This is a genomic window from Streptomyces sp. NPDC093261, assembly GCF_044753645.1.
In the GTDB taxonomy this organism is placed as follows: domain Bacteria; phylum Actinomycetota; class Actinomycetes; order Streptomycetales; family Streptomycetaceae; genus Streptomyces.
Genome location: NZ_JBIVNO010000009.1, coordinates 115,344 through 173,014 on the forward strand (window position 1 = coordinate 115,344; position 57,671 = coordinate 173,014).

The following is a 57,671-nucleotide window of genomic DNA, read 5'->3' on the forward strand; positions in this document are numbered from 1 at the left end:
CCAGACCGGCCCGGTGCGGCTGCTTCTCGGAGGCGAGCAGCGCGGCGCCCCGCTCGGCGGCGAGGGCGGCCAGCAGCGCGGCCTTGCCGCCGGGCCCGGCACATCCGTCCAGCCACCGCTCGTCGGGCCCGTCCAGGGGCGCGTTCGCGAGGGCGAGGGCGACGAGCTGGCTGCCCTCGTCCTGGACGCCCGCGCGGCCCTCCCGCACGGCCTCCACGGCTCCGGGATCGCCGCCCTCGGTGAGCCGGACGGCGTACGGCGACCAGCGGCCCGGCACCGCGGCCTCCTCGCCGAGCAGCTCCTCGGTGGTGGCGCGGCCGGGCCGGGCCACGAGCGTGACCTCGGGCCGCTCGTTGTCGGCCTCCAGCAGGTCCTCGATCCCGGCGCGCCCGCCGCCGAGGGAATCCCACAGGGCGGAGACGACCCAGCGCGGGTGCGAGTGCACGACGGCGAGGTGGTCCTCGGGGTCCTGGTCGTAGGGCGGCGCGACCCGTTCCAGCCAGCCGTCGAGGTCGTTCTGGGCGACCTTGCGCAGAACGGCGTTCACGAACTTGGCCCGTCCGTCGCCGAGCACGACACGGGCGAGCTCGACGGTGGCGGACACGGCGGCATGGCTGGGGATCCGCGTCCCCAGCAACTGGTGCGCCCCGAGGCTCAGCACATCGAGCACGGGCGGGTCGACCTCGCGCAGCGGGCGGTCGACACAGGCCGCGATGATGGCGTCGTACGTCCCCTGCCGACGCAGGGTTCCGTACACCAGCTCGGTGGCGAGCGCCGCGTCCCGCCCGTCCAGGTCGCCCTTCTCGCGCGCCTTGCGCAGCAGCGGCGGCAGGACGAGGTTGGCGTAGGCGTCCCGCTCGTCGACGGCCCGCAGCGCGTCGAAGGCGAGGATGCGGACGGGGTCCTTCTTGGGCCGGCGGTAGGGCTTGCCGGGCCTGTGGGTCCGACGGGGCTGGTCGCTCACGAAAAAGGTGCTCCGGGTATGGGACGACGTGCGCTTCCCAGCGTACGTCCGGGGGTTGTGGGCAGGCGGGGAGGTCAGCCGCCGAGGGTCTCCGAGGCGCCGATGCGCACACCGCGCGCCCAGTCCGCGGCCTGCATCGGCTTCTTGCCCTGGGCCTGCACCCACACCAGCTCGACGGCGTAGGAGCCGGTGCCGACGTGGACGTGGTTCTTGCCGGCCGCCAGCTGTCCCGGGGCCAGATCCGTGCGCTCGGGCACGGGCGTGACCTGGATCAGCTTGAGCCGCTCGCCGCGGAACGTGGTCCACGCGCCGGGCGCGGGCGTGCAGCCCCGCACCACGCGGTCGACACGGAGCGCGGGCGCGGCCCAGTCCACCTGCGCGTCCTCGACGGTGATCTTGGGCGCGAGGGTGACGCCCTCGGCGGGCTGCGGTACGGCCTTGAGGGTGCCGTCCTCGATGCCGTCCATGGTGGCGGCGAGCAGTCCGGAACCGGCGAAGGCGAGACGGGTGAGCAGATCGCCGCTGGTGTCGGTGGGGCGGATCCGCTCGGTGACGGTGCCGTAGACGGGCCCGGAGTCCAGTCCTTCCTCGATGAGGAAGGTGGAGGCACCGGTGATCTCGTCACCCGCCATGAGGGAGTGCTGCACGGGGGCCGCGCCGCGCCAGGCGGGCAGCAGCGAGAAGTGCAGATTGACCCAGCCGTGGGTGGGGATGTCGAGGGCCACCCGGGGCAGCAGCGCCCCGTAGGCGACGACGGGACAGCAGTCGGGCGCGATCTCCCGCAGGCGCGCGAGGAAGTCCTCCTCGCGGGGCCTGTTCGGCTTGAGGACCTCGATCCCCGCCTCCTCCGCCCGTTCGGCGACGGGGCTGGCGACGAGCCTGCGCCCACGGCCCGCCGGTGCGTCGGGCCGCGTGACGACGGCCGCCACCTCGTGCCGCTCGGACGCGAGCAGGGCGTCCAGCGCGGGAACGGCGACCTCGGGGGTACCTGCGAAGACAAGCCTCATGGGTGGGTGACGGCCTCTCGGGCGGGAGTCGGGACGGGGGCCCGGGCGACTGCGGCGGGCCGAGGCGCACGGATAGCGCACCAGTCTATGGGGGGCAGTGCCGCCGGAAGCGGGAAGGGCGCCCTGATCCAGGGCGAATGCCTCTCACAGCGCACACCACCGCGGGGGGCGTACATCCATCTCCTTACGCCCCCGCACCGTGACCAGAGCCCCACATGCGCGTTGGTCAAGAAAGAGTTGACCACAACGGGCCGCGATCGCGGCCCGATTCCTTTCAACGCCGGTTCGAGAGGCTTGTTCATGGCCGACCACGCAACTCACGACGCCCAGGCCCGGGCCAGCCTGCACTTGTTGGTGCGGGACATCGAGCGGGTCCGCCGACAGGTGGACGCTTTGCGCACCCTCACCGCCCAGTTGGGCAATGTCTACCGCCCGCGCCGCTCCGGCCCGTCCACGGGCTTCGTCGTCTACGGGCGCGCGCCCGCACCGACCGTCCGCCTCGCCCAGGAGCTGCGGGACAGTGTCGAGACCCTGGTCACGGCGGCCGTGGACTTCGACCGCTCGCTCGGGTTCTCGTGGGACGCCGTGGGCTCCGCACTCGGCGTCACCAAGCAGGCGGTGCACCGCCGTTACGGCGCCCGCCGGACCGCCGCCCAGGCGACGACCGAGGCCGAACGCGCGCCGGAGCCGACCGGCAGCCGCACGCTCAACGTGGGCACGGGCATCCCCACGGTGCCCGCGGCCCGCTCGATGCCGACGCAGCCTACGGCGGGCAGTCCCACACTCCGCGACGAGGTGCGGCCGACGGCCTTCCCGGGCCCCCGCAACGGCTGAACGGCCTTCCGCCTGCTTCCCGGCCACACCAGGAGGGCCTGCCTCCCGGCCCCACCGGGAGGCAGCCGCGCGGCCGCGTACGGGCGAGCGGAGGCCCGTACGCCGGACCCGGCCCCACAATCCGTGGACCGAGGCCGGCTCCCCACCGCCACTCCGGCACGCCCCGAACCACCGCCCTTGGGCGACGCGCCCGAGCCGCGAAGTGCCCCGAACCGCGAAGCCGCCGTCCAGCCGGCGGGCCCGGCGCCCCGTATCCCGGGCCCGCCGGCCCGGCCCGCACGCTCCGTGCCCCGGGCCACCGGCCCGCCGCCCGTCAGCCGATGTCCGGCGGGTCGATGCGGATCCGCACCGTCTCGCCTCCGCCGCTCCCCCCGCGAGCCATCCGGGCCGCCAGCGCGGTCTTCAGTGCCGAGGCCAGCGCCGCTCCGCTTCCGGGCGGCACCCGGATGAGCGCCCGCTCCCACCGCTCCCCGGGCGGCGGCCCCCCGGTCCGCCGCGGGCGCCCGGCCTCGGCAACCGGGACGGGCACGGGGCCGAGCACCTCGGCGTCCGGCGGGAGACCGGCCCCCGCGAGGAAGCCGGTGACCACCCCGGCCGGTCCCGACACCGCCGCCATCCGCGACACCGGCGGAAACCCCAGCTCGGCCCGCTCGGCCAGCTCCCGCACCGCGTGCCCGACGGGGTCCCACCGCACGAGCGCCTGCACGGGCCGCAGCGTCGGCTCGGCGACGACCACCACGGTCCCGCCCGCCGACTGCGGCCGGACGAGCGCGCCCGCACCGATCCACCGCCGCAGCGCCTCCTCGCCCGCCCGCAGATCCGGCCGCCCGAGCATGGCCCATCCGTCCAGCAGCAGCGCGGCCGCGTAGCCGCCCTCGGCGACCGGCTCGGCGCCCGGAGTGCTGACGACCAGAGCGGGGACGTCCGGGACCGTGTCCAGCACCTGCTCACGCCCGGACGTCCGTACCGGAACGGCCGGAAACGCGCGCCCCAGCTCCTCGGCGGTCCGCCGGGCGCCCACCACCTGCGCACGCAGCCGGAAGCCGCCGCACTCGGGACAGTGCCAGGCGCTCTCCTCCCGCCCGCACCAGCCGCACCGCAGCTCCCCGGCGTCCTGGGCGGCAAGCGGCCCGGCGCAGCGCCGGCAGCGGGCGGGCGCGCGGCAGTGGGCACAGGCCAGCCGGGGGACATATCCCCGCCGGGGCACCTGCACCAGCACGGGGCCGTGCCGCAGCCCCTCACGTACGACCTCCCACGCCAGCGTCGGCAGCCGGGCCGCCCGCGCCGCCTCGTCCCGCGCGAGATCCCCGTCCCCCACGGTCCGCACGAGCGGCGCGGCGGCTCGCACCCGTTCACGGTCGGCGGCCAGCGGAGTCGCCCAGCCGCTCTCGACCAGCTGCGCGGCCTCGACGGTGCAGCTCCACCCCCCGAGCAGAAAAGCACACTTGTCACGCGAGGCCCGCAGCTCCAGGACCTCGCGCACATGCGGGAACGGGGCGTGGTCATCGCTGTGGCCGGCGTCCCCGTCGTCCCAGACGACGACGAGGCCGAGATCGCGGACCGGTGCGAACATGGCGGCCCGTGTCCCGACGACGGCCCGCACGGCCCCACGCCGTATCGCGAGCCACTCCCGGTACCGCCGCTCCGGCCCGGCGTCGGCGGTCAGGAGCGCGTGCTGCCCCTCCCCCATCAGCGCCCTCAGCGCGGCATCGACCCGAGCGGCGGGCCGCCCCGCCGGCACCACGACCAACGCGCCCCGGCCCGAGGCGAGCGTGGCCTGCACGGCCCGGCCGATCTCCTCCGCCCACTGTGGTCCGGGCAGAGCGGTCCACACGGCCCGCGGCGCACCGCCGGAGGCCAGGGACCGCACGAACTCCGGCCCCCGCCCATACCGCCGCCAGGAGCCGGGATCCGGCGCGGCGGGAGGCGAGGGCGGCGGACCCGTCTCGGTGGCCTCGGCCCGGGCATGCCGCGGCGGCACGGCGAGCTGGAGCACATCGGCGAGACTGCCCGCGTACCGGTCCGCGACGGCGCGGGCGAGATCCAGCAGCTCGGGCGAGAGAACGGGCTCGGGCGACACGACCTGGGCCAGCGCCGCGAGGGGCCCGGCGTAGTCGGACTCGGCCACCCGCTCGACGAGGAACCCGTCGATGAGCCCTCCGCCCTCGCGCCGCCCCTCGCGCACCGTCCGCCCACCGGCCCCGAACCGCACCCGGACCCGGACGCCGGGCCGCGCCACGGCGTCCAGCTCCTCCGGCACGGCATAGTCGAAGTACCGGTCCAGATGCAGCACGCCCTTGTCGACCAGGACGCGCGCGACGGGCAGCTCCTTGGCGAGCGCGGCCCCTCGCCAGGTCCGCGGCTTGGCCCGGGGCGTCCTGGCCTGGCGCACGGCCTCACGGATCAGGGCAAGCTGCTCGGGCGGCCCGGCATCCTCCCCGCCCGCTCCGTGCTGCTGCCCGTTCCCGCTGCTCACGCTTGCATTCTTACCAAACCGCACTGACACCGCCGCGCGGGCCGCGGGCCGCCCCCGGCCCCCGGGCCCGCCGGTGACGCGCCGAGGCCCGGCTCCCTCGAAGGGCGCCGGGCCTCCTGCACGAGTGGGGAAGGGCTACAGCCCTGCCGCCGCGCGGAGCGCCTCCACGCGGTCGGTGCGCTCCCAGGTGAAGTCGGGCAGCTCGCGGCCGAAGTGGCCGTAGGCGGCGGTCTGCGCATAGATCGGGCGGAGCAGGTCCAGGTCACGGATGATCGCGGCCGGGCGGAGGTCGAAGACCTCGGCGATCGCGTGCTCGATCTTCTCGGCGTCGACCTTGGCCGTGCCGAAGGTCTCCACGAACAGACCGACCGGCTCGGCCTTGCCGATCGCGTACGCGACCTGCACCTCGCAGCGGGAGGCCAGGCCCGCCGCCACGACGTTCTTGGCGACCCAGCGCATCGCGTACGCCGCCGAGCGGTCCACCTTGGACGGGTCCTTGCCGGAGAACGCGCCGCCGCCGTGCCGCGCCATGCCGCCGTAGGTGTCGATGATGATCTTCCGGCCGGTCAGGCCCGCGTCACCCATCGGACCGCCGATCTCGAACCGGCCGGTGGGGTTGACCAGCAGGCGGTAGCCGTCCGTCTCCAGCTTGATGCCCTCGTCCAGCAGGGCCTTCAGCTCCGGCTCGACCACGAACTCGCGGATGTCGGGGGCGAGCAGCGAGTCGAGGTCGATGTCGCTCGCGTGCTGCGAGGAGATGACGACCGTGTCCAGGCGGACCGCCTTGTCACCGTCGTACTCGATGGTGACCTGGGTCTTGCCGTCCGGACGCAGGTAGGGGATGGTGCCGTTCTTGCGGACGTCGGACAGCCGCTTGGACAGGCGGTGCGCCAGGAAGATGGGCAGCGGCATCAGCGTCGGGGTCTCGTCGCTCGCGTAGCCGAACATCAGGCCCTGGTCGCCCGCGCCCTGGCGGTCCAGCTCGTCGTCGTCGCCCTCGACACGGGTCTCGTACGCCGCGTCCACACCCTGCGCGATGTCCGGGGACTGTGCGCCGATCGACACCGAGACACCGCAGGAGGCGCCGTCGAAGCCCTTCTTCGACGAGTCGTAGCCGATCTCGAGGATCTTGTTGCGCACCAGCGTCGCGATGTCCGCGTACGTCTTGGTCGTGACCTCGCCGGCCACGTGCACCAGACCGGTCGTGATCAGCGTCTCCACGGCGACCCGGGACGTCGGGTCCTCACGCAGAAGCGCGTCGAGAATGGTGTCACTGATCTGGTCAGCGATCTTGTCGGGGTGACCCTCGGTCACGGACTCCGAGGTGAACAGGCGACGGGACACAACGCTCCCTGGGGTTGCAGCGGCTGCTGGCTGATCATGGGCGGACGGGACGGGGGCTGCGCCCGGCGTCGTCCGAGAACAGTTTATCGGTCGCGCTCGACCACCGGCCCACCTGTCTCGCCTCTCGGGAGCCCTGTGACCTGCGGCACGGGCATTCTGCCCAATGCCACACGCTCTTTTCCAGGGTCGCCACGCGCGAATGTGCCGAGGCCCGAGCGGGTCTCCAGCGGAAGGAGCGATTCAGGACAGGCGCGGCACCACGAGGTCCCACACCGTCTCGGCGAGTGCCTCCTTGGGGCCGTACGGCACCGGGGTCTCAGTGCCGTCGGCCCCCAGCACCACTGCCTCGTTCTCCTCGGCGCCGAAGGTCTTGCGCTCCCCCACCTCGTTGACCACGAGCAGGTCGCAGCCTTTGCGCTCCAGCTTGGCGCGGCCGTTGACCAGCACGTTGTCCGTCTCGGCGGCGAAGCCGACGATCACCTGGCCGGGATGGGCCCGGTCGGCCGAGATCTCGGCGAGGATGTCCGGATTCCTCACCAGGACGATGGGCTCGGGATCCTGGCCGTCCTTCTTCTTGATCTTCCCGGAGGCGTAGACCGCCGGCCGGAAGTCCGCGACCGCGGCCGCCATGACCACCGCGTCCGCGTCCGCGGCCGCCTTCAGCACCGCCTCGCGCAACTGCACGGCCGTGCCCACCCGCACGACGTCCACTCCGGCCGGGTCGGGAAGGCCCGTGTTCGCGGCGACCAGGGTGACGCGGGCGCCGCGGGCGGCGGCCGTGCGCGCCAGGGCGTAGCCCTGCTTGCCGGAGGAGCGGTTGCCCAGGAAGCGGACGGGGTCGAGGGGCTCGCGGGTGCCGCCGGCGGTGACGACGACATGCCGGTTCCTGAGGTCCGGCTCGGTCACGCCCCCGGCCAGCACCCGGCGGCAGACCTCGAAGATCTCGGCCGGGTCGGGCAGGCGCCCCTTGCCGGTGTCGACGCCGGTGAGCCGGCCGACCGCCGGTTCGATGACGACCGCGCCGCGGCGGCGCAGCGTCGCCACGTTCTCCTGGGTCGCGGGGTGCTCCCACATCTCCGTGTGCATCGCGGGGGCGAAGACGACCGGGCAGCGGGCGGTGAGGAGGGTGTTGGTCAGCAGGTCGTCGGCGAGGCCGTGGGCCGCCTTGGCGAGGGTGTCGGCCGTCGCGGGGGCCACGACGACCAGATCGGCGTGCTGGCCGATGCGGACGTGGGGCACCTCGTGGACGTCGTCCCAGACCTCGGTGGAGACGGGGTTGCCGGAGAGCGCCGACCAGGTCGCCGCGCCGACGAAGTGCAGCGCGGAGGCGGTCGGCACGACGCGTACGTCATGCCCGGACTCGGTCAGTCTGCGCAGCAGCTCGCAGGCCTTGTAGGCGGCGATGCCACCGCTGACTCCCAGAACGACCTTCGGCTTGTCCACCGTCTCTCCCCGGACTCGGATCCGTACATCCCCATGCTGCATCACCGCGGAGGCCGTCCCCCGCGCTCCCCCGAGCAGACCACAGGCCCGGCAGGAGTGCTGCCGGGCCTGTGGAAAAACCTGTCGCGGTATGGCGATATGACATACCGCACGTCCGGTTACTGCGCCGGGCCCTCGACGGCCTCGGAGGTCAGCAGACCGGCGTTGATCTCGCGCAGCGCGATCGAGAGCGGCTTCTCGTGGACGTGGGTGTCGACGAGGGGACCGACGTACTCGAGGAGGCCCTCACCGAGCTGCGAGTAGTACGCGTTGATCTGGCGGGCCCGCTTGGCCGCGTAGATCACGAGGCTGTACTTCGAGTCGGTGGCCTCGAGGAGCTCGTCGATCGGCGGGTTGATGATGCCCTCGGGCGCGGTGATGGAAGAGGACACGCTCTGCCTTCCGAAAGATGGGGAAAGATCAGACCTGATCACACAACCCTGATCACACAACGTTTATCAAGGTTAGCAGCTCGCGCGCCACATCCTCGACCGAGGTGTTGACCAGGGTCTCGTCGAACTCGGGCTCCGCCGCCAGTTCGATCGTGGCCGCCTTCAGACGGCGCTCGATCACCTCGGGCGGCTCGGTCCCGCGTCCGGTGAGCCTGCGCACCAGCTCCTCCCAGGAGGGCGGAGCCAGGAACACGAGCTGCGCCTCGGGCATGGACTCCCGGACCTGCCGGGCGCCCTGGAGGTCGATCTCCAGCAGCACCGGCACACCGGACTCCAGGTGCTCCAGTACGGCGGCCCGCGGCGTGCCGTAGCGGTTGCCGGCGAACTCGGCCCACTCCAGCAGCTCGCCGTTGGCGATCAGCTTGTCCATCTCGTCGTCGGTGACGAAGAAGTAGTGGACCCCGTGCCGCTCACCCGGGCGAGGCTTGCGGGTCGTCGCCGACACCGAGAGCCAGACCTCGGGATGTTCCTTGCGCATATGGGCGACGACCGTGCTCTTGCCGACCCCCGAGGGGCCGGAGAGCACGGTCAGCCGCGGACGTTCACTCATGCAGCGATTATTCCAGCAATCCCGGAGTGCACCGGACTCAGCTGGCGGTGCCGCCGAACTCGCGCTCCAGGGAGGCGATCTGGTTGGAACCGAGGCCACGCACTCGGCGGCTCTCGGAGATCCCGAGTCGCTCCATGATCTGCTTGGCGCGGACCTTGCCCACGCCCGGGAGGGACTCGAGGAGGGCGGAGACCTTCATCTTGCCGATGACGTCGTTTTCCTGGCCCTGCTTGATGACCTCGTGCAGGGAGGCGCCGGAATGCTTGAGTCGATTCTTGACCTCGGCCCGCTCCCGGCGAGCCGCGGCGGCCTTTTCGAGCGCGGCTGCGCGCTGTTCAGGGGTAAGGGGCGGAAGAGCCACGCCTACGTCACCTCGGATGTCGAACTGTCGGATACGGACCGGTGAGGAACCTAGTCGCCCCACACCTGGGGAGCCACGAGCAACACGCTTGCCCGTTCTCTCGTCGGAGACTAGCGGGCAAGTCCGCCAGAGTCAGCGAGAACAGCGGAAAAGTCCTGGTCAGCCTCTCTCGAGTCGGACTTTTCGGACATACTGCCCCGGATTTGAGGATGTATTCAGACTCAGGCGGCTCCGCGGACCCACCCCGGAGGACCCCGGCGGAGGCCCGGGAACGTCTAGCCGGCCGCCACCGCGACCCGGATCTCCTCCGCGAAGCGTTCCGCGGCGTCACGGAGCGCGACCGCGTCGGGACCGTGCCGCAACACGCCCCGGCTCACATTCGGCACGACGTTGCGCACGGCCTTGCCGAAGACCCGGGGAAGGTCGGCGGGGGTGGCTCCCTGGGCTCCGATGCCCGGCGCGAGGAGGGGGCCGCCCATGTCGAGGTCGTACGACGACAGATCGCCGAGCGTGGCGCCCACGACGGCGCCGAAGGAGCCCAGGGGCTCCGCTCCCGCGTTCTCGGCCGCGAGGTGGGCGAGCATCGTCGCGCCCACGTTCCGGCCGTCGGAGCGCACCGCGTGCTGCACCTCGCCGCCCTCGGGGTTCGAGGTCAGCGCGAGCACGAAGAGCCCGGCGCCGCTCTCGCGCGCGAGGTCCACGGCAGGCTTGAGCGAGCCGTAGCCCAGATACGGCGAGACGGTCAGCGCGTCGGAGAACAGCGGGGCGTCCTTGCGGAGGAAGGACTCGGCGTACGCGGCCATGGTCGAGCCGATGTCGCCGCGCTTGGCGTCCATGACGACCAGCGCCCCGGCCGCCCGCGCCTCCTCGACCGCCTTCTCCAGGACGGCGATCCCACGCGAGCCGAAGCGCTCGAAGAACGCGCTCTGCGGCTTGAGGACGGCGACGCGGTCGGCCATCGCCTCCACGACCGTCCGGCTGAACCGCTCCAGTCCCGCCACATCGTCGTCGAGGCCCCACTCGGCCAGCAGCGAGGCGTGCGGGTCGATGCCGACGCACAGCGGGCCCCGCTCGTCCATGGCGCGGCGCAGACGCGTGCCGAAGGGTTCTCCGGAAAGCCGCAGCGGCTCGGAGGGCCTCGTTGAGGGGTGGTGGTAGGGCGACGGGTGGGCTGTCATGCGGATTTCCTCACATCGGCGCCGACGGCGTCGGCGAGGGTGGCGTACGGGCTCGTGCGCAGGCGCGCCGCGAGCCCCTTGTGGAGGGCGCGGCCCCAGAAGGGCCCCTCGTAGATGAACGCGCTGTAGCCCTGCACCAGCGTGGCACCGGCCAGAATGCGCTGCCAGGCGTCCTCTGCGCTCTCGATGCCGCCGACGCCCACCAGGGTGATGCGGTCGCCCACGCGCGCGTACAGGCGGCGCAGCACCTCCAGGGAGCGTGATTTGAGCGGTGCGCCGGACAGCCCGCCGGTCTCCTTCACGAGCGAGGGGTCGGAGGTCAGTCCGAGCCCCTCGCGCGCGATGGTGGTGTTGGTGGCGATGATCCCGTCCAGGCCCAGTTCCACGGCGAGGTCGGCCACGGCGTCCACGTCCTCGTCGGCGAGGTCCGGGGCGATCTTCACCAGCAGCGGGACGCGCCGGGTGGTGACCGTACGGTCGGCGGCCTCGCGGACGGCGCTCAGCAGCGGCCGCAGCGCCTCGGTCGCCTGGAGGTTGCGCAGCCCCGGGGTGTTCGGCGAGGAGACGTTGACGACCAGGTAGTCGGCGTACGGGGCGAGCCGCTCGGCCGACTTCACATAGTCCGCGACGGCCTCCGTCTCCGGTACGGCCTTGGTCTTGCCGATGTTGACGCCCACGACGGTCCGGAAGACGGGCGTACGCGAGGCCAGACGGGCGGCGACGGCCAGGGAGCCCTCGTTGTTGAAGCCCATGCGGTTGATCAGCGCCCGGTCGTCGACGAGCCGGAACAGCCGCTTCCTGGGGTTGCCGGGCTGCGGTTCCCCGGTGACCGTGCCGATCTCGACGTGGTCGAAGCCCATCATCGCCATGCCGTCGACGGCGAGGGCGTTCTTGTCGAAGCCGGCGGCGAGCCCGATCGGGCCGTGCATGCGCAGCCCGAACGCCTCCGTGCGCAGCTCCTTGTACCGGGGCGCGAGAAGGGCGGCGGCGAAGGTGCGCAGCACGGGGATGCGCACCGCGCGGCGGATCCAGCGGAAGGCCAGGTGGTGGGCCTGCTCCGGGTCCATCCGGGAGAAAACCAGACGGAAGAAAAGCTTGTACATGTCCCTGTGTCCTCACGAAGAGGGGGACACCGTTTCCGATGTCCCCCTCAAGGGCTGTCAGTCGCGGGCCGCGGTCAGGTGTTCCGCGTGTTCCTGGAGCGAGCGGACGCTCACCTCGCCGCGGTTGAGGGCGTCGATGCCCTGGACGGCGGCCGCGAGCGCCTGGACCGTCGTCAGGCAGGGCACGGAGCGGGCCACCGCGGCCGTGCGGATCTCGTAGCCGTCGAGGCGGCCCCCGGTGCCGTAGGGAGTGTTGACGATGAGGTCGACCTCGCCGTCGTGGATGAGCTGGACGATGGTCTTCTCGCCGAGCGGTCCGGTGCCCTCGGACTGCTTGCGCACCACGGTGACGTTGATGCCGTTGCGCTTGAGCACCTCGGCCGTACCGGAGGTGGCGAGCAGCTCGAAGCCGTGGGCGACCAGCTCCCGCGCCGGGAAGATCATCGACCGCTTGTCCCGGTTGGCGACCGAGATGAAGGCGCGGCCCTTGGTCGGCAGCGGGCCGTAGGCACCCGCCTGCGACTTCGCGTACGCCGTGCCGAAGACGGAGTCGATGCCCATGACCTCACCGGTGGAGCGCATCTCCGGGCCGAGGACCGTGTCCACGCCCCGCCCGTGGATGTCGCGGAACCGCGACCACGGCAGCACGGCCTCCTTGACCGAGATCGGCGCGTCCAGCGGCAGCTCGCCGCCGTCGCCGTTCCTCGGCAGCAGGCCCTCCTCGCGCAGCTGCGCGACGGTGGCGCCGAGCGAGATCCGGGCGGCGGCCTTGGCCAGAGGCACCGCGGTCGCCTTCGAGGTGAAGGGAACCGTGCGGGAGGCCCGCGGGTTGGCCTCGAGGACGTAGAGGATGTCACCCGCCATCGCGAACTGGATGTTGATCAGTCCGCGCACCCCGACACCCCGGGCGATGGCCTCCGTGGAGGCGCGCAGCCGCTTGATGTCGAAGCCGCCCAGCGTGATCGGGGGCAGTGCGCACGCCGAGTCGCCGGAGTGGATGCCGGCCTCCTCGATGTGCTCCATCACACCACCGAGGTACAGCTCCTCACCGTCGTACAGGGCGTCGACGTCGATCTCGATCGCGTCGTCGAGGAAGCGGTCGACGAGCACCGGCCGGGAGGGGCTGATCTCGGTCGACTCCGCGATGTACGTCGCGAGCCGGGTCTCGTCGTAGACGATCTCCATACCGCGTCCGCCGAGGACGTACGAGGGCCGGACGAGCACCGGGTAGCCGATCTCGTCCGCGATCGCCTTGGCCTCGTCGAACGTGGTGGCCGTGCCGTGCTTGGGCGCCGGCAGCCCGGCCTCCGCGAGCACGCGTCCGAACGCGCCGCGGTCCTCGGCGGCGTGGATGGCCTCGGGCGAGGTCCCCACGATCGGCACGCCGTTGTCCTTCAGCGCCTGCGCCAGGCCCAGCGGGGTCTGGCCGCCGAGCTGCACCACGACGCCCGCGACCGGGCCGGCCTGCTGCTCGGCGTGGACGATCTCCAGCACGTCCTCGAGCGTCAGCGGCTCGAAGTACAGGCGGTCGGAGGTGTCGTAGTCCGTGGAGACGGTCTCGGGGTTGCAGTTGACCATCACGGTCTCGTACCCGGCGTCGCTGAGCGCGAAGGACGCGTGGACGCAGGAGTAGTCGAACTCGATGCCCTGGCCGATGCGGTTGGGGCCGGAGCCCAGGATGATGACCGCGGGCTTCTCGCGCGGCGCGACCTCGCTCTCCTCGTCGTAGGAGGAGTAGAAGTACGGCGTCTTCGCGGCGAACTCGGCGGCGCAGGTGTCCACCGTCTTGTAGACCGGGCGCACGCCCAGGGCGTGCCGGACCTCGCGCACGACGTCCTCGCGCAGGCCCCGGATCTCGGCGATCTGCTGGTCGGAGAAACCGTGTCGCTTGGCCTCGGCGAGCAGCTCGGCGTCCAGGCGCTCGGCGGCGGCCAGCTCGTCCGCGATCTCCTTGATGAGGAAGAGCTGGTCGACGAACCAGGGGTCGATCCTGGTGGACTCGAAGACCTCCTCCTGGGTGGCGCCCGCGCGGATGGCCTCCATGACGGTGTTGATGCGGCCGTCCGTGGGGCGGGCGGCCTCGCGCAGCAGCGTCGCCTTGTCGCCGGTCTCGCCCACGAAGGTGAACTGGCTGCCCTTCTTCTCCAGGGAGCGCAGCGCCTTCTGGAACGCCTCGGTGAAGTTGCGGCCGATCGCCATCGCCTCGCCGACCGACTTCATGGTCGTGGTCAGCGTGCTGTCGGCGGACGGGAACTTCTCGAAGGCGAAACGGGGCGCCTTGACGACCACGTAGTCGAGGGTCGGCTCGAAGGAGGCCGGGGTCTCCTGGGTGATGTCGTTCGGGATCTCGTCGAGGGTGTAGCCCACGGCGAGCTTGGCGGCGATCTTGGCGATGGGGAAACCGGTGGCCTTGGAGGCGAGGGCGGACGAGCGCGAGACGCGCGGGTTCATCTCGATGACGATCACACGACCGTCCTCGGGGTTGACCGCGAACTGGATGTTGCAGCCGCCGGTGTCCACGCCGACCTCGCGGATCACGGCGATGCCGATGTCGCGCAGGATCTGGTACTCGCGGTCGGTCAGGGTCATCGCCGGGGCGACGGTGATCGAGTCACCGGTGTGCACGCCCATCGGGTCGAAGTTCTCGATGGAGCAGACGACCACGACGTTGTCGTGCTTGTCGCGCATCAGCTCCAGCTCGTACTCCTTCCAGCCGAGGATGGACTCCTCCAGGAGCACCTCGGTGGTCGGCGAGAGGGTCAGGCCCTGGCCGGCGATGCGGCGCAGCTCGTCCTCGTCGTGCGCGAAGCCGGATCCGGCGCCGCCCATGGTGAAGGAGGGGCGGACGACGACCGGGTAGCCGCCGAGCCGCTCGACGCCGGCGAGCACCTCGTCCATGGTGTGGCAGATCACCGACCGGGCGGACTCACCGTGCCCGGTCTTCCGCCGGACCGCCTCCACGACCTCCTTGAACCGCTCACGGTCCTCGCCCTTGTGGATGGCCTCGACATTGGCGCCGATCAGCTCGACGCCGTACTTGTCCAGGACGCCGTTCTCGTGCAGCGAGATGGCGGTGTTGAGGGCCGTCTGACCGCCCAGGGTGGGCAGCAGGGCGTCGGGGCGCTCCCTGGCGATGATCTTCTCGACGAAGTCCGGGGTGATCGGCTCGACGTAGGTGGCGTCGGCGATCTCCGGGTCGGTCATGATCGTCGCCGGGTTCGAGTTCACCAGAATGACCCGCAGGCCCTCGGACTTCAGGACCCGGCAGGCCTGGGTGCCGGAGTAGTCGAACTCGGCGGCCTGGCCGATGACGATCGGGCCGGAGCCGATGACCAGGACGGACTGGATATCGGTGCGCTTAGGCACGCTGGCCCTCCATCAGGGATACGAAGCGGTCGAACAGGTAGGCGGCGTCGTGCGGTCCTGCGGCGGCTTCGGGGTGGTACTGGACGCTGAAGGCCGGCTGGTCGAGCAGGTGGAGGCCCTCCACCACGTCGTCGTTGAGGCAGACGTGGGAGACCTCGGCGCGGCCGTAGGGGGTGTCGGACACCTTGTCGAGCGGGGCGTCGACCGCGAAGCCGTGATTGTGCGCGGTGACCTCGACCTTGCCGGTCGTACGGTCCTGCACCGGCTGGTTGATGCCGCGGTGGCCGTACTTCAGCTTGTAGGTGCCGAAGCCGAGCGCACGGCCGAGGATCTGGTTGCCGAAGCAGATGCCGAACAGGGGCGTCCTGCGCTCCAGGACGCTCTGCATGACGGAGACGGCGTGGTCGGCGGTGGCGGGGTCGCCGGGGCCGTTGGAGAAGAACACGCCGTCCGGCTGCACGGCGTACACGTCCTCGGCGGTCGCCGTCGCGGGCAGCACATGCACCTCGATGCCGCGCTCGGCCATGCGGTGCGGGGTCATGCCCTTGATGCCGAGGTCGATCGCGGCGACGGTGAACCGCTTCTCGCCGATCGCGGGGACGACGTAGGCCTCCTTGGTGGCGACCTCGGCGGAGAGGTCCGCGCCCACCATCTCGGGGGCCTGGCGGACCTCGGCGAGCATGGTGCCCTCGTCGGGCAGCGCGTGGCCGGAGAAGATGCCGACCCGCATGGCGCCGCGCTCGCGCAGATGGCGGGTGAGCGCGCGGGTGTCGATGCCGGAGATGCCGACGACGCCCTGGTGGCGCAGCTCCTCGTCCAGCGGGCGCTTGGAGCGCCAGTTGGAGGGCACGCGCGCGGGGTCGCGTACGACATAGCCCGCGACCCAGATCCGCTGCGACTCGGGGTCCTCGTCGTTGACCCCGGTGTTGCCGACGTGGGGGGCGGTCATCACGACGACCTGGCGGTGGTACGACGGGTCGGTGAGGGTCTCCTGGTAGCCGGTCATGCCGGTGGAGAACACGGCCTCGCCGAAGGTCACCCCCACGGCCCCGTAGGCACGGCCGCGGAAGATCCGGCCGTCCTCCAGGACGAGTACGGCGGGAGCCTTGGAGGCCCCCCTGGTGGAGGTCGTCATCGTGCGCCTTCCGTCTTGTCGATCATGTGGTTCAGGGTGTCGACCCAGTCGTTGTGCTCGGCCGCGTGGTCGGAGCGGAAACCGGAGTCGAGCAGTTTGCCGCCGTGCTCCCAGGTCACGACGAGGAGTCCGCCCTCGCTGAGGACCTTGCCCGCGATGCCCTTGTCGAGCCGGGCCTCGCGCAGCTGCCCGGCGGGTACGAAGAAGTCGGTCGCGCCGGGGCGTACGACGTCGAGTCCGGCGTCCGTCAGCGTGAGCTCGACCCGGCTGCGGGTACCCAGGCCATGGGCCACGATGCGGTCCAGCCACTGTCCGGCGGTCGTGGTGCCGTGGTAGCGGCCGGTCATGCTCAGTTTCGCCGGGCCGGGCTCCTCGGGCATTCCGGACTGCGGCGGCTTGCCGCCTCCGTCGAGGGTGGTGGGCGACGGGCGGGCGGGCAGCTCCGGCAGGTCGCCCTGGAGCGTGCCGCGCCACTTCCAGCCCTCGCGCATCAGCCAGTAGACGAGGGCGACGAACAGGGCGAGCCCCACGAGCCAGCCGATCCGAGCGGCCCAGTCGGTCACTTCCGCCGATTTCTTCTCGGCGGCCAGCAGGATTTCAGGAGTCACGCGAGCTTCCCGTCCACGAGGGTGGCCTTGCCCCGGAGCCACGTGTGGGTGATGCGGCCCGGCAGCTCACGGCCCTCGTACGGAGTGTTGCGGCTGCGCGAGGCGAAGCCCGCGGGGTCCACCAGGCCACGGTATGCGGTGTCGACGAGGGTGAGGTTGGCGGGCTCGCCTGCCGAGACGGGGCGGCCGTGGCCCGTGGCCCCGCCGATCCTCGCGGGCTTGAGGGACATGCGGTCGGCGACCCCCGCCCAGTCGAGCAGCCCGGTGTCGACCATCGTCTGCTGCACCACGGACAGCGCCGTCTCCAGGCCCACCATCCCCATCGCGGCGGCGGCCCACTCGCAGTCCTTGTCCTCATGTGGGTGGGGGGCGTGGTCGGTGGCGACGATGTCGATCGTGCCGTCGGCGAGGGCCTCGCGCAGCGCCATGACGTCGCGCTCGGTGCGCAGCGGCGGGTTCACCTTGTAGACCGGGTTGTAGCTGCGCACCAGCTCGTCCGTGAGGAGCAGGTGGTGGGGGGTGACCTCGGCGGTGACCTGGATGCCGCGGGACTTGGCCCAGCGCACGATCTCGACGGATCCGGCGGTGGACAGATGGCAGATGTGCACCCGCGAGCCGACGTGCTCGGCGAGCAGCACGTCCCGGGCGATGATCGACTCCTCGGCGACCGCGGGCCAGCCGCCGAGCCCCAGCTCCGCGGAGACGACGCCCTCGTTCATCTGGGCGCCCTCGGTCAGCCGCGGCTCCTGCGCGTGCTGGGCGACCACACCGCCGAAGGCCTTCACATACTCCAGCGCCCGGCGCATGATCACCGCGTCGTCGACGCACTTGCCGTCGTCGGAGAAGACGGTGACACCGGCCGCCGACTCGTGCATGGCGCCCAGCTCGGCGAGCTTCTTTCCCTCCAGGCCGACGGTGACGGCACCGACGGGGTGGACATCGCAGTAGCCGTGCTCCCGGCCGAGGCGCCACACCTGCTCGACGACGCCGGCGGTGTCGGCGACCGGGAAGGTGTTGGCCATGGCGAACACGGCCGTGTAACCGCCGCTCGCGGCGGCCCGGGTTCCGGTGAGGACGGTCTCGGAGTCCTCGCGGCCGGGCTCACGGAGGTGCGTGTGCAGATCGACGAGGCCCGGAAGCAGCACCTTGCCGTCGGCCTCGACGATCTGTGCGCCCTCGGCGGACAGCCCCGCGCCCACCGCCTCGATGACCTCGCCGTCGATCAGGACGTCCTGCGGCTCACCGCCGAGCACCTTCGCACCACGGATCAGGATCTTGCTCATCTGTCTTACTTCTCCTCGGTACCGGTGTGGGGGTGGGCGGGCACGTTCCGGGAATCGAATACCGCCCCGCCGAGCAGCAGGTACAGCACGGCCATCCGGATCGAGACACCGTTCGCCACCTGCTCGATGGCGGTGCAGCGCCCGGAGTCGGCCACCTCCGCGGTGATCTCCATGCCGCGGACCATCGGGCCGGGGTGCATCACGATGGCGTGCTCGGGCATCCTCGCCATCCGGTCGGCGTCCAGGCCGTAGCGCCGCGCGTACTCGCGCTCGGTCGGGAAGAAGGCGGCGTTCATACGCTCGCGCTGGACGCGCAGCATCATCACCGCGTCCGACTTGGGCAGCGCGCTGTCGAGGTCGTAGGAGATCTCGCAGGGCCAGGATCCGACGCCGATGGGCAGCAGGGTGGGCGGGGCGACCAGGGTGACCTCGGCGCCCAGGATGTGCAGCAGGTCGACGTTGGAGCGGCCGACCCGGCTGTGCAGCACGTCGCCGACGATGGTGATGCGCTTCCCGGCCAGGTCGTGGCCGAGCCCCGCGTCCCGGCCGACCAGTCGGCGGCGCATGGTGAAGGCGTCGAGCAGGGCCTGGGTGGGGTGCTGGTGGGTGCCGTCGCCGGCATTGATCACGGCGGCGTCGATCCAGCCGGAGTTGGCCAGGCGGTAGGGGGCTCCGGAGGCGCCGTGCCGGATGACGACGGCATCGACGCCCATCGCCTCCAGGGTCTGGGCGGTGTCCTTGAGGGACTCGCCCTTGGACACGCTGGATCCCTTGGCGGAGAAGTTGATCACGTCCGCGGACAGCCGCTTCTCGGCGGCCTCGAAGGAGATCCGGGTGCGGGTGGAGTCCTCGAAGAAGAGGTTGACGACGGTGCGGCCGCGCAGGGTCGGCAGCTTCTTGATGGGCCGGTCCGCCACGCGGGCCATCTCCTCGGCGGTGTCGAGGATCAGGACGGCGTCGTCACGGGTGAGGTCGGCGGCCGAGATGAGATGGCGCTGCATCTGTCAGGCTCCGTAAGGCAGTTCATCAATCGGGAGGATTCGGGCAGGCGCGCGCGTGCGGAGGCGCACTCGCGGCGCGTACGGCAGGGAGGTACGCCGCAGTGCTACTGCTGTGCGCCCGCCACGGTCTGCTTCACCCCGAGCAGCACGGTGTCACGACCGTCCTCCTCGGTGAGCTGGACCTTGACCGTCTCCCGCAGCGACGTGGGGAGGTTCTTGCCGACGTAGTCGGCGCGGATCGGAAGTTCGCGGTGGCCGCGGTCGACGAGGACCGCGAGCTGGACCGCGCGCGGACGCCCGATGTCGTTCAGGGCGTCGAGGGCGGCACGGATGGTGCGGCCGGAGAAGAGCACGTCGTCGACGAGGACGACGAGACGTCCGTCGAGCCCGTCTCCGGGGATCTCCGTGCGGGCCAGGGCACGCGGGGGCTGCAACCGCAGATCGTCGCGGTACATGGTGATGTCGAGGGAGCCCACCGGGATCGTGCGGCCGGTGATCTGCTCGAGCTTGACGGCGAGCCGACGGGCGAGGAAGACGCCCCGGGTCGGGATGCCGAGGAGCACCACGTCTTCGGCGCCCTTGGCGCGCTCGACGATCTCGTGGGCGATACGGGTCAGTACCCGCGCGATGTCAGGACCTTCGAGGACGGGTCGCGCATCGGAATGCTGTGTGTCCATACGAAACGGACCTCCTTCTCCGCCTCACGGGACGGACCTTAAAGGACGTCGGAATTGCGCCATACAGACTAGCAGGCCGCCGGGAGGGTTCGATCACCCCCCTGGCGCCCCCGTGTCACCCGTTAGGCGTCACCGCACGTCGTCTCCCACGGACGGGTCGGTGCGGACCGTTCGGCTTGACGGGGCAGAGTCACGCTGCGTAACCTCACAGTGAGTCACCAGCCTTCGTCCGGGGAGCTATATGTCCAGCGAATACGCCAAACAGCTCGGGGCCAAGCTCCGGGCCATCCGCACCCAGCAGGGCCTTTCCCTCCACGGTGTGGAAGAGAAGTCCCAGGGACGCTGGAAGGCGGTCGTGGTCGGGTCGTACGAGCGCGGGGACCGCGCCGTCACCGTGCAGCGCCTCGCCGAGCTGGCGGATTTCTACGGGGTTCCGGTCCAGGAACTGCTGCCCGGCACCACCCCTGGCGGTGCCGCCGAGCCGCCGCCGAAGCTCGTCCTGGACCTGGAGCGCCTGGCCAGCGTGCCGGCCGAGAAGGCGGGCCCGCTCCAGCGTTATGCGGCGACGATCCAGTCCCAGCGCGGTGACTACAACGGCAAGGTGCTGTCGATCCGCCAGGACGACCTGCGCACCCTCGCGGTGATCTACGACCAGTCCCCCTCGGTGCTGACCGAGCAGCTGATCAGCTGGGGCGTCCTGGACGCGGACGCGCGCCGGGCCGTGGCGTCCCACGAGGAGAGCTGACTTCTCCCGAGCCTCAGCAGAAACGTGCCGCCGGGGTGGCCGGACCAGTGCGGTCGGGCCACCCCGGCGGCGTTCTCGCGGGCCCCGCGGCGACCGCCGGACCCGGATACGCCGGAGGGCCCACAGCATGCGTGCTGTGGGCCCTCCGGCGTAGGTGCGGCGTCGTCGCGCCCGGGGGTGCCGCCACGCCTGAAGAGGCGCAGAAGACCACGCGGCCCGGACGCCTCGCGGTCCGCGGACACCTCCGCCCCGGATCAGGCCGGCGCCCCGTGGACGTCCCCGCGCCGCGTTGGGCCGCGGACCGCGTCCGCGGAGCTACTCCCGGCGCAATGACGGCTTGAGGTCCTTGAGCCGGCCGAGCAGCCCGTTGACGAACGCGGGCGACTCGTCCGTGGAGAACTCCTTGGCGAGCTGCACCATCTCGTCGAGCACCACGGCGTCCGGCGTCTCGTCGACCCAGATCAGTTCGTAGGCACCGAGGCGCAGGAGGTTGCGGTCGACGACCGGCATCCGGTCGAGGGTCCAGCCGACCGCGTACTGCGCGATCAGCTCGTCGATGCGCTTCGCGTGCTCCGCGTAGCCCTCGACGAGCTGCATCGTGTACTCGCTCACCGGCGGCTGCCGGGTGTCGGTCCGCGAGTGCCGGATCCAGTCCGCGAGGACCGTGAGGACATCGGCCTCGCGCTGGTCCCCCTCGAAGAGGATCTGGAAGGCGCGCTTACGTGCCGTGTTGCGGGCAGCCACGGTTAAGCGTTCACCCGGCCGAGGTAGTCGCTGGTACGGGTGTCGACCTTGATCTTCTCACCGGTGGTGATGAAGAGCGGGACCTGGATCTGGTGGCCGGTCTCGAGCGTGGCGGGCTTGGTGCCGCCCGTGGAGCGGTCGCCCTGGACGCCCGGCTCGGTCTCGGCGATGGTCAGCTCGACTGCGGCGGGCAGCTCGACGAACAGCACCTCGCCCTCGTGCTGCGCGACGACCGCCGTGAAGCCCTCGATGAGGAAGTTCGCGGCGTCGCCGACGGCCTTCGGGTCGATGTGCAGCTGGTCGTAGGTCTCCATGTCCATGAAGACGAAGTACTCGCCGTCCTTGTACGAGAACTGCATGTCGCGCTTGTCGACGGTGGCCGTCTCGACCTTGACACCGGCGTTGAAGGTCTTGTCGACCACCTTGCCGGAGAGCACGTTCTTGAGCTTGGTGCGCACGAAGGCCGGGCCCTTGCCGGGCTTGACGTGCTGGAACTCGACGACGGACCAGAGCTGGCCGCCTTCGAGCTTGAGCACCATGCCGTTCTTGAGGTCGTTCGTGGAAGCCACGGTTGCGGAATCTCCTGGACTGACGTACGACCCCGGCGCGCGCGCTACAGCGCGAGCAGCTCCTTGGTCGTGATGGTGAGTAGCTCGGGTCCGCCGTCCGCCTCGGGGCGCACGACGAGCGTGTCATCGATCCGGACCCCGCCCCGGCCCGGGAGGTGAACCCCGGGTTCGACGGTGACCGGCACGCAAGCGTCCAGTTTACCCATGGCTGCCGGGGCCAACTGCGGGTCCTCGTCGATTTCGAGTCCCACACCGTGCCCGGTCCCCGGTGCGAGGCCGCTGCCGTACCCCGCGGAGTCCAGTACCTGACGTGCGGCGCGATCCACATCCCGGCAGGCGACGCCGGGTGCCAGGGCCTGCCGTCCGGCGCGCTGGGCGGCGAAGACGAGATCGTACAACTCGATCTGCCAGTCCGCGGGCGAGGTGCCGATCACGAAGGTACGGCCGATCTCGCAGCGGTAGCCGCGGTAGGTGGCCCCGAGGCAGACGGAGAGAAAGTCGCCCTCCTCCACCCGCCGGTCGGTGGGGCGGTGACCTGGGCGTCCGGAGTTCGGGCCGGTGCCGACGGAGGTGGTGAAGGCGGGCCCGTCGGCACCGTGGTCGATCAGACGGCGCTCCAGTTCCAGGGCGAGGTGACGCTCGGTGCGGCCGACGAGGATCGACTCCAGCAACTCGCTCAGCGCCTGGTCGACGATCTCCGCCCCGATGCGCAGCAGGGAGATCTCGTCCTCGTCCTTGACCAGACGCAGCTGCTCGACCGCGCCGCCGAGGTCCAGCAGCCGCAGCCGGGGGGCGACCGACGCCAGGGCCCGGTGCCGGGCCACCGTGAGATGGTGCTCCTCGACCGCCAGGGACTCGGCGCCCTGGGCGGCGGCCAGGTCGGCCCCGGTCAGGGCGGGGTCGCCGCCGGACGGCGGCAGCACCTGCACCCGCACGGACTCGTCCGGCCGTCCGTCGATCAGCTCGTCGTCCGGCGATCCGGCGCACAGCAGCACGTCCTCCCCCGTACCGACCAGCAGGACGGCGCCCTGGGGCGAGGCGCCCGCGAGATAGCGGACGTTGGCGGGGCGGGTGACCAGCGCCGCCGCACTGCCACCCGCGCTGCAGCGATCCCTCAGCCGCTCCCGGCGGGCCGCGTACACCTCTGACATGACCCGAGCCTACGAGCGGTGGCCGAATGTCGCCGGTCCAAAGGGGCCGGACGGGCGGCCGGGCCGGCCGCGGAGGCGGCCCGGAGTCCCACGGGGGACGGGCCGGCGCGGGGCCGGCTCAGGTTCCGGCCGGCCCGTCGAGGGGAGCGGGGGCGGTCGCCGCCGCTCACCACCACCGCTCCGTGCCACCTCACGGCCGCGACGAGACCGTCATTTCACCCATACGGCCGCCTACCCCTTCACCACTGCGGCGGGCTGGCGATCGAACGGGCCAGGACCTCGTCCAGCACCCGGGCCGTTCCCGCCACGTCGAGCTGGGAGTTGTCGATGATCGGCAGTCCTGAGCCGTACCAGCCGGCCATACGGCCGTGGATGCGGGCGACCTCCTCGTCGGTGAGGCGGCGGTTGCCCGTGCGCTCCGCGTTGCGCTCCAGGACAATCTCGAGTCCGGGCAGCAGGACGACCGGGAGCAGGCCGGGTCCCACATGCCGTTTCCAGCCACCGAGGCCGACGACCGGACGGTCCGGGAAGACGGCGTCGTCGAGGATGCACGAGATGCCGTTGGCCAGGAAGTTGCGGGCCGCGAAGCCGCAGGTGCGGCGGGCGAGACGATACTGCGCCTCCGAGTGGTCGTTCCACCCCGACTGCGGGTCGGCGAATCCGGAGCGCACCCACTCGCGTACGTCGTCGAGGCTGATGTGGGCCGTGGGGACGCGGCGGTGGTCGGCCCAGTACTTCGCGACACTCGTCTTGCCCGCGCCCGCCGGGCCGATGAGCAGCACGGCCAGCGTGGCGCTGGCGGGATCCGGCGTGCTCACGGCCGGGGGCGCGCCGGGCACGCCGTCCGGGGCGCCGGGCGGTTGCCGGAACTGACCCGTGGTGTCCGGCGCGGGCGGGACGGGGGCGTGGTGCGGGGGGACGTGGGTGTGCGGGGGCCCGGGCGGCACCGGGGGGGCCGCGAAGCCCGCAGGGGGCGCGACGTGCGGTGCCGGACCCGGGTGGGCGCCCGGCTGTCCCGGGTGGTGTGCGGCCGGTGACCAGGCGGTCGCCGGTCCCTGCCCCGGCCGATGGGGCGGCGGCAGCGGAGATCCCACTGCGTGCTGCATCCGGTGCCACTCCGTCTCGTCGTCTCGGGCCCGGTCGCCACCGGCGCGCTCCTCCGGCTCATTCGCGGCAGGCTACTGACTCCGGGAGCGGGGCGCGGGCCCCCCTCCTCACCGAACGGTACCTTCCCCGGCCGTCGTTGTGTGAACGCCCGGCGACGGCCCGAAGTGCCCGTCGCCGCAGGCGAATCGGGGCAACCGGCGCCCTGCGGAACGAGTCGCCCGCGCTCGGCCCCGGCAGCACGAACGCCCAGACCCGGGAGCGTGGGCACCCGGGACCCGGCAGCACGAACACTCAATCCCGGCAGCTCGGGCACCCAGGCCCGGCAGCACGAACACTCAAGCCCGGCAGCACGGGCACCCAGGCCCGAGAGGTGGTGTCACTGGCCCACTTCGCCGTACGCGGCGAGCAGGACCGCCGGGTCCGGGCCCTCCAGCACGGTCGGCTTGGCCAGGCCGTCCAGCACGATGAAACGGAGCAGGTCGCCGCGGGACTTCTTGTCGACCTTCATGGTCTCGAGCAGCCTCGGCCACTGGTCGTAGCGGTAGTGCAGCGGCAGCCCGACGGCCTCCAGGATCGTACGGTGGCGATCGGCCGTGGCGTCGTCCAAGCGGCCTGCCAGCCGCCCGAGTTCGGCCGCGAAGTGCATGCCGACCGCGACGGCGGCACCATGGCGCCACTGGTAGCGCTCGTTCTTCTCGATCGCGTGGCCGAGCGTGTGCCCGTAGTTGAGGATCTCCCGCAGGCCGGACTCCTTCAGGTCGGCGGAGACCACCTCGGCCTTGACCCTGATGGAGCGCTCGATCAGCTCGGCGGTGTGCGGGCCGGCCGGGGTACGGGCGGCGGCCGGGTCCTGCTCGATCAGGTCCAGGATCACCGGGTCGGCGATAAAACCGGCCTTGATGACCTCGGCGAGCCCGGAGACGTAGTCGTGGACCGGCAGGGAGTCCAGAGCGGCGAGGTCGCACAGCACACCCGCCGGCGGGTGGAAGGCGCCGACCAGATTCTTGCCCTCGGCGGTGTTGATCCCGGTCTTGCCGCCGACCGCCGCGTCCACCATGGCCAGCACGGTGGTGGGGATCGCGACCCAGCGCACCCCGCGCAGCCAGGTCGCGGCCACGAACCCCGCCAGGTCGGTGGTCGAGCCACCGCCCACGCCGACGATGACGTCGGTCCGGGTGAAGCCGGACTGGCCCAGCGCCTTCCAGCAGTAGGCGGCGACCTCGGCGGTCTTGGCCTCCTCCGCGTTCGGGACCTGGATGGCGATCGCCTCGAAGCCCTGCTCGGCGAGGTCGGCGCGCAGCGCCTCGCCCGTCTCGGCCAGCGCCTCCGGGTGGATCACCGCGACCCGTTTGACCCGGTCACCGATCAAACCTCCCAGCTCGCCCAGGAGTTGACGGCCCACCAGGACCTCGTAGGGGTCGGTGCCCGCGGTGCCGCCGACCTGGATCCGCGTCACTGCCTCGCTCATGCTTCCTTCAACTCCACTGCGTCCAGGACGGCTTGGGTCACCTCTTCGGGGCCCCGGGCGTCGGTCGGCACGACGGCGGTGGCGACCTCCTCGTACAGGTGCCGGCGTGCCTCCATCAGCTCACGCCACTGGCGGCGCGGGTTGACCGCGAGCAGCGGGCGGGCCACGTTGAGGCCGGTGCGCTTGACCGCCTCCTCGACGTCCATCGAGAGGTAGACCACGCGCTGTCCGGCGAGCAGCGCGCGGGTGTCCTCGTCGAGGATCGCGCCGCCGCCCAGGGCCAGCACCCCGTCGTGCTCGGCGATCGCCCGCCGCACGGCCCGCTTCTCGATCGCGCGGAAGGCGGGCTCGCCCTCGTCCACGAAGATGTCCGCGATGCTACGGCCCTGCTCGGCCACGATGTCCTCGTCCGTGTCGCGGTAGCCCACGCCGAGGTGCTCGGCCAGCAGCCGCCCGACGGTGGACTTCCCCACCCCCATCGGGCCGACGAGGATCACCGCGGGCGCCGCGCTCACCGGATCTCCAGGCTGTCGAGGTACGACCGCACATTGCGGCGCGTCTCCGGCACGCTGTCCCCGCCGAACTTCTCCGCCACCGCGTCCGCGAGCACCAGCGCGACCATCGCCTCGGCCACGATGCCGGCCGCCGGCACCGCGCACACGTCGGAGCGCTGATGGTGTGCCTTCGCCGGCTCACCCGTGGAGACGTCCAAGGTCCTCAGCGCCCGGGGAACGGTCGCGATGGGCTTCATCGCGGCGCGTACCCGCAGCAGCTCACCCGTGGACAGACCGCCCTCGGTGCCGCCGGAGCGGCCCGTCGCCCGCCTGATGCCCTCGGGCGTCGTGAGGATCTCGTCATGGGCCTTGGAGCCCGGCACCCGCGCCAGCTCGACACCGTCACCGACCTCCACGCCCTTGATCGCCTGGATACCCATGAGCGCGGCCGCCAGCCGGGCGTCCAGCCGCCGGTCCCAGTGCACATGCGAGCCGAGGCCCACCGGCACCCCGTAGGCGAGCACCTCGACCACACCCCCAAGGGTGTCGCCGTCCTTGTGCGCCTGGTCGATCTCCGCGACCATCGCCTTCGACGCGTCCGCGTCCAGGCAGCGCACCGGATCGGCGTCCAGCCTCTCCACATCGGCCGGGGTCGGATACACGCCGTACGGAGCCTTCGCCGACGCCAGCTCGACCACGTGCGAGACGATCTCGATGCCCGTGGTCTCCTTCAGGTACGACCGGGCCACCGCACCCAGCGCCACCCGCGCCGCCGTCTCGCGGGCCGAGGCACGCTCCAGGATCGGCCGCGCCTCGTCGAAGCCGTACTTCTGCATGCCCGCCAGGTCCGCGTGCCCGGGCCGCGGCCGGGTCAGCGGCGCGCTGCGCGCCAGACCCGCCAGCACCTCCGGGTCGACCGGATCGGCCGCCATCACCTGCTCCCACTTCGGCCACTCGGTGTTCCCGACCATGATCGCCACCGGGGAGCCCAGAGTCAGGCCGTGCCGGACACCGCCCAGGAAGGTGACCTCATCACGCTCGAACTTCATCCGCGCACCGCGGCCATAGCCGAGCCGCCGCCGCGCCAGGTGATCCGCCACCATCTCCGTGGTGATCGGCACGCCGGCGGGAAGACCCTCCAGCGTCGCGACAAGTGCGGGACCATGGGACTCCCCCGCGGTCAGCCAGCGCAACCTGCTCAACGGTGCTCCTCAGTGCTCGCGCCTGGTACTGCCCTGTGTACGCGCGTCCTCGCACACGGCGACGGCGCGACCGGGTGCGCGGCCCCGGTCCGCCACCACCGATCCTCCCACGTCCGGCGGCGTGAACCGGTCCCGGGTCCATCAGGCGGACGCCGGCACAGGGGGTCGACGCCTTCGGGTGCGGTCGGGAGCGGAGGGGGAACGGGCCGTCCCTAGCGGGCCGCCAGGGCGTGCTCCCCCGCCTTGCGCATGGCGTCCACCGGGGCCGGGGAGCGGCCCGTCATCTGCTCGACCTGGAGCACCGCCTGGTGCACCAGCAGATCGAGGCCGCTGACGACGGCGCCGCCGTACGCGGACCAGCGCGCCGCGAGGGCGGTGGGCCAGGGGTCGTACAGCACATCGAACAGGGTGGCGGGACGCTCCGGGACGGCGGAGGCGAGGGCGTCCGTCGTGCCGGCCGGGGTGGTGGCGACGACCAGCGGCGCGCGCAGCGCCCGGGCGGCGTCGGACCAGTCGGCCGTCCGGACGTCGACGCCGACCCGCTCGCCCCATCGCCGCATCTCGGCGGCCCGTGCCTCGCTGCGGACATAGGCGACGATCTCGCCGGTGCAGACACGGGCGAGGGCGGCCAGCGCGGAGGACGCGGTCGCGCCGGCGCCGAGGATCGCGGCGGAGTCGACCTGCTCGACGCCCCGCTCGCGCAGTGCGGCGACCATCCCGGGGATGTCGGTGTTGTCACCGACGCGCCGCCCGTCCTCGGTGAACACCACCGTGTTCACCGCCTCGACACAGGCCGCCGTGTCGCTGATCGCGTCGAGCAGGGGGATGACGGCCCGCTTCAGCGGCATGGTCAGCGAGAGTCCGGCCCATTCGGGTCCGAGGTCCGCGAAGAACCCCGGCAGCGCCGCCTCGTCGATCTCGAACCGGTCGTAGGACCAATTCCTCAGTCCCAGCTCGTCGTATGCGGCGCGGTGCAGCACCGGGGAGAGGGAGTGGGCGACCGGGGAACCGAGGACGGCGGCCCGGCGCTTGCTGGCGGTGCCCGTCATTGTCCCTTCTTCTGCTCTTCGAGGTACTTCTCGCGGTTGCGGTTCTGCTCTGCGTTGGTCTCGGCGAACAGCGTCTCGTTGTCACTGATCGAGACGAAGTAGTACCAGTTGCCCTTGGCCGGGTTGAGCGCGGCCTTGATCGCCACCTCGCCGGGGTTGTCGATCGGACCGGGGGGCAGGCCCTTGACCCGGTAGGTGTTGTACGGGTTGTCGATCTTCCGGAGGTCGTCGACGGAACCGGTCCCGAGCTTGGACTCGCCGCGCAGGTAGTTCACCGTCGAGTCGAAGTCGAGCAGACCGTTGGTCTCGGTGTTGTTGGGCCTGAGCCGGTTGTAGACGACCGTGGCGACCTTCTCGAAGTCGTGCTTGGACCTGCCCTCGGCCTGGACGAGGCTCGCGACCGTCAGGACCTGGAGCGGGTTGTCCAGGTTGAGGCTCTTCGCCTTGGCCTGGAGGCCGTACTCGGCGTACTTCTCCTTGGCCAGGTCGACCATCTGCTTGAGGACGTCCTCGGGCTTCATGCCCTTGGCGACCGGATAGCTGGAGGGGTAGAGGAACCCTTCCAGAGGGTCCTTGATGCTGCTGTTGCTGTCGGCCCAGTCGGGAAGGCCGAAGGTCTTCCATTTCTTCGCGGCGAGGGCCTGGGTGGTGCCCGCCTTCAACTGGAGTCGGCCGTCGATCGCCGCGTACACCTTCGCGTTGCGCCAGCCCTCGGCGATGATCAGGTTGTTCTTGCTCGCGGGGCTGAGCATCAACTGCACGGCCGCCGCCGCGGACATGTGCTTTTTCAGCGTGTACGTGCCCGCCTGGATGGTCTTCCCGTTCGGGTTCTGCTCCTGCGCCGCGACGAACGCGTCGACGCTCTTGACGACACCGGCCTGCTTGAGCACCTGGCCGATGGCGAAACCGCCGGACCCTTTGGGGATGGTGACCGTGACCTGCTCGCCGCTGCCCTCGCCGACATAGTCGGGCGCCGCGCCGAAACGATTTTGGTAGAACTGATACCCGAAGTAACCGACTCCGCCGATCCCGCCGCCGAAGACCAGGACGACGACCAGGCAGGCGCATCCGTTGCGGCGCTTCTTGCCCTTGCCACCGCGTCCCCGGCGGTCGCCGCGGCCACGGCCGTCCTCGCCGTCGTCGTCGGCGTCGTCCTCGTCGTCACCCGCGAAGAAGGCGTGTTCGCCCTGGTCCGGGCCCGGGTCCCAGTCGGTCTTCGGCTCCGGCTCGGCCTGCCTGCGGTGCGGCGGCTCGGGCGGCGGATAGGCGTCCGGCGTCTGGTAGAGGTCGGGTTGCTCACCGCCGTACGCACCGGCCTGGGCGTACGGGTCCTGGGGATCGCCGGCATAGGGGACATTGCCCTGCCCGCCGCCACCCCAGCCGTTGTTGTCGCCGTAGCCCTGCTGCGGCCCGCCCGGATAGGCCCCCGCGTTCTGCTGCGGCCCCTGCTGGTACTGCTGTCCGTCGGGCCCGTGCTGCTGGTACTGCTGCTGGTATTGCTGTCCGTTTTGCTGCTGGTACTGCTGCCCGTTCTGCTGCTGGTACTGGTCCGGGTGCTGCTGCCCGCCATGGCCGGGATACTGCTGGTAGTCCTGCTGCCCCTGGCCGTATGCCGAGGCCCCCGAGACGCCGTCCCAGTCGCCGTAGTGCTGCTGTGCCTGCTCCGGGTGCTGCTGCGGCCGGCCGCCGTAAGGGGACTGGCCCGCGTGGGCCTGCTGTCCTCCCCATCCGCCGTCCCCGTACAACGGGTCCTCCGGATGCCACGGTGCGGAGCCTGGGCCCCGGCCATACTCAGTCATCGATCCCCTAGAGCCGCGAGGCGGCGGTCGCCGACTCCGGTGTCCCGGCTTCCGTTCCGCCTCTTTGCTGTGCGGTGGCTGTTCGAACACCAACGCATCGCGCGGAACGTTACCGTATCGCGATCAGATGACCACTTCGACGCCCTCGCCGGGTGCTTTACCTGACACCCGTTCGGATTCGAGGGCCTGCTGGAGGATGATGACGGCTGCCACCTGGTCGATCACGGACCGGCCCTTCTTGGACTTCACGCCGGAGGCGCGCAGTCCCTGACCGGCCGTCACCGTGGTCATCCGCTCGTCCACGAGCCTGACCGGCACGGGTGCGATCGAACGGGCCAGCTCCTGTGCGAAACCGCGGACCTTGACGGCGGCCGGGCCCTCACCCCCCTTCAGGGAGCGAGGGAGGCCTACGACGACCTCGATCGGCTCGTACTCCTCGACGAGCTGCGTCAGCCGGCGCTGGGCCGCCGGAACGTCCCGTCCCGGGACCGTCTCCACCGGGGTGGCGAGGATCCCGTCGGGGTCGCACGAGGCGACCCCGATCCGGGCGTCACCGACGTCGATCGCGAGTCGGCGTCCTCTTCTCATGGGGGTGGCCGTCCTACTTGGCGGTCTCGGCGACCAGGCGCTCGACGGCCTCGACGGCCTCACCGATGGCGGCGGGGTTCTGACCGCCGCCCTGGGCGACGTCCGGCTTGCCGCCACCGCCGCCACCAAGGGTCTTGGCGGCCGTACGGACCAGTTCGCCCGCCTTCAGCCCGCGCTCACGGGCGGCCTCGTTGGTGGCGATGACCGTGAGCGGCTTGCCGTTGTTCACGGTGAACAGGGCGACCACGGCGGCGCGTCCGCCCTGGATGCGGCCCCGCACGTCGAGGACCAGCTTGCGCAGGTCGTCCGGGGTGGTGCCGTCCGGGACCTGCCCGGTGACGACGGCGATCCCGCGGATGTCCTTGGCGGACTCGGCGAGCCCGCCGGCGGCCTGGAGCACCTTCTCGGCGCGGAACTTCTCGATCTCCTTCTCGGCGTCCTTCAGCTTGCCGAGCATTCCGGCGACCTTCTCCGGCAGCTCCTCCGGACGGCCCTTGAGCAGTTCGGTGAGCTGGTTGACAACCGTGTGCTCCCGGGCGAGGAAGTGGTAGGCGTCGACGCCGACCAGAGCCTCGATACGGCGGACACCGGAGCCGATCGAGGACTCGCCGAGCAGCTTCACCAGGCCGAGCTGGGCGGTGTTGTGCACATGCGTGCCGCCGCACAGCTCCTTGGAGAAGTCGCCGATGGTCACGACGCGGACCCGCTCGCCGTACTTCTCGCCGAACTCGGCGATGGCGCCCTGCTTCTTGGCCTCGTCGATGCGCATGATCTCGGCGTGCACGTCGAGATCCCGGGCGAGCACCTCGTTGATCTTCTGCTCGACGTCGGTCATCACGGCCGTCGGCACGGCCGACGGGGAGCCGAAGTCGAAGCGGAAACGGCCGGGCTGGTTCTCGGAACCGGCCTGGGCGGCCGTCGGGCCGAGGGCGTCCCGCAGGGCCTGGTGGGTGAGGTGCGTGGCCGAGTGGGCGCGGGCGATGGCCTTGCGGCGGCGGCCGTCGATCGAGGCGTGGGCCTTGGCGCCGACGGTGACCTCGCCGACCTGGACGACTCCCTTGTGGACGTAGACGCCCGGGACCGGCTTCTGGGTGTCGCGGACCTCGATGACGGCACCGGAGTCCACCTTGATACGGCCGGTGTCGCCGATCTGGCCGCCGCCCTCGGCGTAGAAGGGGGTGCGGTCGAGCACGATCTCGACCTCGTCGCCCTCGGCGGCGGCCGGGGAGGAGACACCGTCGACGAGGATGCCGACGACCGTGGACTCGCCCTCGGTGTCGGTGTAGCCGATGAAGTCGGTCTCTCCGGCGGAGTCGGCGATCTCGCGGTACGCGCCGAGGTCGGCGTGGCCGGTCTTCTTGGCCTGGGCGTCGGCCTTGGCGCGCTCCCGCTGCTCCTTCATCAGGCGGCGGAAGCCCTCCTCGTCCACCGACAGGCCATGCTCGGCGGCCATCTCGAGGGTGAGGTCGATCGGGAAGCCCCAGGTGTCGTGGAGCAGGAAGGCCTTGTCGCCGGGCAGGACCGTGCCGCCGGCGGCCTTGGTCTCGGTCACGGCGGTGTCGAGGATGTTGGTGCCGGCCTTCAGCGTCTTGAGGAAGGCGGCCTCCTCGGCGAGGGCGACCTTCTCGATCCGTTCGCGGTCGGTGACCAGCTCGGGGTACTGCTGGCCCATCATCTCGATCACCGTGTCGATCAGGTCCTTGACGACCGGACCGGTGGCACCGAGCAGACGCATGTTGCGGATGGCGCGGCGCATGATGCGGCGCAGGACATAGCCACGGCCCTCGTTGCCGGGGGTGACGCCGTCGCCGATGAGCATGGTGGCGGTGCGCATGTGGTCGGTGACCACACGCAGGGAGACGTCCGAGGGGTGGGAGTCGCCGTAGGCAACCCCGGTCAGCTCGGTGGCCTTCTTGATGACGGCCATGGAGGTGTCGATCTCGTACATGTTCTGCACGCCCTGCAGAATCATGGCGAGACGCTCGAGGCCCAGGCCGGTGTCGATGTTCTTGCTCGGCAGGTCGCCGAGGATCTCGAAGTTGTCCTTGCCGGTGCCCTCGCCGCGCTCGTACTGCATGAAGACGAGGTTCCAGATCTCCACGTACCGCTCGTCGTTGACGGCGGGACCGCCCTCGACGCCGAACTCCGGACCGCGGTCGTAGTTGATCTCGGAACAGGGGCCGCAGGGGCCCGGGACGCCCATGGACCAGAAGTTGTCCTTCATGCCCAGGCGCTGGATGCGCTCGGCGGGGACGCCGACCACGTCGCGCCAGATCTGCTCGGCCTCGTCGTCGTCCTGGTAGACGGTGATCCACAGACGCTCGGGGTCGAGGCCGTAACCGCCCTTGTCCTGGGGCGCAGTGAGCAGCTCCCAGGCGAGCTTGATGGCGCCTTCCTTGAAGTAGTCGCCGAAGGAGAAGTTGCCGCACATCTGGAAGAACGTGCCGTGGCGCGTGGTCTTGCCGACCTCTTCGATGTCGGGCGTGCGCACGCACTTCTGCACGCTGGTGGCGCGCGGGAACGGCGGCTTGACCTCACCCAGGAAGTAGGGCTTGAAGGGCACCATGCCGGCCGGGACGAGCAGCAGAGTCGGGTCGTCCGCGATGAGCGACGCCGAAGGGACGACGGTGTGACCGCGCTCCTCGAAGAAGCTCAACCAGCGGCGGCGGATCTCAGCCGACTCCATCAGTGGTCCTCATTCCGGTTGTGCGAGTACGTCGTGGTGTCGATGTACTTCGGGTTGTTGCGGTTCTGGATGGCGGCGTGCCGCCGGGGTGGGAGTGCCCCCTCCTCTGCGGAGTCCCCACGCTCGAGCGGGCCCGAGAGTCTGGGGCCGGGGATCGCACGGTCGTCGGCGGAGGCGTTCAGGCCGAGCGCGTCGCCGAGTTCCTCCTCCCGCTGGGCCATGCCGGCACGGACGTCGAGCGCGAAGTCCAGCGCGCGGTCCTTCAGCCGGTGACCGGCCTCGAGTGCCTTGTTCGCCGCCTGCGCGGCCAGGCTCTCGGGGGTCAGCTGCCTCAGCTTGCGGTTGACCTTGGTGGTGGCCCACACACCGGCGGCAACGCCTGTGGTGAACCAGAACGTACGGCGGAACATCGCTCGGTCAGAGCCCCTCTTCCCGGTTGTTTCCCCGGTTGTTCCGCTTCCCCCGTCGGGGAGACGGGACGGTGCGGCCCACGATCACGGTACGCCGGGGGGCCTTGGCAGGCACGTTCTCACGGCGGCCGGCGATCGCCCGGCGTACGCCGTAGCCGAACGCCGCGACCTTCACCAGGGGGCCGCCGAAGGTGGAGGCGACGGTCGTCGACAGCGCCGAGGCGTTCGACGTGACCTCCTGGACGTCCGACGCGATCGCGTCGACCCGGTCGAGCTGGGTCTGCGCGGAGCGCACCGCCGTGGAGGCGTCGGACAGCAGGGGGACCGCCTGGTCGGTCACGTCCGCCACCAGCTTGGTGGTCGCCTTGAGCGTCTGGGCCAGCCTCGCCAGCGCGACGGCGAGGAAGGAGACCAGGATCGCCCAGAAGACAGCCACCAGAATCCCGGCCACCTCTCCACCGGACACCGTGTGCACCCGCTCCCTGGAACGTGTCTGAACATCGAAAAGTCGTCTCCCGAGCCTATCGCGCCGGGGCGGCCGGTCCGTACCGGATTAGGGGCCGAGGGCACCGGAGTTGCGCAAGGAATGCACACAGCCGGTACACGGGCTCCGTACGCACCGTGCACGCACGCGTGCGCACTGCGTCAACTCCCGGGCTCCGCCGCCGATTCCGGCCGGGACATGCGAACGGCCCGCCGTCCCGGCCGCCCACAGGGGCGGGGGACGACGGGCCGATGCGCTGGGGTGCTACGTCCGCCGAAAAGGGATCAACGGGCGTAGTACTCGACGACGAGCTGCTCGTCGCAGATCACCGGGATCTCCTTGCGGTTCGGCTCACGGTCCAGGCGGAACGCCAGGGCCTTGAGGTTCACCTGGAGGTAGCGCGGGGTCTCGCCGTCGGGGGCGAAGCCACCCTCGCGGGCGACCTGGAAGAGCGACTTCTCACGGCTGCGCTCGCGGACCATCACGACGTCGTCGGGACGGACGCGGAACGAGGGCTTGTCGACCTTCTGGCCGTTGACCTCGATGTGGCCGTGGACGACCATCTGGCGGGCCTGGTAGATCGTGCGGGCGATGCCCGAACGCAGGACCAGCGCGTCGAGACGACGCTCCAGCTCGATGATCAGGGCCTCACCGGTCTTGCCCTGCACCTTGGAGGCACGCTCGTAGGCACGGACCAGCTGACGCTCGGAGACGTCGTACTGAGCGCGCAGACGCTGCTTCTCCAGCAGACGGACCTTGTAGTCCGAGTTCTGCTTGCGGCCACGGCCGTGCTCGCCCGGCGGGTAGGGGCGGGCCTCGAAGTACTTGACGGCCTTCGGGGTCAGCGCGATGCCGAGGGCACGCGACTTCTTGACCTTGGGGCGGGACTGGTTCGCCATGAACCAAACACCTCGTGTTTCTGTATGGAATCGGCTTCACCAGGGTTAGGGGAGGTCGCATCCGCAGCCGGGGAATCCCTGCGGGTCCGTGTGGGACCTGCCGGGCAGCCGCTCCCCTGGTCTGGGCACATACGTGCAGCACGCGAGTGGCCCACCGACCTGTCTCCGGGGGTGCCGGGAGGTGGTGGGCTGCCCGCGACACCGTTCGACGGTGCGCGACGCTCCTGGATCCCCGTGCCGTACGGCGATGGGGTTCCGGCTGGATGTCCCGCTCTGGTGGTGCCGGCCCCCCATTTCTGAGGCACCGGACACGGGACGCAGCGCTTCGGGTAAGTCTACAGGGTGCGTGGGCATCCCTCGACCCCCGTCCGGCGGCCCGCGCGGGCGTCAGGAGCGTCGCCGGCCGAGGTGCTTGCGGGTCCACTCCACCGCGTCCGCGTACCTCGTCTCCGCGCCGTGCCGGGTCGGGGTGTAGTACTCGCGGTCCTTGAGCGCGTCCGGGGCGTACTGCTGCGCGGCGATGCCCTCCGGCAGGTCGTGCGGGTACACATACCCCTGGGCGTGGCCGAGCTTGGCCGCGCCCTTGTAGTGCCCGTCGCGCAGATGCGGGGGCACGGGTCCGGCAAGGCCCGCCCGGACGTCCGCCATGGCCGCGCCGATCGCCGTGGTCGCCGCGTTGGACTTGGGGGCGAGCGCGAGGGCGATGGTGGCATGGCTGAGGGTGAGGGCGGCCTCCGGGAAGCCGATCATCGCGACGGCCTGGGCGGCGGCCACGGCGATCGGCAGCGCGTGGGGATCGGCGAGGCCGATGTCCTCGCTGGCGGAGATCATCAGGCGGCGGGCGATGAAGCGGGGGTCCTCACCGGCTTCGATCATCCGGGCCAGATAGTGCAGGGCCGCGTCCACGTCGGAGCCGCGGATCGACTTGATGAGGGCGCTCGCCACGTCGTAGTGCTGGTCGCCGTCCCGGTCGTACTTCACCGCTGCGCGGTCGACCGTCTCCTCCAGCGTCGTGAGGCCGATCTCCGTCTCGCCCTTGTCGAGGGCGGCCCCGGCGGCGGCCTCCAGGGCGGTCAGGGCGCGGCGGGCGTCGCCGCCGGCGATCCTCAGCAGATGGGACTCGGTGTTCCCGGGCAGCGCGACGGCGCCGGCGAGGCCCCTCTCGTCGGTCAGGGCCCGGCGCAGCAGACCGCGCACGTCGTCGTCCGTGAGCGGTTCCAGGGTGAGCAGCAGGGAGCGGGACAGCAGCGGGGAGATCACCGAGAAGTACGGGTTCTCCGTGGTCGCCGCGATCAGCGTCACCCAGCGGTTCTCGACGGCCGGGAGCAGGGAGTCCTGCTGCGCCTTGCTGAAGCGGTGGATCTCGTCCAGGAAGAGGACGGTCTCCTTGCCGAAGCCGCCGCTGGCCCGGCGGGCGCCGTCGATGACCGCGCGGACCTCCTTCACGCCCGCGGTGATCGCCGACAGCTCGACGAAGCGCTTGTCGGTCGCCTTCGAGACGACGTACGCCAGTGTCGTCTTGCCGGTGCCGGGCGGGCCCCAGAGGATCACCGAGGAGGGCCCTGCCGGCCCGCCGTTGCCCTCGCCGACCAGTCTGCGCAGCGGCGATCCCGGCTTGAGCAGGTGCTGCTGGCCCACCACCTCGTCGAGGGTGCGCGGGCGCATGCGGACCGCCAGGGGGCTTGCGGCCGGGTCCTTCTCCTGGCGTTCTTCTGCTGCGGCGGTGAACAGGTCGGGCTCCACGCTGAAACCCTATGCCACGCCACTGACAATGCCGCCGGGCCCGGCGCGGGGCCGGCGGCCCCGGTCAGGCCCTCCGGACCAAGCCCCCTCAGGCCCTGCGGTTCAGGCCCAGAGCTGGCTGCCCCACCGGGTCAGGATGAGCATCGCGATGATGCCGACGTGCGTGACGGGGAGCACCCAGGTGAACTCGCCGAGGAACCTCTTCACGGGGCGGGGCGCGGGCAGGAAGTCGTTGCGTACGTTGAACGAGGTCACGTACCAGAACATGGTGATCGTGGCGACCCAGGCCAGCGAGCACCACAGGCACAGCGCGTTGATCCGGTACAGCGACTGGAACTGGAGCCAGGTGCAGAAGGCCACGCCGAAGAGCGTGCCGAAGTTGAAGGTCAGCCAGTACCAGCGGGGGAAGCGGACCCGGGTGAGCAGGCTCATGCCGACGCAGATGACGATGCCGTAGCAGACGAGGCCGAGCATCGGGTTGGGGAAGCCGAACACGCCGGCCTGCTTGCTCTCCATGACGCTGCCGCAGGAGATGATCGGGTTGATGCTGCAGCTCGGGGTGAACGTCTTACCGCTCACCTTGCCCTCGAGGATCTTGAACTTGTCGAGGGTGATGACCCACGCGGCGAGCAGACCGGCCGCGCCCGTGATCACGAGCAGCAGGGCGAACGCACGACTGCCACCGACCGTCCGCGGCGCGTCCGTGCGTTCCGGCTCGATGTGTCCGGTGGAGACGTCCGTCACTGTCGTCTTGGTCATCACGCCGATTCCGATGCTCGGGGTTGGATCTGCGGGCTCAGGTCATTGTGCCGCACACGTGCCGGGGCCCACCGTCCGATGGACATAAGAAAGTACGCACGGCCGTCGCGGAACGTTCGGTTCAGGCCGCGGCTCTCGGCCATGACCACATCCGCGAACAGATTTCCGGTGGACGTACGAGGGCCGCGCGAGCAGTGCGGGGACGTCACCGCGGTCGACGGGATCGGGCTCGCGATCCGGCGGGGCGAGGTGTTCGGCCTGCTCGGACCCGATGGCGCGGGCAAGACCACCGCCGTGGAGATCCTCCGGGGCAACCGTGACCGGGACGGCGGAAGGTGTCCGTGCCCGGGGCGGAACCGGCGCGCGCACACGCGCGTGGCGCTCGAAAGGGGGGATCGTCTGGGAGGACGAATCGGCGCCCGCGGAGTTGACGTTCCACGAGGCCGTGCGGCACCGCGGCCGAGCGGGCAGGAGTACGCGCGATGACCACGGCGGCCGTACGGGCCGGGCCCGAGGCCTCCGCCACGCGCCTGGCGCGGAGCGCGGCGGCGGCGATCGGCCGAGGGTGCCCAGAGCGCGGCACGGCGGCACGGGAAAGGGCCCCGGCCGTATGGCCAGGGGACCTTGCCCGTCGGTGTCGTCCCCGGTCAGCCCAGCCGGGACTCCAGCTCCGCCACGATCTCGTTCACGCCGACCGCCGTCTGCTCCCCGGACTCCATGTCCTTGAGCTGGACGACGCCCTCGGCCAGATCGCGTTCGCCGGCCACGATCGTGTAGCGCGCACCGCTGCGGTTGGCGTTCTTCATCGCGCCCTTCAGTCCCTTGCCGCCGTACGCGAAGTCCGCCGCGATACCGAGCTTGCGCAGCTCCGTGACCTTGCCGAAGAGGATCCGGCGGGCCTCCTCGCCGAGCGGGACCGCGAACACGCTGGTGGACGCGGGCAGTTGGAGTTCGATGCCCTCGGCCTCCAGCGCGAGCACCGTGCGGTCGACGCCCAGCGCCCAGCCCACGGACGGCAGCGCGGGACCGCCGATCATCTCCGAGAGGCCGTCGTAGCGTCCGCCGCCGCCCACCGCGGACTGGGAGCCCAGGCCGTCGTGGACGAACTCGAAGGTGGTCCGCGTGTAGTAGTCCAGGCCGCGCACCAGCTTCGGGTCGTCCTCGAAGGACACGCCCGCCGCGGTGATCAGCTCACGGACCTCCTCGTGGTACGCCTTGCACGCGTCGCACAGGTAGTCACGCAGCAGCGGGGCACCGGTCAGCTGCTTCTGGACCGACTCGCGCTTGTCGTCGAGCACCCGCAGCGGGTTGATGTCGACGCGGCGGCGCGTGTCCTCGTCCAGGTCCAGGCCGCGCAGGAAGTCCTGGAGCGCGGCGCGGTAGACCGGGCGGCACTCCTTGTCGCCCAGGCTGTTGAGCAGGATGCGGAAGTCACGCAGGCCCAGCGAGCGGTAGGCCTGGTCGGCCAGGATGATCAGTTCGGCGTCCAGAGCCGGGTCCTCGGCGCCGATCGCCTCCGCGCCCACCTGCGAGAAGTGGCGGTAGCGGCCCTTCTGCGGGCGCTCGTAGCGGTAGTACGAGCCCGAGTACCAGAGCTTGACCGGGAGGTTGCCCGCCTTGTGCAGGTTGGCCTCCAGGGCGGCGCGCAGCACGGAGGCCGTGCCCTCGGGGCGCAGGGCGAGCCTGTCGCCGCCCTTGGTCTCGAAGGCGTACATCTCCTTCGTCACGATGTCGGTGGACTCGCCGACGCCGCGCGCGAACAGCTCCACGCTCTCGAAGCCGGGGGTCTCGATGTAGCCGTAGCCGGAGTTGCGCAGCGGAGCGGCGATCGCCTCGCGCACCGCGAGGTACTTGGCGGAGTCCGGCGGGATCAGGTCGTACGTGCCCTTGGGGGCCTTGAAGGTGCTCACGGAGGTCTCGTCACATTCCTCGTCGGGGAGCGTCCACATCCGCTCCCGGGCCGGCGGCCACCTGCCGCAGATACGGGTTGGTGGCGCGCTCCCGGCCGATGGTCGTCTGGGGGCCGTGGCCGGACAGCACCACGGTCGAGTCGTCGAGCGGCAGGCACACGCGGGCCAGCGAGTCGAGCATCTCGGCCATGTCACCGCCGGGCAGGTCGGTGCGTCCGATGGAGCCGGCGAACAGCAGATCGCCCGAGAAGAGGATCGGCGGGATGTCCGCCGCCTCGGGCAGGCCGAAGGTCACCGACCCCTTGGTATGGCCGGGCGCGTGCGCGACGGACAGCTCCAGACCGGCCAGCTCCAGCTTCGCCCCGTCGGTCAGCTCCTTGACGTCGTCCGGCTCGCCCACGGTCAGCTCGCCCATCAGCGGCATCCCGATGGACCGGCCGAGCGCCTTCTCCGGGTCGCTCATCATGTACCGGTCCTCGGGGTGGATCCAGGCCGGCACGTCGTGCGCGCCGCACACCGGGACGACCGAGGCCACATGGTCGATGTGGCCATGGGTGAGGACGACCGCGACGGGCTTGAGCCGATGCTTCCGGAGCGCCTCCTCGACTCCCCCGGCGGCCTGGTGGCCCGGGTCGATGATGACGCACTCCTCACCCGCGGCGGGGGCGACCAGGTAACAGTTGGTCCCCCAGGCCCCGGCGGGGAACCCGGCAATCAGCACGATCGTCCTTAGGTGTGTCGTACGGAGAGTGACTGTTTCGCGGTCAGAGCCTACCGGCGCTGCCGTTTCCTCAGCGAACCCATATACGGTACGGGGCTACAAGCAGGGGTCGGCTCACGACTACGCACGCGTACCGGTCGGCACACGACACGCATGAGGAGAGAACCCGGTGGTCAGCCAGGAGCAGCGGCGGCGTCAGCTCGCCCGGGAGAAGTTCTTGCGGCAGCAGCAGCGACGCACCCAGGCGCGCCGCAAGGCCCGTATGCGCAACTCCGTGACCGCGTCGGTACTGGGCGTGATCGCGATCGGCGGCGTCACGCTCTACACGACCGGAGTACTGAAGAGCGGCGGCGACCACAAGAAGAACACCGCCTCCGACATCACGCCCAGCGCCACGCCGTCCAGCAAGGCCCCGGACCCGTGCGCGAAGCCGGCGGCCGGCTCGGTGAAGAAGCTGAGCTGGAAGAAGGAGCCGCCGATGACGATCGACACGTCGGCGAAGTACACGATGAAGCTCGCCACGACGTGCGGCGACATCGACATCGACATGAAGACGGCGGCGGCCCCGCACACGGTGAACTCGTTCAACTTCCTGGCGGGCAAGGGCTTCTTCGATCACACGAAGTGCCACCGCCTGGTCACGAGCGGGATCTACGTGCTCCAGTGCGGCGACCCGACGGGCACCGGGAGGGGCGGGCCCGGCTACACGATCCCGGACGAGAACCTGAAGGACAAGACCCTCAAGGGCAACGTGTACCCAGCGGGCACCGTGGCGATGGCCAACCAGTACAACGCGCAGACCCAGCAGGGCCGCAACAGCGGCAGCAGCCAGTTCTTCCTGGTCTACCAGGACAGTCCGCTGCCGCCGGACTACACGCCGTTCGGCACTGTCTCCGGCGCGGGCATGAAGGTACTGAAGGAGATCGCCGCCGCCGGCGCCCAACCAGCCGACCCGGCCACGGACAACACCGCGCCGAACGCGACCGTGGTGATCAACAAGGCGACGGTGACGAAGTCCTGACCCTGCCCTGATACCCGAGACGGCCAACTGCGGAATTTCGGTCGCGCTGGATGCGGACAGGCAACCCGCTGGTCGCCTATGTTGGCCGTGACGAAACTGTGGACGATGCCCGGGGGTGTGCAAGGCCCCCGCAGGCATCATGTGGAGGAGGCGCTGTGAGCAGCGACCCGTGGGGCCGCGTCGACGAGACGGGGACCGTGTACGTGCGTACGGCCGACGGCGAGCAGGTCGTCGGATCCTGGGCGGCCGGCTCCCCCGAGGAGGCGCTTGCCTACTTCGAGCGCAAGTACGAGGGCCTGGTGGTCGAGATCGGCCTCCTCGAGAAGCGAGTGCAGACCACCGACCTGTCGGCGAAGGACGCCCAGACCGCGATCGGCCATCTGCGGGAGCAGGTGGACGCGCATCACGCGGTCGGCGACCTGGACTCGCTGCGGACCCGTCTGGACAAGCTCGTGGAGACCGTCGAGTCGCGGCGGGAGGAGCGCAAGGCACAGCGGGCCCGGCAGTCCGACGAGGCGCGCCACGCGAAGGAGGCGCTGGTCGTCGAGGCCGAGGAGCTGGCGCAGTCCGACCAGTGGCGGGCCGCCGGTGAGCGGCTGCGGGCGCTGGTGGACACGTGGAAGGGGCTGCCGCGGCTCGACCGCAAGTCGGACGACGAGCTGTGGCACCGCTTCTCGCACGCCCGGTCGGCGTTCTCCAAGCGCCGCAAGGCGCACTTCGCGCAGCTGGACGCGCAGCGCGAGGAGGCCCGCAAGACCAAGGAGAAGCTGGTCGCCGAGGCCGAGGCGCTGTCCGGCTCGACGGACTGGGGTCCGACGGCGGCGCGCTACCGCGAGCTGATGGCCGACTGGAAGGCGGCGGGCCGCGCCCAGCGCGAGCACGAGGACGACCTGTGGAACCGCTTCCGCGGCGCCCAGGACGTGTTCTTCGCCGCCCGTAGCTCGGTGTTCGCGGAGCGCGACGCCGAGCAGGCCGAGAACCTCAAGCTCAAGGAGGAGCTGGCCGAGGAGGCGGAGAAGCTGCTGCCGATCACGGACCTGAAGGGCTCCCGTGCCGCCTTCCGCTCGATCAACGAGCGCTGGGAGGCCATCGGCCATGTGCCGCGCGACGCCCGGGCACGGGTCGAGGGCCGGATGCACTCGGTCGAGCGGGCCATCCAGGAGGCCGAGGAGGCCGAGTGGCGGCGTACGAACCCTGAGGCGCGGGCGCGTGCCGAGGGTCTGACCGGCCAGCTCCAGGCCGCCGTGGACAAGCTGAGGGGCCAGATCGAGCAGGCGCGCGGCCAGGGCAACAACGCCAAGGCCGACAAGCTCGAGCGCGAGCTGGAGGGCCGCCAGGCGCTCCTGGACCAGGCCCTGAAGGGGCTCCAGGAGTTCGGCGGCTAGCAGCTCACTGGAAGTGTCGTGGGGTTCTGGCCCCGATCCGTCCGGATCGGGGCCAGTTTGCATGCATGCGGGGGGGGAACAGGCCGCAGGGACGGTCAGGCCGGACGTGTGGGAGACCTGCCACGGGTTGATCGCGGCCGGGAGTGTGTGCGTGTTCGGTCTCTGTGGCCGAGCGGCGGGAGGCACCGTTGCCACCGTCGATGCCCGCCGAGACGTGTCCCTCATCCAAGGCTGTCCGGGTCTCCTGCCTCCGAGTCCGGTCGCGACCGTCATGCCGCAGAGACTGGTCGGCCGTGGAGACGGTCCGAGAGCTGCGATGTGACCTGCCATGCAAAGCGGTTGAGGCGGCCGGCCTGCCCGCGGGCGCACGATGCCCGCATTCGACCGGTCCGCATTACAGGTGCAAGAAGCCCGCCCGACGGCGAACTCACCAGCACGCAGCGGCAGCTCAAAATGCTCATTCAAGATCGTGAGGCTCGTCACACGGGCCCCGTCCATCACGCTTATTGAATCCGTACATTCCGATAAATTTCCGCCGCAATGCGGGGCGATTTGAGCAGTAATTGAGGTATAGGGACGTTGCTCGACAAGCAACTCGGCCTTTAATGTCAGTGCAGCGGCTTTGACCAGGCCGCGCCGAACGGCATCGACCAGCCAGTTCGGCTTCATAAAGGAATCGGGGAACATGTATATCCGCAGGGGTATAACTGCTGCCGCACTGGCCGCCGTTACCGCTACCGCTGGAGTCGCCCTTACGGCTCCGGCTGCGTACGCCGCAAACACGACGTCCAGCCAGGTCTACAAGTTCTATCCCGGGGGTGGCTACAAGTCCACCCGCACCGGAGAAATCGACTTTGTTGTCACCACCGTCCGCGATGGCAAGGGTAACCTTGTCAGCGCATCGGGAACCCTGTCCGGCCACAACAATGTGCAGGGTCAGGCTCTCGGGATCAACATGGCCTTCACCCAGCCCTACCCGAGCGGAAGTTCGGCCGGCTACGTCGTGACGGGGAAGGTTGTACTACAGGCCTGCCTGGCCAAGAAGCTCCCCGTCTGCGGCCCGAGCGGTACGATCACCTTTACTGATACGGTGGTCAAGTATGGACCGCAGACTCCCGCCACAGCCAAGTCCAGCAACCCGAACCTGTGGCCTATATTCGGCACTCCGTAAAGAGAACTGACCGGAGGAGAGTCAACATGAAGCCTCTCTGGGCAAATTTCTCAGGCCTCATCCTGGGTATCCTGCTGGCTCTGGCCGGCGTGGGGTATCTGTCCATGGAGCCCGGGAAATCCGGATGGATTATCGCCTTGGGGGTCCTACTCACTGGGTCCGGTCTTTTCTTGGCTGCCAAGTTCACGGTACGTCTTCGACGAACGCGCTAATGGGCGCCACGAAAAAGCCGTCACGTAATTAAGCAGCTGCACATGCACATCGCTCGGCCGGGGTTTCCCAGCCGAGCGATGTGCATGTGAACCACCTTGCGGTCCTTGCCGGGACGTGGCTACGACCGGCTGCGCCCCGACGTCACGCGGTACACGTCGTACACGCCCTCGACGCCCCGTACGGCCTTCAGCACATGGCCCAGGTGTTTCGGGTCGCCCATCTCGAAGGTGAAGCGGGAGGTGGCGACCCGGTCGCGGGACGTCTGTACCGCGGCCGAGAGGATGTTGACGTGCTGGTCGGACAGGACCCGGGTCACATCGGAGAGCAGCCGCGAGCGGTCCAGCGCCTCCACCTGTATCGCGACCAGGAAGACGGACGACTGGGTCGGGGCCCACTCCACGTCGAGGATGCGTTCGGGCTCACGCGAGAGCGAGTCGACGTTCACACAGTCGGTGCGGTGAACCGATACGCCGCTGCCGCGGGTGACGAAGCCGATGATGGGGTCGCCGGGGACGGGCGTACAGCAGCGGGCCAGCTTGACCCAGACGTCCTCGACGCCCTTGACCACCACGCCGGGGTCCTGGCTGCGGCGCCGCTTGCGGCCACGGCCGCGGGTCGGCGGAACGGCCTCGTCGATCTCCTCGGTGGCGGCCTCCTCGCCGCCGAGCGCCTGCACCAGCTTCTGGACGACGTTCTGCGCCGCGACATGACCCTCACCGATCGCCGCGTACAGCGACGAGATGTCGGGGTAGCGCATCTCGTGGGCGAGGGTGACGAGTGAGTCGCCGGTCAGGATGCGCTGGATCGGCAGGTTCTGCTTGCGCATGGCCCGCGCGATGGCGTCCTTGCCCTGCTCGATCGCCTCGTCGCGCCGCTCCTTGGAGAACCAGGCCCGGATCTTGTTGCGGGCGCGCGGCGACTTCACGAAGCCGAGCCAGTCGCGGGACGGGCCCGCGCCGGGCGCCTTGGAGGTGAAGACCTCCACCAAGTCGCCGTTGTCCAGGGTGGATTCGAGCGGCACCAGTCGGCCGTTGACCCGCGCGCCTATTGTCCGGTGGCCGACCTCCGTGTGGACCGCGTACGCGAAGTCCACCGGGGTGGCCCCGGCCGGCAGCGCTATGACATCGCCCTTCGGAGTGAAGACGAAGACCTCGTTGCGCGACAGGTCGAAGCGCAGGGACTCCAGGAACTCGCTCGGGTCCTCGGTCTCCTTCTGCCAGTCGAGCAACTGCCGCAGCCACGCCATGTCGTTGACGGCGTCGTGGTCCTTGGCGTTCCTGGTGCCCGAACGGGGCGCGTCCGTACGGATCTTGGAGGCGCCCGCCACGGCCTCCTGCTTGTACTTCCAGTGCGCGGCGATGCCGTACTCGGCGCGGCGGTGCATGTCGAACGTGCGGATCTGCAGTTCGACGGGCTTGCCGTTGGGGCCGATCACCGTCGTGTGCAGCGACTGGTACATGTTGAACTTGGGCATCGCGATGTAGTCCTTGAACCGCCCCGGAACCGGGTTCCAGCGGGCGTGGACCGTGCCCAGTGCCGCGTAGCAGTCGCGGACCGTGTCGACGAGGACGCGGATGCCGACCAGGTCGTAGATCTCCGCGAAGTCGCGGCCACGGACGATCATCTTCTGGTAGACGCTGTAGTAGTGCTTGGGCCGGCCGGTGACCGTCGCCTTGATACGGGCGGCGCGCAGGTCGCCCTGGACCTCGTCGGTCACTATCGCCAGATACTCGTCGCGCTTGGGCGCGCGCTCGGCGACCAGCCGGACGATCTCGTCGTACATCTTGGGGTAGAGGATCGCGAAGGCGAGGTCCTCCAGCTCCCACTTGATGGTGTTCATCCCCAGGCGGTGGGCGAGCGGCGCGTAGATCTCCAGGGTCTCGCGCGCCTTCTTCTCCTGCTTCTCGCGCTTGAGATAGCGCATGGTGCGCATGTTGTGCAGGCGGTCGGCGAGCTTGATGACCAGAACGCGGGGATCCTTGGCCATGGCCACGACCATCTTGCGCACGGTCTCGGCCTGCGCTGCCTCGCCGAACTTGACCTTGTCCAGCTTGGTGACGCCGTCCACGAGGAGGGCGACGGTGTCGCCGAAGTCGCGGCGCAGCTGGTCCAGGCCGTACTCGGTGTCCTCGACGGTGTCGTGCAGCAGGCCCGCCATCAGGGTGGCCGGGTCCATGCCCAGCTCGGCGAGGATCGTGGTCACCGCGAGCGGGTGGGTGATGTAGGGGTCGCCGCTCTTGCGCTTCTGGCCGCGGTGCCAGCGCTCGGCCACCTGGTAGGCGCGCTCGATCTGGCGGAGCGTCGAGTTCTCGATCTTCGGGTCGTTGCTGCGCACTATCCGCAGCAGCGGCTCCAGGACCGGGTTGTACGGGTTGGCGCGCTGCACGCCCAGGCGGGCCAGGCGGGCGCGGACTCGGTTGGAGGAGCCCGAGCGGGCGAGCGGGGCCGGAGCGGGACGGACCGCGGGAGTGCGCTCGGCGGGGGCCGGCTTGGGGCGCGGCCGCTCCGCGGCCGGCTCGACGGCTGCCGACTGGGCATGCTCCACCGGCCCGTGCGGGTCGTCCTTCGCACTGCGCGCGGGCTGGTCCGCGGCCTTCGACGACGGGTCGGGCTTGGCGGCGGTCAGGTGCTGGGCCTCGTCTGGCAAGAGGGCTCCTCGTGCGGGATCCGGGTCCCCGGTCAGGCCCGGATGTCCATGGTATCGAGCCGACGTCCTCCCCGCCGACGAGCCCGGAGAGCGATCAGGGGCCCGAGTCCGGCTCGGGCCCCTGATCTCACCTCACCTGCTCATCGGGCTTCGAGCAGTGCGGGGCGTCACCCTCACTTCCAGTTGAAGGCCGCCGTGCCCTTCACCTGGATCTCCTTCTCGGCAAGCACGTTCCCCCAAGGCACAGTGAACGAGCCGGACTTGCCGCAGCCGAGGTCGAACCACTTCTTGCTGCCATTGACGAAGCCCTTGGCCTTGACACAGACCTTGGTGCCCCTGAAGACGGCCCAGGAGTAGCCCATCCGCAGGCCCGGACGGCCGAAGTGACCGCACCCGTCGTTGAGGGTCTGCCACTTCCACGGAACGGCTACCGCCCTGTTCCAGTCGCTGCAGCCGGCCGCCACGCGTGTGGTGGTCGGGGCCTGTGCGTGGGCCGGGCTCGCGCTGGCGGTCGCCGTCCCCGCACTGAGGGCGGCGACAGAGAGAAGCGAGATGACCCCCGTCGTCGTCTTGCGTGACATGCTCATCGAATCCTCCTCTGTGATGCCTTGGTCAGTGGCATCGGGAAGATCCAACCAGCGGGACCCCATCCTCGAACATACATTTGAGGAACATCTGAGCAAGCGGTCGCTCACCCAAGGTCACCGGCGGCAGTGAGGAGAAGGGCGCCCGGGATGTTCCGGGACGCCCTCTGCCATGCCCGGCTGTCTCACCGTCGGGAGGTCTCTCAGATGGTGAGGAGAGCCTCCAGCGGTGCCCCCGCGAGGGCTGGTTCCAGGCGGGTGCGGCCGCCGAGGAAGCCGAGCTCCATGAGAACCGCAAGGCCGGAGACGACAGCGCCGGCCCGCTGAACCAGCTGGATCGCCGCCTCGGCGGTGCCGCCGGTCGCGAGGACGTCGTCCACGATCATGACGCGGTCGCCGGAGGCCAGGTCCTCGGCGTGCACCTCGATCTCGGCCGAGCCGTACTCCAGGTCGTAGGCCTGGCGCAGGGTGGCTCCGGGGAGCTTGCCCGCCTTGCGGACGGGGATGAAGCCGACGCCCGCCCGAACGGCGACCGGGGCGCCGAGGATGAACCCGCGGGCCTCCAGACCGACGATCTTCGTCGCGCCGTGCCGCACGACGAGCTCCGCCAGTGCGTCGGTGAGCGCGGTGAAGGCTCCGGGGTCCGCGAGGAGCGGGGTGATGTCCTTGAACATCACGCCCGGCTCCGGGTGGTCGGGCACATCGCGGATGCGGCTGAGCAGCAGATCCTTTATGTCGGCTGTGTCGGTCATCGACGCTTTCCTGAGGGTCGGCCGCGGCCACGGCCACGGGACGCGGGCTGGTGCCGCTGGCCGACGACCGCGGGCGTGGCGTCCTGCGGCTCGTCGGCGGTGGGCGTCCCGGCGATCTCCTCCTCGGCGGCGGCCTGGGCCCGCTTGGCCAGGACGCGCTTCCTGAGGGCCTTCATCTGCGGCTCGCGCTCCTTGAGGTCGGCGACGAGCGGCGTGGCGATGAAGATCGACGAGTAGGCACCGGCCGCGAGACCGACGAACAGCGACAGCGAGATGTCGTTCAGCGTGCCCGCGCCGAGGAAGCCGCCGCCGATGAACAGCAGGCCGGCCACCGGCAGCAGTGCCACCACCGTGGTGTTGATGGAGCGGACCAGGGTGCTGTTGATCGAGCGGTTCGCGACGTCGCTGTAGGTCCAGCGGGTCTGCTTGGTGAGGTCCTTCGTCTGCTCCTTGAGGCTGTCGAAGACGACGACCGTGTCGTAGAGCGAGTAACCGAGGATCGTCAGCAGACCGATCACCGTACCGGGCGTCACCTCGAAGCCGACGAGGGCGTAGATACCGGTCGTGATGGTGATGTCGTGGATCAGCGCGACCAGGGCCGCCAGCGCCATCCGCCACTCGAAGGCGATGGCCAGGTAGATCACCACGAGCACCATGAAGATCGCCAGGCCCTGCCAGGCCTTGCTGGCGATCTGCTCACCCCAGCTGGGGCCGACCAGGTCGGCGTTGATCTGCTCGGAGCCGACCTTCAGGTCCTTGGCCAGCGTGTCCTTGATCTGGTCGGACTTGTTGGTGTCGATTCCGGCGATCTGGATGCGCAGACCGCCCGTGCCGAGCTTCTGCACGACGGCGTCATGGCCGGCGGCGTCCCGGGCATAGGTCTCGGCCTGGGCCACCGAGACGCTCGTCTTCGGCGTGGTGAGGATCGCACCGCCCTGGAACTCGATGCCCATGTTCAGGCCGCGCACCGTCAGGCCCAGGATGGCCGTGATGGTGATCAGGATCGAGATGCCGTACCAGATCTTGCGGTTGGCGACGAAGTCGTAACCGACCTCGCCTCGGTGGAGCCGGGCGCCGAGGTTGCCGAGCTTCGACATCTCTCACGCCTCCTTCGGGTCGACGGGGGCGGAGGGACGACGGGTGCGCCGCAGGGGCGGCTTGGCGCCGAGACGCTTGGGGTCGAGGCCGGACCAGCTGTGTCCGCTCGCGAAGAACGTGCGGCGGGCGAGGATCGTCATCAGCGGCTTGGTGAACAAGAAGACGACGACCACGTCGAGCACCGTGGTCAGGCCCAGCGTGAACGCGAAGCCCTGGACCTTGCCGACGGTGACGATGAACAGCACCGCAGCGGCGAGGAACGACACGAAGTCGGAGACCAGGATGGTGCGCCGGGCACGCGGCCAGGCACGCTCGACGGCGGGCCGCAGCGAGCGGCCCTCGCGGATCTCGTCCCGGATGCGTTCGAAGAACACGATGAAGGAGTCCGCGGTGATACCGATCGCGACGATGGCACCGCACACGGCGGGCAGGTTCAGCGCGAAGTGGATGGTGGGGCCGAGCAGCGCCATGATCACGTACGTCAGGGCCGCGGACACCAGCAGCGACGCGACGGCGACAAGCGACAGACCGCGGTAGTAGGCGACGAGGTAGATCACGACCAGGGCCAGGCCGATGGCACCGGCGATGAGACCCGCCTGGAGCTGCTCGCCGCCGAGCGCCGCGGTCACCGTGGTCACGCTCGACTCCTTGAACGTGAGCGGGAGCGCGCCGTAGGACAGCATGTTGGCGAGGCTCTGGGCCTCCTGCTGGGTGAAGCTGCCGGAGATGTACGCGCTACCGCCGCTGATGGCGGTCCGGACGTACGGGTGGGAGACGACCTCGTCGTCCAGAACGATCGCGAACTCGTTCTGCGGGGTGGCCTGCTGCGACAGCTTGGCGGTGACGTCGGCGAACTTCTTGGAGCCGCTGGAATTGAAGTTCATCTGGACCTGCCAGCCCGAGGCGTCCGTGGTGCTGAAGGTCGCCTGGGCCTTCGTGACCTCCGTGCCGTCGACCGCGACCGGGCCGAGGATGAACTTGTTCCAGGTGTTGCCGTCCTTGCCGCAGGCGACGGTGGCGTCGCCGGGCTTGGCGCCCTTGCCGGCCGTGGCGCGCTGCTCGGGCTTGCTGCAGTCGAGCGCGGCGTACTGGGCCTGGAGCTTGCCCGCGTCACCGGAGCCGCCGCTCGCGGACGGCGAGGGGCTCGCGGAGGCCTTGGCGGCGGCGGAACCCGTGGCGGAAGGGGTGGCGGAGCCGGTCGCCGACGGGGTGGCGGAGCCGGCCTTCAGCGCGTCGGTGACGGGGCGGCCCTGCGTGGTGGCGGAGGCCGTCGGGGTGGCGGTGGCCGTGGAGCCGGAGGAGGGCTTGGCCGTGCTGCCCGCCTTGGCGCTGCTCGACGCGCTCGGCGCGGTGCTGCCGCCCGTGCTCGGGCCGGCGCTCGGGCTCGCCGGGGTGGCGGCACCGGAGGCCTCGCGCTGGATGACCGGACGGAAGTAGAGCTTCGCGGTGGTGCCGACCTGCTGGCGGGCCTCCGTGGAGTTCGTGCCCCGGGGGATGTTGACGATGATGTTGCGATCGCCCTGGGTCTGCACCTCCGCCTCGGACACGCCCAGACCGTTGACACGGCGGTTCATGATGTCGACCGCGGTGTCCATGTTGGCCTTGTTGATCGCGTTGGGCTGCCCGGGTTCGTTGACCGCCGTCAGCGTGATGCTGGTGCCCCCGGCGAGGTCGATGCCGAGACGCGGAGTGGTGTGCCCGGAGGCGAACATTCCCCCGGTGAGCGCCGCGATGGCGATCAGGATGAGGGCCAGCGAGCGCCCCGGCCTGCTCTGGGCGCTCGCGCTCCGGCCCTTCTTCGGTGCTGCCACCTTCTCGTACTCCCTCTCGGGCCGACCGGCGCCGGTCGGGCGCGCGGTCGGCCATGACATGGTGTCGGGACTCCGTGCGGGAACGACACGTCCCGGGAGGCATGCGGCGCGAGCGGTGCGCGCCGTGCTCCCGGGGCGTGACTACTTCGCGTCGGACTCGCCGTCGGTCTTCTTCGGCTCTGCTGCGTCGGCCTGCGCGCCGGTCGTCTCGTCGGCGTCGTCGGCCGTGTCCTTCTTACCGAGGTCGACGGGCTTGTCGGCGGAGGCGTCGGCGGCGGGCTCGTCCGTTTCGGTGAGGGAGGAGACGTCGTCCGGCACGACCGCGCCGTCGGCCTTCAGGTGGTGCTCGATGCCGTGCACGATGCGGTTGTACTCGTCGTCGGTCAGGACGGCGCCGATCGCGTTCTTCGCGAAGAGCAGCTCCACCCCCGGGCCCGCGTCCAGCAGGACCGTGTCGTCGTTGACCTCCTTGACCGTCGCGTACATGCCCCCGATGGTGCGGACGCCGGAGCCGGGCTGCATCTGGTTCCGCATGGTCACGGCCTGCTGTTGCTTCTTCTTGGCCGAGCGCGTCATCAGGAACATGGCCGCGATGAGCACGATGAAGGGGAGAAGGGTCAAGGTATTCACGGGACGGAGTTTCCTTCGCACGACCGCTCGATCGGCGGCCTGGTGGATGGGAGTGGTCGGCACCGCCCACAAGGGCGGCATCGGCGGAGTCTAAGCGAGTCCGCACGCATGGAACAACGCCCAGCATGGCACCCGGGTTCCTGCCCGTGCGAGTCCCGCGCCGTCACGCACCGAACAGGCCCTGTTGTCCGTTTGCCCCGGTCGTTCCACGGGTTCCGGCCCCGGCCGCGCCGCTCGGGGCGGTGAGGCCGAGATGGACCCAGGCGGCCGGCGTGGCCACCCGCCCGCGCGGGGTACGGGCGAGCAGCCCCTCCCTGACCAGGAAGGGCTCGGCCACCTCCTCCACGGTCTCACGTTCCTCCCCCACCGCGACGGCCAGTGTGGAGAGTCCCACAGGGCCACCGCCGAACAGTTTGAGCAGGGCCTCCAGAACGGCCCGGTCGAGGCGGTCGAGGCCCCGCGCGTCCACCTCGTACACACGGAGCGCCGCCGCGGCGATCTCACGGGTGATCACCCCATCGGCCTTGACCTGCGCATAGTCCCTCACCCGGCGCAGCAGCCGGTTGGCGATACGGGGCGTGCCACGCGAGCGTCCGGCGATCTCCGCCGCGCCGTCGGTGTCGATCTCCACGTCCAGCAGGTTCGCCGAGCGGTGGATGACGCGCTTCAACTCGGTGGGCTCGTAGAACTCCATGTGCGCGGTGAAGCCGAAGCGGTCGCGCAGCGGCGGCGGCAGCAGGCCCGCGCGCGTGGTGGCGCCGACCAGGGTGAACGGCGGCAGCTCCAGGGGAATGGCGGTGGCGCCCGGGCCCTTGCCGACGATCACGTCGACCCGGAAGTCCTCCATCGCCATGTAGAGCATCTCCTCGGCGGGCCGGGACATGCGGTGGATCTCGTCGAGGAAGAGGACCTCGCCCTCCTGGAGGGAGGAGAGGATCGCGGCGAGGTCGCCGGCGTGCTGGATGGCGGGACCGCTGGTGATGCGAATGGGGGCGCCCATCTCGGCCGCGATGATCATCGACAGCGTGGTCTTGCCGAGGCCGGGGGCGCCGGACAGGAGGACGTGATCGGCGGTGGCTCCCCGGGCGCGCGCAGCGCGCAGCACGAGGTCGAGCTGCTCACGGACCTTCTCCTGGCCGATGAACTCGTCCAGGTCCTTGGGGCGCAGCGCGGCCTCGACGGCCTGGTCGTCACGGTCGGCGACAGAACCCACCAGCCGCTCGGGGGCGGGGGTGTCGGTCGTGTCGTCCCAGTTCATGGAGTGTGCCTCGCGGTCTCGTGGGGGGCGGATCGGTTCAGCGGGCGCGCATCGGTTCAGCGGGCGCGGTTCAGGGTCTGCAGGGCCGCCTTCAGAAGCGTGCCCACCTGGGGCGTTCCCTGGCCGGCCTCGGCCTGCGGGGCGACCGCGGCCACGGCCTCGTCCGCCTCGCGGGTCGCGTACCCGAGGCCGATCAGGGCGGCGTGCAGCTGGTCGCGCCAGCCGGTGGTGGCCGGCGCGCCGGCCACGGGTGCGCCGGTCGGCCGGCCCAGCCGGTCCTTCAGCTCCAGCAGCAGCTTCTGGGCGCCCTTCTTGCCGATGCCCGGCACGGCCGTGAGGGCCTTCTCGTCGCCGGTGGCCACGGCGCGGCGCAGGGCGTCCGGGGTGTGGACGGCCAGCATCGCCTGGGCCAGGCGGGGGCCGACGCCGCTCGCGGTCTGGAGCAGCTCGAAGACCTGGCGCTCGTCGTCGTCCGCGAAGCCGTACAGCGTCAGCGAGTCCTCCCGCACGACCAGGGAGGTGGCGAGCCTGGTCTGCCGGCCCGTCCGGAGCCCGGAGAGGGTGTTCGGCGTGCACTGGACGGCGAGGCCGATGCCGCCCACCTCGACCACGGCGGAGTCCGGGGCGAGGGCGGCGACGGGGCCGCTGACGAAGGCGATCATGCGGTACGGCCTTTCGAGGCGTGCAGGGCGACGGCCTGCTGGAGTCGGTTCTGGGCGGGGGCGCGCCAGATGTGGCAGATGGCGAGGGCGAGGGCGTCCGCGGCGTCGGCGGGCTTCGGCGGCGCGTCCAGCCGCAGCAGCCGGGTGACCATGGCGCCGACCTGGGCCTTGTCGGCGCGTCCGGTGCCGGTGACGGCGGCCTTGACCTCGCTCGGGGTGTGCAGGGCGACGGGGATGCCGCGGCGGGCGGCGCAGAGCATGGCGACAGCGCTGGCCTGGGCGGTGCCCATGACCGTCCGCACGTTGTGCTGGCTGAAGACGCGCTCCACGGCGACGAACTCCGGCCGGTGTTCGTCCAGCCAGTGCTCGATGCCCTGCTCGACGGCGACGAGGCGGTGCCCCAGGTCGGCGTCGACGGGTGTACGGACGACTCCCACGCCGAGCAGCGTCAGCGGCCGGCCGGGCACGCCCTCGACGACGCCGACGCCACACCGGGTGAGTCCCGGGTCCACCCCCAGTACGCGCACCCCCGTGCCTCCCTTCGCTCTCCCCCAGCCACCGCTGGGCGGTACCCCCTGTTCGTGCAGGCTATCGGGTGCCACCGACAACGACGGGCAAAGCGACGGGCCGACGGGGGGTGTCCCGTCGGCCCGGTCGGTTCGCGTCGGATCTAGGCGTCGACCTTCTCCATGACCTCGTCGCTGACGTCGAAGTTGGCGAAGACGTTCTGCACGTCGTCGCTGTCCTCGAGCGCGTCGATCAGCTTGAAGATCTTCTTGGCGCCCTCTTCATCGAGCTCGACCTGCATGGTCGGCACGAAGTTGGCCTCGGCGGAGTCGTAGTCGATCCCGGCCTCCTGGAGGGCGCTGCGGACCGCGACCAGGTCGGTGGCCTCGCTGATCACCTCGAAGGACTCACCGAGATCGTTGACCTCCTCGGCGCCCGCGTCGAGTACGGCGCCCAGGACGTCGTCCTCGGTCAGGTCACCCTTGGGGACGATCACCACGCCCTTGCGGTTGAACAGGTACGACACGGATCCCGGGTCGGCCATGGAGCCGCCGTTGCGGGTCATGGCGACACGGACGTCCGAGGCGGCGCGGTTGCGGTTGTCGGTGAGGCACTCGATGAGCACCGCGACACCGTTGGGGCCGTAGCCCTCGTACATGATCGTCTCGTAGTCGGCGCCGCCGGCCTCCAGGCCCGCGCCGCGCTTGACCGCCGAGTCGATGTTCTTGTTCGGGACCGACTGCTTCTTGGCCTTCTGGATGGCGTCGTAGAGAGTCGGGTTGCCGTCGGCGTCCGCGCCTCCCGTCCGGGCCGCGACCTCGATGTTCTTGATCAGCTTCGCGAAGAGCTTGCCGCGCTTGGCGTCGATCACGGCCTTCTTGTGCTTCGTCGTGGCCCATTTAGAGTGGCCGGACATCTGCCTGTCTCCTTCGCGTAACCCATCTCTGTACGAACGCCAGAGATCCTACAAGGACTCCGGTGTCCGGTTGGCGCGCACCATGTCGACGAACAGGGAGTGCACGCGGTGGTCGCCGGTCAGCTCCGGGTGGAACGACGTGGCCAGAGCGTTGCCCTGGCGTACGGCCACGATGTGACCGTCGTGCTCGGCGAGCACCTCGGCCTGGGCGCCCACGGACTCGACCCAGGGGGCCCGGATGAAGACGCCCTCTACAGGATCGCCCTCGACGCCGTGGACGTCGACCGCCGCCTCGAACGACTCGTTCTGCCGTCCGAAGGCGTTGCGGCGCACGATCATGTCGATGCCGCCGATGGTCTCCTGTCCGGAGCGCGGGTCGAGGATCTTGTCGGCGAGCATGATCATGCCCGCGCAGGTGCCGTAGACGGGCATGCCCGCACGCACGCGCGCGCGGAGGGGTTCCATCACTCCGAAGAGGACGGCCAGCTTGGAGATGGTGGTGGACTCGCCGCCGGGGATGACGAGGCCGTCGACCTCGGCGAGCTCTTCGGAGCGCCGCACCGGCCTGGCCACGGCGTCGGCCGCGGCCAGGGCGATGAGGTGCTCCCGTACGTCGCCCTGGAGAGCCAGGACGCCTATGACGGGTGCGTCGGTCATGTACGTGGTGTCCTCGGTGGGGTCGGGCTGTGTCAGGGCCGGGGTGCGTCTTACCAGCCGCGGTTGGCGTAGCGCTCGTTCTCGGGGAGGACGTCGCAGTTGATGCCGACCATGGCCTCACCGAGGTTGCGGGACGCCTCCGCGATGATCTTCGGGTCGTCGTAGAAGGTGGTGGCCTTCACGATGGCGGCGGCACGCTTGGCCGGGTCGCCGGACTTGAAGATGCCGGATCCGACGAACACGCCCTCGGCGCCGAGCTGGCACATCAGCGCGGCGTCCGCGGGGGTGGCGACACCGCCGGCGGAGAACAGCACGACCGGAAGCTTGCCCAGCTCGGCGACCTCCTTGACCAGCTCGTACGGGGCGCGCAGCTCCTTGGCGGCGGCGTACAGCTCGTGGTTGTCGAGGCCGCGCAGACGGGCGATGTCGCCCTTGATCTGGCGCAGGTGGCGAACGGCCTCGACGACGTTGCCGGTACCGGCCTCGCCCTTGGACCGGATCATCGCGGCGCCCTCGGCGATACGGCGCAGGGCCTCGCCCAGGTTGGTGGCGCCACAGACGAACGGCGTGGTGAAGGCCCACTTGTCGGAGTGGTTGACCTCGTCGGCCGGGGTGAGGACCTCGGACTCGTCGATGTAGTCGACGCCGAGGGACTGGAGCACCTGGGCCTCGACGAAGTGGCCGATCCGGGACTTGGCCATGACCGGGATGGACACGGCGTTGATGATGCCCTCGATCATGTCCGGGTCCGACATGCGGGCGACGCCGCCGTCCTTGCGGATGTCGGCCGGAACCCGCTCCAGGGCCATGACGGCGACGGCGCCCGCGTCCTCGGCGATCTTCGCCTGCTCGGGCGTGACGACGTCCATGATCACGCCGCCCTTGAGCTGCTCGGCCATGCCGCGCTTGACACGGGCCGTGCCGGTCTCGGGAGTCTGGGGGGTGGAGAGCGTGCTGGACACGGTTCGACCTCACTCGGGAAAAAGGCTGATTTCTGCTGGACCGAGGAAACGCCGGGTGAACAGGCCACGGCAAGGGCCAATGGGGAGGCGGTGGATCGTTTTGGGTGAGGGCGCGCCCCCGGCGGCCCCTACGGCACGGGCCGCACGCCCCGGGCGACAGCGGTCCGCACCGCCCTGTATGGCGCGGATCCGCACGCCCCGTCCCTCACACCACCGACCGGTCCGTCAGCGCCACCGGGGGCTCGTCGTCCATCTCGAAGGCCATCGGGAACGGGGCGTGGCCCGCCAGCCGGAACCAGCGCACCTTGCGGTGACGGCGCAGCGCCCGGGCCGCGCGTACGGCGTCGTTGTGGAACCTCCGGGCCATCGGCACCCGGCGCACGGCCTCGGTCAGCTCACGGGCCGCCGCCTCGCCGCCGGGCGCCTCCCGCACCGCCTCCACCTGCTGGGTCTCGCCGAACACGGCCCGCAGCGCCTGGCTGAGCTCGCTCTCGGCGACCTCGCGCTGCTCCTCCTCCGCCTGCCGGGCCGCGTGGGCGGCCTCGTACAGCACGATCGACGCGGCCGGATCGAGCACCCCCGAGGTCGCCAGCTCCTGGGCGACGGAGGCCCGGCGCAGCAGCTGGGCGTCGAGCGCGGCGCGCGTCGCGTCGATACGGGAGTGCAGCCGGTCCAGGCGGCCCGCGGTCCAGCTCAGATAGAGGCCGATCGCGACAAGGGCGACGAGGATCCAGATGAGGGTTGCGGTCACGGGCGGCAAGGCTACCGGGCGGCCCGGCGGCCGGTGTCGGGTGCCGGGCTCAGTCGCGGACCAGGCCCAGGCGGGCTCGCAGGCCCGTCCGTTCGTCCGTGGCCACCGCGGCCGCGCCGTCCGTCACCGTCTCGTAGACCGACAGGATGTCCGCGCCGACCGTCGACCAGTCGAAGCGCCGCACATGGGCGCTGCCGCGCGCCCGCAGTTCCGCGCGGCGCTCGGGGTCCGCCAGCAGCCGCAGGGCCGCGTCGGCGAGCGCGTCGGCGTCCTCGTTGGCGAACAGCTCGCCGGCCG

At 70.8% G+C, this 57,671-nt stretch carries 53 protein-coding genes and 1 pseudogene (2 of these 54 cut by a window edge); 6 read left to right on the forward strand and 48 right to left on the reverse strand.

The features are described from left to right. Positions 1-964: the 5' portion of an RsmB/NOP family class I SAM-dependent RNA methyltransferase gene (locus ACIP94_RS20405; RefSeq protein WP_402427153.1), read on the reverse strand. The gene continues 455 nt to the left of window position 1, outside the view; 964 of the gene's 1,419 nt are visible here — the first part of the coding sequence; the start codon lies at positions 962-964; its stop codon lies beyond the left edge, outside the window. Positions 965-1,038: 74 nt separating this feature from the next. Continuing rightward, entirely contained in the window at positions 1,039-1,971 is a 933-nt protein-coding gene (gene fmt, locus ACIP94_RS20410) for a methionyl-tRNA formyltransferase (RefSeq protein WP_402427156.1), read from the reverse strand. Positions 1,972-2,271: 300 nt separating this feature from the next. On the opposite strand from fmt, the gene ACIP94_RS20415 reads away from it, so the two are divergent. Then, positions 2,272-2,805, forward strand: coding sequence for a hypothetical protein (locus ACIP94_RS20415; RefSeq protein WP_402427159.1), 534 nt, complete (start codon positions 2,272-2,274; stop codon positions 2,803-2,805). Positions 2,806-3,118: 313 nt separating this feature from the next. Here ACIP94_RS20415 and ACIP94_RS20420 read toward each other — a convergent pair whose 3' ends face one another. The 14 genes from ACIP94_RS20420 to pyrR all read right to left on the reverse strand — a co-directional run bounded on the left by ACIP94_RS20420 (position 3,119) and on the right by pyrR (position 19,821). After that, positions 3,119-5,281 carry a primosomal protein N' gene (locus tag ACIP94_RS20420; protein ID WP_402427162.1) on the reverse strand — a complete coding sequence of 721 codons (2,163 nt, stop codon included), beginning with the start codon at positions 5,279-5,281 and terminating at the stop codon, positions 3,119-3,121. Between the two features lie 135 nt (positions 5,282-5,416). Further along, a complete protein-coding gene (gene metK / locus ACIP94_RS20425) occupies positions 5,417-6,625 on the reverse strand; it encodes a methionine adenosyltransferase (RefSeq protein WP_402427164.1) in 1,209 nt (402 codons plus the stop codon). A gap of 240 nt (positions 6,626-6,865) precedes the next feature. Continuing rightward, entirely contained in the window at positions 6,866-8,068 is a 1,203-nt protein-coding gene (gene coaBC, locus ACIP94_RS20430) for a bifunctional phosphopantothenoylcysteine decarboxylase/phosphopantothenate--cysteine ligase CoaBC (protein ID WP_402427167.1), read from the reverse strand. A gap of 158 nt (positions 8,069-8,226) precedes the next feature. Next, complete coding sequence (gene rpoZ, locus ACIP94_RS20435) at positions 8,227-8,499, reverse strand: DNA-directed RNA polymerase subunit omega (protein ID WP_003982715.1); 273 nt, start codon at positions 8,497-8,499, stop codon at positions 8,227-8,229. Between the two features lie 52 nt (positions 8,500-8,551). After that, complete coding sequence (gmk, locus tag ACIP94_RS20440; RefSeq protein WP_402427171.1) at positions 8,552-9,109, reverse strand: guanylate kinase; 558 nt, start codon at positions 9,107-9,109, stop codon at positions 8,552-8,554. 37 nt (positions 9,110-9,146) lie between these two features. Then, a complete protein-coding gene (locus ACIP94_RS20445; protein ID WP_103844829.1) occupies positions 9,147-9,470 on the reverse strand; it encodes an integration host factor in 324 nt (107 codons plus the stop codon). Positions 9,471-9,745: 275 nt separating this feature from the next. After that, positions 9,746-10,648 (reverse strand): orotidine-5'-phosphate decarboxylase, encoded by a 903-nt coding sequence (pyrF, locus tag ACIP94_RS20450; protein ID WP_402427174.1) that lies wholly within the window; start codon positions 10,646-10,648, stop codon positions 9,746-9,748. After that, a complete protein-coding gene (locus ACIP94_RS20455) occupies positions 10,645-11,751 on the reverse strand; it encodes a quinone-dependent dihydroorotate dehydrogenase (RefSeq protein ID WP_402427177.1) in 1,107 nt (368 codons plus the stop codon). The genes pyrF and ACIP94_RS20455 overlap by 4 nt, the downstream gene beginning before the upstream one ends. A gap of 57 nt (positions 11,752-11,808) precedes the next feature. Further along, positions 11,809-15,117, reverse strand: a complete 3,309-nt coding sequence (gene carB, locus ACIP94_RS20460; protein WP_402427180.1) for a carbamoyl-phosphate synthase large subunit — start codon at positions 15,115-15,117, stop codon at positions 11,809-11,811. Next, positions 15,110-16,252 (reverse strand): glutamine-hydrolyzing carbamoyl-phosphate synthase small subunit, encoded by a 1,143-nt coding sequence (gene carA, locus ACIP94_RS20465; protein ID WP_402427183.1) that lies wholly within the window; start codon positions 16,250-16,252, stop codon positions 15,110-15,112. Before carA ends, carB begins: the two co-directional genes overlap by 8 nt. Beyond that, positions 16,249-16,860 (reverse strand): hypothetical protein, encoded by a 612-nt coding sequence (locus ACIP94_RS20470; RefSeq protein ID WP_402427186.1) that lies wholly within the window; start codon positions 16,858-16,860, stop codon positions 16,249-16,251. Before ACIP94_RS20470 ends, carA begins: the two co-directional genes overlap by 4 nt. Beyond that, the gene (locus ACIP94_RS20475) at positions 16,857-18,143 is read right to left on the reverse strand and encodes a dihydroorotase (protein WP_402427189.1); all 1,287 of its coding nucleotides are present in this window, start codon (positions 18,141-18,143) and stop codon (positions 16,857-16,859) included. The genes ACIP94_RS20470 and ACIP94_RS20475 overlap by 4 nt, the downstream gene beginning before the upstream one ends. 5 nt (positions 18,144-18,148) lie before the next feature. Further along, positions 18,149-19,144 carry an aspartate carbamoyltransferase catalytic subunit gene (locus ACIP94_RS20480; RefSeq protein ID WP_402427192.1) on the reverse strand — a complete coding sequence of 332 codons (996 nt, stop codon included), beginning with the start codon at positions 19,142-19,144 and terminating at the stop codon, positions 18,149-18,151. Between the two features lie 104 nt (positions 19,145-19,248). Further along, positions 19,249-19,821: a bifunctional pyr operon transcriptional regulator/uracil phosphoribosyltransferase PyrR gene (pyrR, locus tag ACIP94_RS20485; RefSeq protein WP_402427195.1), complete on the reverse strand. Its 573-nt coding sequence runs from the start codon at positions 19,819-19,821 to the stop codon at positions 19,249-19,251. 241 nt (positions 19,822-20,062) lie between these two features. Here pyrR and bldD point away from each other — a divergent pair, with 241 nt between their 5' ends. Continuing rightward, positions 20,063-20,566 (forward strand): transcriptional regulator BldD, encoded by a 504-nt coding sequence (gene bldD, locus ACIP94_RS20490; RefSeq protein ID WP_234516861.1) that lies wholly within the window; start codon positions 20,063-20,065, stop codon positions 20,564-20,566. Positions 20,567-20,881: 315 nt separating this feature from the next. On the opposite strand, the gene nusB is transcribed toward bldD, so the two are convergent. From nusB to ACIP94_RS20570, 16 genes are all read right to left on the reverse strand, one after another. Next, complete coding sequence (gene nusB / locus ACIP94_RS20495) at positions 20,882-21,310, reverse strand: transcription antitermination factor NusB (RefSeq protein ID WP_402427198.1); 429 nt, start codon at positions 21,308-21,310, stop codon at positions 20,882-20,884. Between the two features lie 2 nt (positions 21,311-21,312). Beyond that, positions 21,313-21,879: an elongation factor P gene (gene efp, locus ACIP94_RS20500; RefSeq protein ID WP_329504462.1), complete on the reverse strand. Its 567-nt coding sequence runs from the start codon at positions 21,877-21,879 to the stop codon at positions 21,313-21,315. Between the two features lie 44 nt (positions 21,880-21,923). Further along, a complete protein-coding gene (locus ACIP94_RS20505) occupies positions 21,924-23,030 on the reverse strand; it encodes an aminopeptidase P family protein (protein WP_402427202.1) in 1,107 nt (368 codons plus the stop codon). A 239-nt stretch (positions 23,031-23,269) separates the two neighbouring features. Continuing rightward, positions 23,270-24,136: a Pro-rich N-terminal domain-containing protein gene (locus ACIP94_RS20510; protein ID WP_402427205.1), complete on the reverse strand. Its 867-nt coding sequence runs from the start codon at positions 24,134-24,136 to the stop codon at positions 23,270-23,272. A gap of 377 nt (positions 24,137-24,513) precedes the next feature. Beyond that, a complete protein-coding gene (gene aroB, locus ACIP94_RS20515) occupies positions 24,514-25,605 on the reverse strand; it encodes a 3-dehydroquinate synthase (RefSeq protein ID WP_402427207.1) in 1,092 nt (363 codons plus the stop codon). Next, complete coding sequence (locus ACIP94_RS20520) at positions 25,602-26,084, reverse strand: shikimate kinase (protein ID WP_402427573.1); 483 nt, start codon at positions 26,082-26,084, stop codon at positions 25,602-25,604. The genes aroB and ACIP94_RS20520 overlap by 4 nt, the downstream gene beginning before the upstream one ends. A gap of 32 nt (positions 26,085-26,116) precedes the next feature. Beyond that, the gene (gene aroC / locus ACIP94_RS20525) at positions 26,117-27,301 is read right to left on the reverse strand and encodes a chorismate synthase (protein WP_402427210.1); all 1,185 of its coding nucleotides are present in this window, start codon (positions 27,299-27,301) and stop codon (positions 26,117-26,119) included. A gap of 212 nt (positions 27,302-27,513) precedes the next feature. Then, complete coding sequence (locus tag ACIP94_RS20530) at positions 27,514-28,350, reverse strand: shikimate dehydrogenase (RefSeq protein ID WP_402427213.1); 837 nt, start codon at positions 28,348-28,350, stop codon at positions 27,514-27,516. After that, a complete protein-coding gene (mltG, locus tag ACIP94_RS20535) occupies positions 28,347-30,149 on the reverse strand; it encodes an endolytic transglycosylase MltG (RefSeq protein ID WP_402427216.1) in 1,803 nt (600 codons plus the stop codon). Before mltG ends, ACIP94_RS20530 begins: the two co-directional genes overlap by 4 nt. Before the next feature lie 123 nt (positions 30,150-30,272). Next, positions 30,273-30,737, reverse strand: coding sequence for a Holliday junction resolvase RuvX (gene ruvX / locus ACIP94_RS20540; RefSeq protein ID WP_402427219.1), 465 nt, complete (start codon positions 30,735-30,737; stop codon positions 30,273-30,275). A gap of 13 nt (positions 30,738-30,750) precedes the next feature. Then, positions 30,751-33,423 (reverse strand): alanine--tRNA ligase, encoded by a 2,673-nt coding sequence (alaS, locus tag ACIP94_RS20545; protein ID WP_402427222.1) that lies wholly within the window; start codon positions 33,421-33,423, stop codon positions 30,751-30,753. Beyond that, entirely contained in the window at positions 33,423-33,833 is a 411-nt protein-coding gene (locus tag ACIP94_RS20550; protein WP_402427225.1) for a hypothetical protein, read from the reverse strand. Before ACIP94_RS20550 ends, alaS begins: the two co-directional genes overlap by 1 nt. Positions 33,834-33,840: 7 nt before the next feature. Further along, on the reverse strand, positions 33,841-34,308 hold the full coding sequence (locus ACIP94_RS20555) for a DUF948 domain-containing protein (protein WP_402427228.1): 468 nt from the start codon (positions 34,306-34,308) through the stop codon (positions 33,841-33,843). A gap of 293 nt (positions 34,309-34,601) precedes the next feature. Continuing rightward, positions 34,602-35,216 (reverse strand): 30S ribosomal protein S4, encoded by a 615-nt coding sequence (rpsD, locus tag ACIP94_RS20560; protein WP_402427231.1) that lies wholly within the window; start codon positions 35,214-35,216, stop codon positions 34,602-34,604. A gap of 387 nt (positions 35,217-35,603) precedes the next feature. Further along, positions 35,604-36,959, reverse strand: coding sequence for a replication-associated recombination protein A (locus tag ACIP94_RS20565; RefSeq protein WP_402427234.1), 1,356 nt, complete (start codon positions 36,957-36,959; stop codon positions 35,604-35,606). 102 nt (positions 36,960-37,061) lie between these two features. After that, complete coding sequence (locus tag ACIP94_RS20570; RefSeq protein ID WP_402427236.1) at positions 37,062-37,718, reverse strand: vitamin K epoxide reductase family protein; 657 nt, start codon at positions 37,716-37,718, stop codon at positions 37,062-37,064. 141 nt (positions 37,719-37,859) lie between these two features. On the opposite strand from ACIP94_RS20570, the pseudogene ACIP94_RS20575 reads away from it, so the two are divergent. Beyond that, positions 37,860-38,202, forward strand: a pseudogene (locus ACIP94_RS20575) (ATP-binding cassette domain-containing protein); the annotation flags it as partial. Positions 38,203-38,365: 163 nt separating this feature from the next. Here the strand turns inward: ACIP94_RS20575 and hisS are convergent. Further along, positions 38,366-39,628: a histidine--tRNA ligase gene (gene hisS, locus ACIP94_RS20580; RefSeq protein WP_402427239.1), complete on the reverse strand. Its 1,263-nt coding sequence runs from the start codon at positions 39,626-39,628 to the stop codon at positions 38,366-38,368. Positions 39,629-39,638: 10 nt separating this feature from the next. After that, on the reverse strand, positions 39,639-40,349 hold the full coding sequence (locus ACIP94_RS20585; RefSeq protein ID WP_402427242.1) for an MBL fold metallo-hydrolase: 711 nt from the start codon (positions 40,347-40,349) through the stop codon (positions 39,639-39,641). A 169-nt stretch (positions 40,350-40,518) separates the two neighbouring features. Between ACIP94_RS20585 and ACIP94_RS20590 the strand changes: the two genes are divergently transcribed. From ACIP94_RS20590 to ACIP94_RS20600, 3 genes are all read left to right on the forward strand, one after another. Then, complete coding sequence (locus ACIP94_RS20590; protein WP_402427245.1) at positions 40,519-41,370, forward strand: peptidylprolyl isomerase; 852 nt, start codon at positions 40,519-40,521, stop codon at positions 41,368-41,370. A gap of 155 nt (positions 41,371-41,525) precedes the next feature. Then, a complete protein-coding gene (locus tag ACIP94_RS20595) occupies positions 41,526-42,755 on the forward strand; it encodes a DUF349 domain-containing protein (protein ID WP_402427248.1) in 1,230 nt (409 codons plus the stop codon). A 685-nt stretch (positions 42,756-43,440) separates the two neighbouring features. Continuing rightward, positions 43,441-43,926, forward strand: a complete 486-nt coding sequence (locus ACIP94_RS20600) for a hypothetical protein (RefSeq protein ID WP_402427251.1) — start codon at positions 43,441-43,443, stop codon at positions 43,924-43,926. A 331-nt stretch (positions 43,927-44,257) separates the two neighbouring features. Here ACIP94_RS20600 and ACIP94_RS20605 read toward each other — a convergent pair whose 3' ends face one another. The 14 genes from ACIP94_RS20605 to ACIP94_RS20670 all read right to left on the reverse strand — a co-directional run. Beyond that, positions 44,258-46,786 carry a RelA/SpoT family protein gene (locus tag ACIP94_RS20605; protein WP_402427254.1) on the reverse strand — a complete coding sequence of 843 codons (2,529 nt, stop codon included), beginning with the start codon at positions 46,784-46,786 and terminating at the stop codon, positions 44,258-44,260. Positions 46,787-46,959: 173 nt separating this feature from the next. Then, a complete protein-coding gene (locus tag ACIP94_RS20610; protein WP_402427257.1) occupies positions 46,960-47,373 on the reverse strand; it encodes a hypothetical protein in 414 nt (137 codons plus the stop codon). A gap of 200 nt (positions 47,374-47,573) precedes the next feature. Further along, positions 47,574-48,122 carry an adenine phosphoribosyltransferase gene (locus ACIP94_RS20615; protein ID WP_402427260.1) on the reverse strand — a complete coding sequence of 183 codons (549 nt, stop codon included), beginning with the start codon at positions 48,120-48,122 and terminating at the stop codon, positions 47,574-47,576. Further along, on the reverse strand, positions 48,119-49,219 hold the full coding sequence (secF, locus tag ACIP94_RS20620; protein WP_402427263.1) for a protein translocase subunit SecF: 1,101 nt from the start codon (positions 49,217-49,219) through the stop codon (positions 48,119-48,121). The genes ACIP94_RS20615 and secF overlap by 4 nt, the downstream gene beginning before the upstream one ends. 3 nt (positions 49,220-49,222) lie before the next feature. Then, on the reverse strand, positions 49,223-51,031 hold the full coding sequence (secD, locus tag ACIP94_RS20625) for a protein translocase subunit SecD (protein WP_402427266.1): 1,809 nt from the start codon (positions 51,029-51,031) through the stop codon (positions 49,223-49,225). A 141-nt stretch (positions 51,032-51,172) separates the two neighbouring features. Further along, positions 51,173-51,661, reverse strand: a complete 489-nt coding sequence (yajC, locus tag ACIP94_RS20630) for a preprotein translocase subunit YajC (protein WP_402427269.1) — start codon at positions 51,659-51,661, stop codon at positions 51,173-51,175. 163 nt (positions 51,662-51,824) lie between these two features. Next, entirely contained in the window at positions 51,825-52,919 is a 1,095-nt protein-coding gene (gene ruvB, locus ACIP94_RS20635) for a Holliday junction branch migration DNA helicase RuvB (protein WP_402427272.1), read from the reverse strand. A 56-nt stretch (positions 52,920-52,975) separates the two neighbouring features. Further along, positions 52,976-53,581: a Holliday junction branch migration protein RuvA gene (gene ruvA / locus ACIP94_RS20640; protein ID WP_402427275.1), complete on the reverse strand. Its 606-nt coding sequence runs from the start codon at positions 53,579-53,581 to the stop codon at positions 52,976-52,978. Next, positions 53,578-54,108 carry a crossover junction endodeoxyribonuclease RuvC gene (ruvC, locus tag ACIP94_RS20645; RefSeq protein WP_402427278.1) on the reverse strand — a complete coding sequence of 177 codons (531 nt, stop codon included), beginning with the start codon at positions 54,106-54,108 and terminating at the stop codon, positions 53,578-53,580. The genes ruvA and ruvC overlap by 4 nt, the downstream gene beginning before the upstream one ends. Positions 54,109-54,251: 143 nt before the next feature. Further along, a complete protein-coding gene (locus tag ACIP94_RS20650) occupies positions 54,252-55,004 on the reverse strand; it encodes a YebC/PmpR family DNA-binding transcriptional regulator (RefSeq protein ID WP_402427280.1) in 753 nt (250 codons plus the stop codon). Positions 55,005-55,052: 48 nt separating this feature from the next. Further along, complete coding sequence (gene pdxT, locus ACIP94_RS20655; protein ID WP_402427283.1) at positions 55,053-55,661, reverse strand: pyridoxal 5'-phosphate synthase glutaminase subunit PdxT; 609 nt, start codon at positions 55,659-55,661, stop codon at positions 55,053-55,055. Between the two features lie 50 nt (positions 55,662-55,711). After that, entirely contained in the window at positions 55,712-56,623 is a 912-nt protein-coding gene (gene pdxS / locus ACIP94_RS20660) for a pyridoxal 5'-phosphate synthase lyase subunit PdxS (RefSeq protein WP_402427286.1), read from the reverse strand. A gap of 205 nt (positions 56,624-56,828) precedes the next feature. Continuing rightward, positions 56,829-57,374 carry a hypothetical protein gene (locus ACIP94_RS20665; RefSeq protein ID WP_402427289.1) on the reverse strand — a complete coding sequence of 182 codons (546 nt, stop codon included), beginning with the start codon at positions 57,372-57,374 and terminating at the stop codon, positions 56,829-56,831. A gap of 49 nt (positions 57,375-57,423) precedes the next feature. Further along, positions 57,424-57,671, reverse strand: partial view of a glycosyltransferase family 4 protein gene (locus ACIP94_RS20670; protein ID WP_402427292.1) — the 3' portion only. Its footprint extends 958 nt past the window's final position; 248 of the gene's 1,206 nt are visible here — the last part of the coding sequence; the start codon falls outside the window, past its right edge — the gene reads right to left on this strand; it ends in the stop codon at positions 57,424-57,426.

Bases quoted from the DNA above. Each gene is read 5' to 3' on its own strand.
- ruvB (WP_402427272.1), bottom strand. From the start codon at position 52,919: ATGAACTGGGACGACACGACCGACACCCCCGCCCCCGAGCGGCTGGTG.
- ACIP94_RS20520 (WP_402427573.1), bottom strand. From the start codon at position 26,084: ATGGGGGTGGGGAAGTCCACCGTCGGGCGGCTGCTGGCCGAGCACCTC.
- alaS (WP_402427222.1), bottom strand. From the start codon at position 33,423: ATGGAGTCGGCTGAGATCCGCCGCCGCTGGTTGAGCTTCTTCGAGGAG.
- ACIP94_RS20530 (WP_402427213.1), bottom strand. From the start codon at position 28,350: ATGACGGGCACCGCCAGCAAGCGCCGGGCCGCCGTCCTCGGTTCCCCG.
- pyrF (WP_402427174.1), bottom strand. From the start codon at position 10,648: ATGACAGCCCACCCGTCGCCCTACCACCACCCCTCAACGAGGCCCTCC.
- ruvA (WP_402427275.1), bottom strand. From the start codon at position 53,581: ATGATCGCCTTCGTCAGCGGCCCCGTCGCCGCCCTCGCCCCGGACTCC.
- ACIP94_RS20650 (WP_402427280.1), bottom strand. From the start codon at position 55,004: ATGTCCGGCCACTCTAAATGGGCCACGACGAAGCACAAGAAGGCCGTG.
- pyrR (WP_402427195.1), bottom strand. From the start codon at position 19,821: ATGGACACACAGCATTCCGATGCGCGACCCGTCCTCGAAGGTCCTGAC.
- gmk (WP_402427171.1), bottom strand. From the start codon at position 9,109: ATGAGTGAACGTCCGCGGCTGACCGTGCTCTCCGGCCCCTCGGGGGTC.
- carA (WP_402427183.1), bottom strand. From the start codon at position 16,252: ATGACGACCTCCACCAGGGGGGCCTCCAAGGCTCCCGCCGTACTCGTC.
- secF (WP_402427263.1), bottom strand. From the start codon at position 49,219: ATGTCGAAGCTCGGCAACCTCGGCGCCCGGCTCCACCGAGGCGAGGTC.
- ACIP94_RS20455 (WP_402427177.1), bottom strand. From the start codon at position 11,751: ATGTACAAGCTTTTCTTCCGTCTGGTTTTCTCCCGGATGGACCCGGAG.
- ACIP94_RS20610 (WP_402427257.1), bottom strand. From the start codon at position 47,373: ATGAGCATGTCACGCAAGACGACGACGGGGGTCATCTCGCTTCTCTCT.
- aroB (WP_402427207.1), bottom strand. From the start codon at position 25,605: ATGAGCGAGGCAGTGACGCGGATCCAGGTCGGCGGCACCGCGGGCACC.
- ACIP94_RS20570 (WP_402427236.1), bottom strand. From the start codon at position 37,718: ATGACCAAGACGACAGTGACGGACGTCTCCACCGGACACATCGAGCCG.
- bldD (WP_234516861.1), top strand. From the start codon at position 20,063: ATGTCCAGCGAATACGCCAAACAGCTCGGGGCCAAGCTCCGGGCCATC.
- ACIP94_RS20550 (WP_402427225.1), bottom strand. From the start codon at position 33,833: ATGTTCCGCCGTACGTTCTGGTTCACCACAGGCGTTGCCGCCGGTGTG.
- ruvX (WP_402427219.1), bottom strand. From the start codon at position 30,737: ATGAGAAGAGGACGCCGACTCGCGATCGACGTCGGTGACGCCCGGATC.
- ACIP94_RS20475 (WP_402427189.1), bottom strand. From the start codon at position 18,143: ATGAGCAAGATCCTGATCCGTGGTGCGAAGGTGCTCGGCGGTGAGCCG.
- ACIP94_RS20480 (WP_402427192.1), bottom strand. From the start codon at position 19,144: ATGCAGCGCCATCTCATCTCGGCCGCCGACCTCACCCGTGACGACGCC.
- ACIP94_RS20615 (WP_402427260.1), bottom strand. From the start codon at position 48,122: ATGACCGACACAGCCGACATAAAGGATCTGCTGCTCAGCCGCATCCGC.
- ACIP94_RS20505 (WP_402427202.1), bottom strand. From the start codon at position 23,030: ATGTCAGAGGTGTACGCGGCCCGCCGGGAGCGGCTGAGGGATCGCTGC.
- ACIP94_RS20415 (WP_402427159.1), top strand. From the start codon at position 2,272: ATGGCCGACCACGCAACTCACGACGCCCAGGCCCGGGCCAGCCTGCAC.
- rpsD (WP_402427231.1), bottom strand. From the start codon at position 35,216: ATGGCGAACCAGTCCCGCCCCAAGGTCAAGAAGTCGCGTGCCCTCGGC.
- pdxT (WP_402427283.1), bottom strand. From the start codon at position 55,661: ATGACCGACGCACCCGTCATAGGCGTCCTGGCTCTCCAGGGCGACGTA.
- mltG (WP_402427216.1), bottom strand. From the start codon at position 30,149: ATGACTGAGTATGGCCGGGGCCCAGGCTCCGCACCGTGGCATCCGGAG.
- ACIP94_RS20600 (WP_402427251.1), top strand. From the start codon at position 43,441: ATGTATATCCGCAGGGGTATAACTGCTGCCGCACTGGCCGCCGTTACC.
- ACIP94_RS20510 (WP_402427205.1), bottom strand. From the start codon at position 24,136: ATGCAGCACGCAGTGGGATCTCCGCTGCCGCCGCCCCATCGGCCGGGG.
- fmt (WP_402427156.1), bottom strand. From the start codon at position 1,971: ATGAGGCTTGTCTTCGCAGGTACCCCCGAGGTCGCCGTTCCCGCGCTG.